Origin of the sequence: Solibacillus cecembensis (assembly GCF_050272495.1) — a bacterium.
GTDB lineage: Bacteria > Bacillota > Bacilli > Bacillales_A > Planococcaceae > Solibacillus > Solibacillus cecembensis.
The window spans coordinates 1-56,603 of the sequence record NZ_JBNNMF010000026.1 but is presented as its reverse complement, the minus strand read 5'-3'; the positions used below and the strand labels follow the sequence as shown (position 1 = coordinate 56,603).

Here is a 56,603-nt window from a genome sequence, read left to right as displayed (position 1 = left end):
ACACCCGTTCCCATACCGAACACGGAAGTTAAGCTCTTTAGCGCCGATGGTAGTTGGGGGCTTCCCCCTGTGAGAGTAGGACATCGCTTCGCACAGTAAGACCCACTGAGAAATCAGTGGGTTTTTTGTTGTTAAAATAAATATATTATACTGATTGAAGTAACAACAAGGTTTGTTGAATTTCACAGACCACCTTATAATAGGAAGAAAGATAAACTTTAATGAGGTGAAACAATGAAAAGAGAAAGACCGATCGTGGAAGCATTACAGAAGTTTATAAAGAATGAACCACTATCACTACATGTACCAGGACATAAAAACGGAATGCTTTCAAATTTACCATCAGAAATAAAAGAGGCATTAACATATGATGTAACTGAATTAACGGGATTGGATGATTTTCATAACCCAGAAGAAGCCATTTTAGAAGCCGAGCAATTATTAGCACAAACTTATGGAGCCGAGCGGAGCTTTTTTTTAGTGAATGGTTCAACAGTTGGCAACTTAGCGATGATTTATGCGATATGTCAGCAAGGGGATACGGTAATCGTTCAAAGAAATGCACATAAATCGATTTTCCACGCATTAGAATTAGTAGGAGTCAATCCTGTCTATATTGCCCCGAGATGGCACGAACAGAGTCAAACGGCAGGCAGTGTTCAACTAGATCATTTAAAACAAGCAATTAATTTATATCCAGAAGCAAAAGCGGTAGTATTAACGTATCCTACTTATTATGGTGTCGTTGCAAAAGATTTAAAAGTGCAAATTTCATATTGCCACGAAAAGGGAATCCCTGTACTTGTAGATGAAGCGCACGGAGCCCATTTGACTGTCAGCAATCAATTGCCAGCATCTGCATTAGATTTAGGTGCCGATGTAGTTGTACAGTCGGCACATAAAACATTGCCAGCTATGACGATGGCTTCCTTTTTACATATTAAGTCGACAAGAGTAGATGTGAAGAAGGTAAATCATTATTTACGAATGCTTCAATCAAGTAGCCCCTCTTATTTATTATTGGCGTCATTAGATGATGCCAGGCAATATGTAATGAATTATAGAGAGAGTGACTTTGTTTATTTAATGGAAAAGCGTAGTCAATTGATTGAATCATTACGAACTTTAACGGAGTTCCAAGTTGTTGAAGTGGATGATTTGTTAAAATTAATTGTACGAGCACCAGGGTATACAGGTTTTGAGTTGAAACAAGCATTGGAGAAAATGCAGGTATTTGTCGAATTAGCGGATGTTAATCAAGTTCTTTTAATTTTACCTTTATTAAAACATGGAGATGCATATCCATTTGCTGATTTGAGAATTCGAATGAAAGAAGCATTAATTCAATTAAAAGAATCCCCAGGCCATTTAGCACAAGTAAATCAAACGCAATTTGAAATGTCTGCTATTATAAAATCTGAATTAAGTTTTGCCCAAATTGAACATGCTGAAAAAGAATGGGTACCTTATATGAGGGCAATTGGTCGTGTTGCTGCTTCGACATTAATTCCATATCCACCAGGAATCCCATTATTTATTCCAGGTGAAAAAATTACAATTGCCAAGTTGGGCCAATTAGAAGAATTAATAGCAATAGGTGCAGCCTTTCAAGGGGAGCATCGTGTACAGGAAAAACTAATTTATGTCATAAAATAAGAAAAGAGTGAATATAAACATGCAAGGGAACTTATTTATAACTTTTGAAGGTCCAGATGGTGCAGGAAAAACGTCTGTATTAAAATTGATAGGAGAACGTTTACAACAAAAACAACTACAGGTGCTTCTAACACGTGAACCGGGTGGTATTGAAATTGCAGAAAAAATCCGTTCTATCATTTTAGACCCTGCACATACAATGATGCATGAGCGTACGGAGGCATTACTTTATGCAGCGGCCAGAGCACAACATTTCTATGAAAAGATTATGCCGGCGCTTGAACAAGGTAAGCACGTATTATGTGATCGATTTATTGATTCCTCACTTGCGTACCAAGGTCACGCAAGAGGGATTGGTGTAGATGAAGTGTTATCAATTAATCAATTTGCAATTGGTCAACGTCTTCCAGATATCACAATTTATTTTGATATTGCGCCTGAAAAGGGAATAGCACGCATTCATGCGAATCGTTCGGATGAAATGAATCGCTTAGATGTTGAAGGGTTAGCATTCCATCAAAAGGTGTATGAAGGTTATCAAGAAGCGATGAAAAGATATCCAAATCGATTCCGTGTTATTAATGCAGATCAACCGCTAGAGGATGTTATTGAAGAGGTATGGGGGATTTTAAATCCAATATTAGGGTAAAAGTAAATGAAGTGGACCTTCTATCTATGCTATAATAGAAGCACCAATTCAATGAAGGGGTGAGTACGGATGAAGTTAGTAACGGCAGTTGTACAAGATCAAGATAGTAATCGATTATCAAATGCTTTGACGAAGAACAACTTTCGTGCGACAAAATTGGCAAGTACAGGTGGTTTTTTACGTTCTGGAAACACAACATTTTTAATTGGTACAGATGATTCGTTAATTCCGAAATTATTGGATATTATTCGTGATAACTGTAGATCACGTGAACAAATGGTAGCACCAGTTTCGCCAATGGGTGGAAATGCAGACTCCTATATTCCGTACCCTGTGGAAGTTGAAGTTGGCGGAGCAATTGTCTTTGTCTTACCAATTGATCAATTCCACCATTTTTAATCTAGTGGAGGCGGCAAATAAATGAAAATCAATCAAGATATCCGACTTGGTATGAATACAAATCGCAATGATTTACGTCCAACAAACCAAGGCAATAATCGCTTTGGTGATATGGTTTTAAAACAAGGATCTAAAATGCAATCAGAACAACTGACAAGGCTTCTAGGTGATATTTCAGCAGCAGGTAATCGTGTCGCACGTTCACGTAATTTAAGAGAACTTGCACGTTTTAAAATGCTAGTGAAGCGCTTTTTACAAGAAGCGGTTGATTATGGTTTAGAGATGAAACAATCTCATACATGGAATCGTTTCGGTGAGGGTAGACGTTTAAAGATTGTTGAAACGATTGATGAACATCTTGTTGAGTTAGCTGAAGATATATTAAATGAAGAAAAAGAGTCGATTGAGTTATTAGCGAAAATTGGCGAAATCAAAGGTCTCTTAATAAATCTCTATATGTAAAGTATCCCCGTGTCTTTGTCGCGCACTAGACACGGGATTTTTTCTAATATGACTATCAATTAATGCCTCGGCATAAACTGATTAATAAGAAAGCAACGAATGAAAAGGTGAAGACAATGAAACGAACATTAGAAGAGCTAATGACATTACAGCCCGTAGTAATGAAGCAGCTTCAAGCGATTGTAGAAAAGAATCGTTTGGCACATGCCTATATTTTTGATGGTGAAAAAGGAACAGGTAAACGTGATATTATGTCGTTTTTTATAAAGCTTCTCTTATGCGAAAATATGACAAAAAATGTTCCATGTGAAACATGTCGAAATTGCAGACGTGTGGATTCGAGGAATCATCCGAATATTCAACAAATTGAGCCAGATGGTCAATTCATTAAAATTGACCAAGTACGGGATTTAATTGCTGAAATGAAGATGACAGGCGTAGAAGAAGGTAAGAAAATTTATGTCATTCATCATGCAGATCGATTAAATGTGGCATCAGCCAATATGTTGCTGAAATTTTTAGAAGAGCCAGAGGGACACGTTGTTGCGCTATTATTAACGGAGCAAATTCAAGCCATATTGCCGACAATACGTTCCCGTTGTCAGCATGTTAAGTTTGCAAAGGCACCTCGTCCAACACTTGTCCAAGCTCTTATAGATCAAGGAATAACTAATTCAATGGCAGCAACTGTTAGTATGTTAACGAATGAGTTAGATACAGCTTATACGTTAGCAAATGACGAGCAATTTGTACTTGCGCGAAAAACAGTGTTAAAATCAATAGAGACGGTTCATCAAAATGTTCATGAAGCGTTATTGTTAGTTCATGATGAGTGGCTACCATTATTTAAAGAAAAGGAAGAGATGGAGCAGGCACTCGATTTGTTATTATTTGCGTATCGTGATATGGTAGCGATTAAAGCAAATCAACAGGCTATTTGTACATATCCTGATATGTATCAACGTTTCAATGACATGGCATTGCATATGACATATGAACGATTGTCGCTTCAAATGCAATCCGTGTTACATGCGCGTGCAGCGTTAAATCGCAATATGAATCGCACGCTATTGATGGAGCAGCTAATGCTGAATCTTCAGGAGGGGTATACATTTGTATAATGTAGTCGGAGTTCGCTTTAAAAAGGCGGGTAAAATATATTATTTTGATCCAGCAGCATATATTCTAGAAGTAGGAGAATATGTCATAGTAGAAACTGCTCGCGGTATTGAGTATGGCAAAGTAGTTGTACCGATGCGTCAAGTAGGCGAAAATGACGTCGTTTTACCATTAAAACAAGTTGTGCGCCCAGCAGACGATCGTGATCGTATACAAGTTGAGGAAAATTCAATTGAATCGAAACGAGCTTTTGAATTAGCCAATATTAAAATTACGGAACATGAGCTAGAAATGAAGCTTGTCGACGTAGAATATACATTTGATCGCAATAAGATTATTTTTTACTTCACAGCAGAAGGACGCGTCGACTTCCGAGAACTTGTTAAAGACTTGGCATCGATTTTTCGTACACGCATTGAGCTTCGCCAAATTGGTGTACGTGATGAAGCAAAATTACTAGGTGGTATTGGTCCATGTGGAAGAATGCTGTGTTGTTCCACATTTTTAGGAGATTTTGACCCTGTGTCGATTAAAATGGCGAAGGATCAAAATTTATCGCTAAATCCAACAAAAATTTCAGGTTTATGCGGCCGTTTAATGTGCTGCTTGAAGTATGAAAATGAGGATTATGAGATGGCAAAAGAAGGTATGCCAGACATTGGTGAAATAACAATGACTCCTGATGGTGAAGGGAAAGTAATCGGAATAAATATATTAGAACGTTTAGTTCAAGTATATTTAGCGAAGCAAGAGCGTATGGTTGAGTATACATTGGAAGAATTGTTACAATGTGAAAAGAATCTTATATAGATAGAGATTAATGGGGTGGTTTGAGTGAAGGACCGTAATTTTTTAGATACTGTTATGGAGTTCGAACAACAGCTTGAATCAATGCAGCAACAATTTAATGCGCTTAAGCAATTTGTTGCCCATATGATGGAGGAGCATCAGACGCTTCAAACAGAAAACCTTCACCTTCGAACACGTTTAGAGGAACTGTTAGCAAATGAAGCTGGTACCGTCCAAAAAACAGAAGAGCTTAAAAAAGAAGTGATTGATATTGGGGAAGGTTATGATAATTTAGCGCGACTTTATCATGAAGGTTTCCACGTATGTCATGTACATTTTGGTAGCTCACGTAAAGGTGAAGATTGTTTGTTCTGTCTATCATTTTTAAATAAACAAAATGGTTAAACGTAAAGGCTGAATCTGCAATTGTAGATATCAGTCTTTTGTTTATCTTTTATAAGGGAACTTAAACGGAGGAATAGTTGTGGAACAATGGTTAAAGGATGACGAACGATTAGATTATTTATTGGCGGAGGAGTTACGGATTATTCAAAGTCCGTCAGTCTTTTCTTTTTCATTAGATGCTGTTTTATTATCACGCTTTGTTCAAGTCCCAAAAAGCAAAGGGAAAATAGTTGATTTATGTTCGGGAAATGGTGTAATTCCATTATTTTTAAGTGCCCGAACAAAGGCGGAAATAACAGGTGTTGAATTACAGCCAAGACTATATGATATGGCGACACGCAGCATTCAATATAATGAGTTACAGCAACAAATAAATATGCAATTAGGCGATGTAAAAGAAGCACCAGCGACGTTAGGTGTTGAACAATATGATGTGGTCACATGTAATCCACCATATTTTTTAGCACATGAGCTCAGTGAAAAAAATGTTAGCGAGCATTACGCAATCGCACGACACGAGTTATATTTAACGTTAGATGAAGCGGTTGAATCGGCAAGTCGCTTACTAAAACAAGGCGGGAAAGCGGCATTTGTCCATCGTCCAGGGCGTTTACTCGATATCGTGGCAGCAATGCGTGCAAATCGCTTAGAACCAAAGCGCATTCAGTTTGTTTACCCGAAGCGTGGGAAAGAGGCCAATACGTTATTAATTGAAGCGATTAAAGACGGCAAGCCAGATTTGAAAGTTTTAGCGCCACTTTATGTGTACGAGGATAATAATGAATACACAGCTGAAGTGAGGGCACTGCTTTATGGAGAAGGAAAATAAGCATTACTTTTATGTTTTAGAATGCCGTGATACAAGCTACTATGCAGGCTATACGAATGATTTGGAAAAGCGCATTACGGTGCATAATGCTGGCAAAGGTGCGAAATATACGAGGGCACGTGTTCCAGTAGAGTGTATTTATTTTGAAACCTTTGAAACAAAACAACAGGCAATGCGTGCAGAATATGCATTTAAGCAATTACCACGCATAAAAAAAATAGAGTATATGAGGAGAACTACAGATGAAATCACAGAAAAGTAGTCAGCACGAGCAAGGTAGCTGCTTATATTTAGTTGCAACACCGATTGGCAACTTAGAGGATATGACGGTGCGTGCGTTGCGCATTTTAAAAGAAGTGGATGTCATTGCGGCAGAGGATACGCGCAATACGAAGAAACTTTGCAATTACTTTGATATTCAAACCCCACTTATTAGTTATCATGAACATAATATAGAAGTTGGCGGCGAAAAATTATTAACTTATTTACGCGAAGGGAAATCCATCGCGCTTGTAAGTGATGCGGGTTTACCATGTATTTCAGACCCTGGGGCAGATATTGTTGTAAAGGCAATTGAAGAGGACTTTGCAGTCGTACCGATTCCGGGTGCCAATGCAGCGTTAACTGCTTTAATCGCATCCGGGCTAACACCCCAACCATTTTATTTCTTTGGCTTTTTAAAACGTAATAAAAAAGATCGTCGTGCACAATTAGAAATATTAATGAAACGCCAAGAAACATTAGTATTTTATGAAGCGCCACATCGTTTGAAAGAGACATTGAAGGATTTAGAGCTTGTACTAGGAAATCGAAAAATTACATTGGCTCGCGAATTAACGAAGAAGTTTGAAGAGTTTTTACGAGGGACTGTAACAGAAGCGATTGAGTGGTCGCAACAAAATGAAATTCGAGGGGAATTTTGTATTGTATTAGAGGGAAATCCATCAAATGAAATAATCGAAGAAGAAGACGCATATTGGACAGACTTCACTTTGGAACAGCATGTGGAGCATTTAATAGAAGAAAGTCAGTTATCGTCTAAAGATGCGATTAAGGAAGTTGCAAAGTTACGTAACTTACAGAAGCGAGAAGTTTATCAAGCATATCATCAATAATAAAAAACTGTGAAGGGAGAAGTGCTCTTCACAGTTTTTTTATGGAAAAAAAGTACATACTAATAATAAGCAGTTGCATTGACCATAATAAAAGAAAAAAGGGAATATCCCAATAGTGAGATATCCCTTTCGTTAATTGACGCTTATTATTTAATATTTGATTCGATCTCTTTTACTAACATTTCTGCACCTTCAGCACTTAAAATAAGTTTGCCGCCAACTAAGCGCATATTGTCGTCTGAAACTTCACCAGTTACAGCACAAGTCATGTTAGGCATATATTTTTTTAGAATAATTTTATCGTCATCAACGTAAATTTCTAATGCATCTTTTTCTGCAATGCCTAATGTGCGACGTAATTCAATCGGAATTACTACACGTCCTAATTCATCGACTTTACGAACGATACCTGTTGATTTCATATCAATATTTCCTCCTATTAATGATAGTTATTATATTTCGTCAAAATTCGACATTTATTCCTTGTCTATTTAGAATCATAACAATTAATACCATAACCGTCAATTAATTAGTATTCAAATTTCCTATTTTTAATAAATTTTTTTGTTATATTTCTATTTATACCTACTTTTTTTTGGATTTTTAATAAAAAGATTCCGTAATAGTTGAAAGGTTCTAACACTTTACCAGATTTTTGTCATTATTTATCAATAATAGTGATTTGTAATAAACTTTGATTGAAACAAATTTCGTACTTCGTTAGAATAAAGAGGATACAGTAAAGCAAATGGAGGCAATTGCCGTGAGTGAAAAACAAACATTCTATATAACAACCCCGATTTATTATCCGAGTGGAAAATTCCATATCGGTACAGCGTATACAACGGTCGCATCTGATGCGATTGCACGCTACAAACGATTAAAAGGATTTGATGTACGATTTTTAACAGGCATGGATGAGCATGGCCAAAAGATTCAAGAAAAAGCACAAGAAGTAGGCATGCATCCACAAGACTACGTTAATGAAATTGCTGACGTAGCTAAAAAGCTTTGGGCGACTATGGATATTACGTATGATGACTTTATTCAAACGACGCAAGACCGTCATTCTAAATCGGTCGAGAAGATTTTTAAGAATTTCTTAGACAATGGCGATATTTATAAAGGTGAATATGAAGGCCTATATTGTGTGCCATGTGAATCGTATTATACCGAAGCACAATTAGTAGATGGCAAATGTCCAGATTGTAATCGTGACGTACAAAAGGTTAAAGAAGAGTCTTACTTCTTTAATATGAAGAAATACGCAGATCGACTACTAGAATATTATGAAAAAAATGCGGAATTTATTGAACCAGAGTCTCGCAAGAATGAGATGATTAATAACTTCATTAAACCAGGTCTTGAAGATTTATCTGTTTCTCGTATGTCATTTGATTGGGGCATTAAAGTACCTGGAGATCCAAAACACGTTATTTACGTATGGGTAGACGCATTAACAAACTATATTACGGCACTTGGCTATGGTTCAGATAATGAAGAGCTATTTAATAAGTACTGGCCAGCAGACGTACATGTAGTAGGGAAAGATATTGTGCGTTTCCATACGATTTATTGGCCAATTTTCTTAATGGCATTGGATTTACCGTTACCGAAGAAGATTTTTGCACATGGCTTCATTATGATGAAAGACGGGAAAATGTCGAAATCTAAAGGTAATGTCGTGTATCCAGAAATGTTAATCGAACGTTACGGTTTAGATGCAACACGCTATTTCTTATTGCGTGAGCTGCCATTTGGACAAGATGGCGTATTTGCACCAGAGTCATTTGTTGAGCGAACAAACTTTGATTTAGCTAATGATTTAGGCAATCTTTTAAACCGTACTGTATCGATGATGAACAAGTACTTTGATGGTGTGATTCCAACAGAAAACTTAGAAGCAACAGAATTTGATGCGACATTAAAAGAACATGCAGAAAATGTTCGTATTAAATATGAAGAAAGTATGGATAAGATGCAATTTAGCGTTGTATTGAGTGAGCTTTGGTCGCTTATTTCACGTACAAATAAATACATTGATGAAACTTCGCCATGGGTATTAGCAAAAGACGAGGCAGACAAACCAAAATTAGCTGCGGTAATGTATAATTTGGCCGAAAGTTTACGCCATATTGCTGTATTCTTACAACCGTTTATGACAACAGCGCCAAAGCAAATTATCGAGCAATTAGGGTTGGATGAGAAAATGTTAGAATGGGACACGATTGTAACATTCGGTAATACTATTCCACAAAACATAAAAGTGGTAGAAAAAGGAACACCTATTTTCCCTCGTTTAGAAGTAGATGTGGAAGTATCTTATATTCGTGAACAAATGAAGGCATCTGTAAAAACTCCTCAAGAGGAAGTGGCGGCAGTAGAAGCACCACAAACAGAGGAAATTACAATTGATGATTTCATGAAAGTGGATTTACGTGTTGCAACGGTAACGGCATGTGAACCGGTAGCAAAAGCGAAGAAATTATTGAAGCTTCAAGTAGATTTAGGATATGAGCAACGTCAAGTCGTATCAGGGATTGCCGAGCATTACAAACCGGAAGAATTAATCGGCAAAAAGGTAATTGTTGTAGCTAATTTAAAACCGGTGACGCTGCGTGGTGAATTATCTCAAGGGATGATTTTGGCTGGCTCTCATGATGGGGTACTAACACTTGCTACAGTAGATCCGAAATTGACAAATGGTGCGCAAGTAAAATAAATGAAGGAAGTCTGTTGAACGAATGTTGTTCGGCAGACTTCCTTCATTATTTGATAAGGGTTAAGATATATTAATATAACATTTAATTGTAAAAATAAGGTTATTAACTAGGTTATAATACCTTTATTTGGGATGTTATATAAATATAATGACGAAGCAGAGAACTTCTGTAATCAGAATTTAATAATTATGGTAAATTAAAACGTATTTGTACACATACAATACATGATGGGAGAATTTCCAATGAGCACATATATTGACACACACGTCCACTTAAATGCAGATCAGTATGACGAAGATTTACAAGAGGTGATTGACCGTGCACTGGCAGCAAATGTAGAGAAAATGATTGTCATCGGATTTGATCGAAAGACAATCGAACGTGCGATGAAGTTAATTGAAGACTACGATTTTTTATACGCAGTCATTGGCTGGCATCCAGTAGATGCAATCGACTGTACAGAGGAGGATTTGCAATGGATTGAAGCGCTTGCAAAACATCCGAAAGTCGTTGGAATTGGTGAGACAGGACTGGATTATTACTGGGATAAATCACCGAAAGAAATTCAGGAATATTGGTTCCGAAAACAGATTCAATTAGCGCAAAAGTTGAATTTACCGATTATCATCCATAATCGAGAAGCAACAGCAGACGTGGTTCGAATTTTACAAGAAGAAAATGCAGCGTCAGTTGGCGGAATTATGCATAGTTTCAGTGGAAGTGTAGAAACAGCAAATGAATGTATCAAAATGAACTTTATGATCGGTCTTGGAGGCCCAGTAACATTTAAAAATGCCCGTCAACCAAAAGAAGTAGCAACTGAAATTCCATTACAGTACTTATTAATCGAAACAGATGCACCGTATTTGACACCGCATCCATTCCGTGGAAAACGCAATGAGCCTTCATATGTTCCATTAGTGGCGGAGGAAATTGCCCGATTAAAAGAATTGCCTGTAGAGGAAGTTGCCAGGAAAACGACGGAAAATGCAAAACGTTTTTTTAAAATTGACTAATATACTTAAGTGAATTGTTGAAGGATAAAAAAAGTACGTATTTCAACATCAGGAATCGATCGATTGAACTAAGATTTCGTGTTGAAATGAGTCATTTCGACAAAAATATATCTCAATTTAAAAATAAATGTTTAGTATTAAAATTTGCCTCCAATACTAGTTGTAGCAATAGTTTCAGTAAATGAACGATTTTATAAGGAAATCGTTTCTATTGACAGTATGGAAACTAGTCCGTATAATCCAACTTTGTATTAAGGAGGCGTTATTTTCATGTCAAATCATTCCATGAAAAGCCAGTTCTTAGGATCATTGAGGAGTAAGCAAACAGGAGTAAAAATTATTTCAATAGTCCTGTTTGTATTCGTAATAGGATTCGTTCTGTATCAAGGAACGAAAACCCCAGTTGCATTAATTGTAGATGGTGAAACCACCGGAGTATACACACATGCAGATACAGTTGCCGAGCTTTTAGAAGCAGAAAATATAGATATATCAGAGCACGATAAAGTAATACCCTCACTGAGTACCGAAATCGACAGTGGAATGTCGATTGAATGGGAACAGGCAAAAGAATTAGTCATTTCAGTTGACGGAAATCAGTCAATCGTTTGGACAACTGAAAAAGTAGTGAAGAACATTTTGGAAGAAGCAAATATTGAAGTAAAAGAGCAAGATATATTATCACAAAGCTTAGATACAGAAGTAGGAGCAGATAACAAAATCGATATTCAAAAAGCGTTTCAGTTAACGCTTGTCGATGGGTTAGAAAAGAGACAAGTATGGTCCACTTCGACTACGGTCGCTAACTTTTTAAAACAACAAGAAATTCAGTTAAATGAATTTGATCGTGTGGATAGAGGTTTGGAGAATGTTATCGCTCCAAATGAAAAAATCGCAGTTGTTCGCGTAGAAAAGGTTACCGATGTAGTGGAGGAATCAATAGATTTCGCAGTTGAAAAGAAAAATGATTCTTCATTGTTGAAGGGTAAAGAAAAAGTAGTGACAGAAGGAAAAAACGGTAAGGTTGAACGTACGTATAGTATCGTCAAAGAAAACGGGAAAACCATATCAAAACAAGTAGCATCTGAAAAAGTTGTAGAAGCAGCAAAGACAAAAGTAGTTGCTGTGGGTACAAAGGTGGTTACAGCGAGCGTGTCACGTTCGGGTGAACCAACAGGCGGTAAGGAATTCTTTGTAGAGGCGACTGCTTATACACCTTATTGTGCAGGATGTTCGGGAGTTTCAGCAGCAGGTATTAACTTGCGTGAAAATCCAGATTTAAAAATTGTCGCGGTTGATCCACGTATTGTGCCATTAGGTTCAAAAGTTTGGGTCGAAGGTTATGGTTATGCTGTAGCTGGAGATACGGGTGGCGCGATTAAAGGGAATAAAATCGATATTTTAGTACAATCCGAGTCTCAAGCAAATAGCTGGGGACGCAAAAAAGTTCGTATGAAAGTATTAAACTAATCCTTTTTCGTGTGTTGTTTCGCGAAAATTGGGTTATTCCAAAATGTAATATTGCTTTCTCGCTCCGTGACTGATGGCGAGAAGGCTTTTTTTTATGGTAGGGAGCACCTTTTAAAATCAACAGTTGTTATTTTCCCGTGATTCACAAGAAAAATCATAAGCGGAGTAAGCAGCCGCTAATTATGGTAAAATAGCGAAAGACTAAGTTAGAGATGAGGAACGTTTCTTGGATATACAAGAGATTATCGTTGTAGAAGGAAAAGACGACACAACAGCCATAAAACGAGCAACAGGTGCCGATACAATTGAAACAAATGGATCAGCAATTTCTGAAGAAGCGCTTCGCCGGATTGCCCATGCCCAAAAAAAGAGAGGGGTCATTGTTTTTACCGATCCCGATTACCCAGGCCGTAGAATTCGTGCCATTATTGAAGAACGCGTCCCGGGTGTAAAGCATGCATTTTTAGCAAAGGAAAAAACGATTGCTAAAAATGGTAAAGGGTTAGGTATAGAGCATGCGAGTGATGCAGATATACGCGAGGCACTGGCCAATGTGTATACATTAACAGATTCACAAATAATAGAGCAAATTACATTAGAAGATTTAATGATGGCTCGATTAATCGGTCATCCACAATCAAAAACGAGACGTGTTCAGTTAGGTGAGATTTTAAATATAGGCATGACTAATGGCAAACAGCTCCATAAACGATTAATGATGTTCCAAATTACGACGGAACAATTTGCACAAGCTATTCAACAATTAGATCAGGAGGAACAGCATGTATAAAGACATTGCAACGCCAATTCGCACAAAAGAAATTTTAGAAAAATACGGATTTTCATTCAAAAAAAGTTTAGGGCAAAACTTCTTAATCGACCCAAATATTTTACGAAATATTGTGAGTCATGCAAACTTAACAGAAAACAGTGGTGCAATTGAAGTAGGACCTGGAATTGGTGCCTTAACAGAACATTTAGCACGTGGAGCGAAAAAGGTTGTATCATTTGAAATTGATCAGCGTTTATTGCCGGTTTTAGAAGATACACTTAGCCCATATGATAATGTGAAAATTGTACATTCGGACATTTTAAAAGCAGATGTAGTGAATGTAATCGAACAGGAATTCCCAGGTATCGAGGACATCATGGTTGTTGCGAACTTACCTTATTATGTAACAACACCAATTTTAATGAAGTTATTAAACGACCGTTTACCAATTCGCGGATTCGTTGTGATGATGCAAAAGGAAGTAGCGGACCGCATTTCTGCAAAACCAGGCACAAAAGCGTACGGCTCATTATCGATTGCCATTCAATATTATATGACAGCGGAAGTAGCTATGATTGTCCCAAAAACAGTGTTTATGCCACAACCAAACGTAGATTCAGCTGTAATTCGACTAATCAAACATGACACACCGCCAGTTCAAGTAATTGACGAGGACTTCTTATTTGAAGTATCACGTGCATCTTTTGCTCAGCGCCGTAAAACAATTTTAAATAATTTACAAAATGGTTTAATGAACGGTAAACAAAATAAGCAAAAAATTATAGAAGCATTAGAACAAGCAGGTATTGATCCATCTCGACGCGGAGAGACATTAACAATTCAAGAGTTCGGTCAATTAGCGGATTTCCTACACCCTAACTTTTGTGTAAGACAATAAAATGAAGTTCTCCATATGTATAAGTGGGGGATGAATGCCATGTATGCCCCTTAATTAAATAAGGGGTTAAACCTTGGCGAATGTCACAAATTCAAAAAAATTTTAAATTCGCATATAAAAGAGTTGACGGTTTAGGTTTTTTGGTGATAAAATATTATATTTTATTGACAAATATTTCACTTCATGTTAAAGTATATATAGTGAGGTGTATGCGAAAATGCCAAAAACTTTAGCAGACATTAAAAAGTTGTTAGATGGTAATTTGGGTAAACGTTTGCAATTACGAGCAAATGGTGGTCGCAAGAAAACGATCGAATGTGAAGGGGTTTTAAGCGAAACTTATCATGCAATATTCGTCGTTGAACTTAATCAAGAAAACAGTGCGTTTAAGCGCGTATCTTACAGTTACACAGATATACTTACAGAAGCAGTAGAGATTACTTTTTTAGATGATGCAGTTGCAGCCGTAAAATAGTTTTTCTAGTCTTATTTTTAATATTTTAAAAAGACACTCATTTTCGAGTGTTTTTTTAGTGGGAAAAAAGATGGGATTTAAAGAAATCCTTTCAGACGACATATTATTAGTCTTTGTGATCAACTTGATTTGGCATGATGTATGGATTTTTAGTTGCTGTCCATACTAACATGGTCAACGAAACTTTTGATCAAGAAAGCCAATGTTTAAATTTAAGCAAAGGTACTTTCAACAAAGGAGGTTTTCTGCATGTCAAAACAAAAAATCATGTCGTACCGTCTTAAAGAAGAGATCGCCAAGGAACTCGGATTTTATGATGTCGTCGAACGTGAAGGTTGGGGCGGTATTAGAGCCCGTGATGCAGGTAACATGGTCAAGTACGCGGTTGAAATGGGTCAAAAACAATTGGCCAGTCAATCGATGCAAAAAACACAAAAGTAAGTTGACACATGGGGCAGTAAAATCCTTTAGAGGGGTTTTACTGCTTTTTTCCTTGGGGCTCAAAAATAAATTTGAAGGTGCTAAAATTGTTAACGTTTAAAGTTCAATGTTCCCCTCTTTCCTGTGGTAAAATAAGTACATTAATAAATTGATAACGTATAAATAACATGCGTGCCTTACACGAGGAGGAATATTCGATGCTTTATGTAAAAGCACCCGCAAAAATTAATTTAACTTTAGATGTACTATATAAGCGCCCAGATAATTACCATGAAGTAGAAATGATTATGACAACAGTGGATTTAGCCGATCGTATTGGGTTAGAAACACGTAAAGATGGGCAAATAAAAATTGTATCAGCGGATCGCTTTGTACCAGATGATAATCGCAACTTTGCTTATCAAGCGGCTGAATTGTTGAAAAATACATATGGCCTAAGTGAAGGGGTTACGATTACAATCGAAAAGCAAATCCCAATCGCAGCTGGTTTAGCTGGTGGGAGTAGTGATGCTGCAGCTACATTACGCGGTTTAAATGAACTTTGGAATTTAAACTTATCATTAGATGAACTTGCAGAACACGGTGCCAAAATAGGTTCAGATGTCTCGTTTTGTGTATACGGAGGCACTGCTTTAGCAACAGGGCGCGGTGAAAAGATTAAGGAATTATCTGTGCCACCAACGTGCTGGGTTATTTTAGCGAAGCCGAAAATTGGCGTTTCAACAGCCGAAATTTATGGTGGATTGAAAGTAGATAACATTGAACATCCTAATACTACAAAAATGATTGAGGCAATCGAAAACAATGATTACCCATTACTTTGTGAATCTGTAGGAAATGTTTTAGAATCTGTAACATTTGAATTATATCCAGAAGTGGTGACAATAAAAGAGCAAATGCAGCGATTTGGCGCAGATGCAGTACTAATGAGTGGGAGCGGTCCAACTGTATTTGGACTCGTAGATCATGAAGCGCGTGTTAGCCGAATTTATAACGGATTACGTGGATTTTGTGAGGAAGTATACGTAGTTCGAATGTTAGGGGATCGAAATCCACTTGCTTAAAATCGTATAATTATGTTAATTTGACTAGTAATGTTCGTCTTTTTAAAAAAATTAATGTTTAGGAGAGGGTCGCATGAAATGGAAACGTAGTGAACGCCTTGTAGATATGACATATTATTTGCTTGAGCATCCACATCAGCTGATCCCGCTAACTTATTTTTCGGATCTCTACAATTCAGCGAAATCTTCCATTAGTGAGGATTTAACAATTGTAAAAGAAACATTTGAAGAAAAAGGAATCGGGCTGCTAATCACCGTACCGGGGGCAGCGGGTGGCGTAAAATATATACCAAAAATGGCGGAACAAGAAGTTCATGAAATCGCCGGTGAGTTAATTATTGAATTAGGTCAATCAGATCGTCTACTTCCGGGTGGCTATTTGTTTATGACGGATTTATTAGGAAATCCAAGTTTAATGAATCGAATAGGTAAAGTTTTTGCAAGCGTATTTGCTGAGCAAAAAATTGATGTCATAATGACGGTAGCAACGAAAGGGATTTCTATTGCCCATGCTATCGCGAAACATTTAAATGTCCCAGTAGTCGTTGTTCGCCGTGATAGTAAAGTGACGGAAGGTTCAACGGTCAGTATCAATTATGTATCAGGGTCTTCCCGTCGTATTCAAACGATGGTTTTATCTAAACGCAGCATGAAGAGTGGACAACGTGTTCTCATTACCGATGACTTTATGAAAGTTGGCGGTACGATGAACGGTATGAAAAATTTACTAGAGGAATTTGATTGTGAGCTAGCAGGCATTGCTGTTTTAGTAGAGGCAGAGCATGCGGATGAAACATTAGTTGATGATTATTATTCACTAGTAAAATTACATGAAGTAAACGAGAAAGACCGAACAATTGCATTAAGTGAAGGAAACTATTTTTCAAAGGGGAGAAAGTAATTATGAAAGCAGTTTCAACAACAAACGCACCAGCAGCTATCGGACCATATGCACAAGGGATGATCGTTAACAACTTGTTTTACTCGTCAGGACAAATTCCATTAACAGCTTCTGGAGAACTAGTAGATGGAGACATCGAAGTGCAAACAAATCAAGTATTCGAAAACTTGAAAGCAGTACTTGCAGCAGCAGGTTCATCGTTAGATCAAGTTGTGAAAACGACAGTCTTTATGAAAGACATGAATGATTTTGCGGTAATGAATGAAGTGTACGCATTACATTTTGGCGCACATAAACCAGCACGCTCAGCAGTAGAGGTAGCACGCTTACCAAAAGACGTTAAAGTAGAAATTGAAGTCATTGCGTTAATTAAATAATCTATCGAAGCTATGCCATTTTAAAAGTGGTGTAGCTTTTTTTGTGGGAAATTGAAGCCATAATAGGCCGTAAAATAAGCAAAAAGATGGCGAAGAAATAGAAGAATATATTAAATTCATTTATTTTTTGAAATAAGTAATAGAAAAAAATTACAAATTATTGTATTCTATTGATAAAGGATTCTAATTTTTTGGAAATTTCTTAAAATTAGAAGGTGTTTTTTAATTTTTATAGAATACTACTATTTATCGAAGAAGAGCATCCAAGAAGGGGAGGAATTAGAGAATGGAAGTAACTGCTGTAAGATTACGCCGTGTTCAAACAGAGGGGCGCATGCGAGCAATCGCCTCAATTACACTAGATGAGGAGTTCGTCGTTCATGATATTCGTGTGATCGATGGAAATACAGGTTTATTTGTGGCTATGCCAAGTAAGAGAACACCAGATGGAGAATTCCGTGATATTGCACATCCGATTAACTCGAATACGCGGAATAAAATTCAAGAGGTCGTTCTTGAAGCATATCATGCAACTTCTGATGAAGAAACAGAAGAAGAGGCCGTATTAGAATTGGAAGAAGTAAACGCTTAATAAAGTAATTAACGAAGGACCACTCAATTTTGAGCAGGTCCTTTTTTGCACGATTAATTACCGATAAATGGAATTGATTTCATTACTTTTAGACAAGCCCTTTTTTACTGAATGAAGATAAATTTAGTTTAAAATAGTGGAATTCCGTGAAAGGGTAGAGTAGACGAACAATCGTCGTTTACATGTCTACTATTCCTTTGCTCAAAAGGAAAAATAAATAAGGCGAAACAAAGAAGAGAATTTTTTAATTCAAGGCTTTGTCAAGTCTGAAAACCTTGAAAATGAAGTGAATTTACTATATAGTCATAAGAGAAAATGAGCTAAATTGGAGGACTTGTAAATGACAAATATTTACGCAGTTATTTTGGCTGCCGGTCAAGGTACACGAATGAAGTCCAAATTATATAAAGTGTTACATCCGGTATGTGGAAAACCTATGGTAGAGCATGTGATTGATCATATCGGAATGCTTGATGTACAAAAAATTGTAACGGTTGTCGGACATGGTGCAGAGCTTGTAAAGGAAACACTCGGTGAAAAAAGTGAGTATGTTTTACAGGCAGAGCAACTTGGTACGGCCCATGCAGTTTTACAAGCAAAGCCCATTTTAAGCGAATTAGAAGGTACGACTCTTGTTGTTTGTGGAGATACGCCACTAATTCGACCAGAAACGATGCAAGCTTTATTTGCACATCACGAGAAGCAACAAGCAAAAGCAACAATTTTGACAGCCGTTGCAGAAAATCCGACTGGATATGGTCGTATTTTACGTGATGCTCAAGGTCAAGTTTCGCAAATCGTTGAGCAGAAAGATGCAACTTCTGAGCAACAACTTGTGCAAGAGATTAATACAGGTACGTATTGTTTTGACAATCAGGCATTATTCGCTGCATTAAAGCAAGTGAATAATGACAATGCGCAAGGTGAATATTATTTACCAGATGTCATTGAAATCTTACAAAAGCAAGGTGAAATTGTATCGGCTTATGTGACGGATAATTTTGATGAAACATTAGGGGTAAATGATCGTTTTGCATTGTCACAAGCAGAGGAATTTATGCGCGCTCGTATCAACGAACGTCATATGCGCAATGGGGTAACGATTATTAATCCAGCTACGACACATATTAGTGCGGATGCAATTATCGGCAGTGACTCTGTCATTTTACCTGGTGTCATCATTGAAGGAAAAACTGTGATTGGTGAGGATTGTCATATTGGTCCGAACAGTCATATTGCGGAAAGTACAATTGGAAATGGTACATCGATTCATAGCTCGGTTGTATTTAATAGCCGTGTTGGTAATGAAACATCAGTTGGGCCGTTTGCACATCTTCGTCCAGAATCTTCACTAGGAAACCATGTGAAAATTGGAAACTTTGTTGAAGTGAAGAAAAGTACTTTAGGGGATGACACAAAAGTTTCCCACCTAAGCTATATTGGCGATGCCGAAATTGGCAAAAATGTAAATGTCGGTTGTGGTTCGATTACTGTGAACTATGACGGAAAGAATAAGTTTAAAACGATTATTGAAGACAATGTATTTGTAGGGTGCAATTCCAACTTAGTAGCACCAGTGAAGCTTGAAAAAGGTTCGTTTATTGCTGCCGGTTCTACAATTACAAAAGAAGTTCCAGAAGATGCATTTGCAATTGCACGTGCACGTCAGGAAAATAAGCTAAACTATGTTAGTAAATTAAATTCAAAATAAAATTATTCAAAATACAGGAGGCCATCATGCCGTATCAATACGCTGACTCAAAATTAAAAATCTTCTCATTAAATTCAAACAATCCTTTAGCTAAAGAGATTGCTGAAGAAATGGGTGTAGAACTAGGAAAATCATCTGTAAAACACTTCAGTGATGGAGAAGTCCAAATTAGCATTGAAGAAAGTATTCGTGGATGTGACGTATTCATCGTTCAATCTACTTCTGCTCCTGTAAATGAGCATTTAATGGAACTTTTAATTATGGTGGATGCTGTTAAACGTGCATCTGCTCGTACGGTGAACGTTGTAATGCCTTACTATGGCTATGCACGTCAAGACCGTAAAGCGAAAGCACGTGAACCAATTACTGCTAAGTTAGTAGCAAACTTATTAGAAACGGCTGGTGCAACTCGTGTAATCGTATTAGATTTACACGCACCTCAAATTCAAGGTTTCTTTGATATTTTAATTGACCATTTAGTAGCAGTGCCTTTATTAGCAGACTACTTCGGCTCAAAAGGCTTCAACTCAGAAGATCTTGTAATCGTATCTCCTGACCATGGTGGAGTGACACGTGCGCGTAAAATGGCAGAACGTTTAAAAGCACCAATTGCTATTATCGACAAACGTCGTCCAAAACCGAACGTAGCAGAAGTAATGAACATCGTTGGTAATGTGGATGGCAAAATTTGTATTTTAATCGATGATATTATCGATACTGCAGGTACAATCACAATTGGTGCGGAAGCATTAATTAAGAGCGGTGCAAAAGAAGTGTACGCTTGTTGTTCACACCCAGTACTTTCGGGTCCTGCAATTGATCGCATCGAGAACTCTTCTATTAAGGAATTAATCGTAACGAATACAATTCAATTAGGTGAAGAAAAATTATCACCAAAAATTAAACAAATTTCTGTAGCAAAATTAATGGCAGATGCAATTTCACGTGTTTATGAAAACAAATCTGTAAGTACATTATTCGACTAATCGAAATTGCTTCAGTAGATAAAAACCAGCTTAGGGACTTTACGTCTCTAAGCTGGTTTTTTCATTTTTATTTATCAATTCATTATTCAAAAATAGTTTCGACTTGCGAAGGAAAATGAGTATAATAATCTTTAATTAGTAAATATTATGAACATTTGAGGTATTTATGAGAACACATAATGAAAAAATGAGTATTTATCATGGAATGGCGTCTGCTGTTGCTACGAATATGTCGAATAGCTATATCCCAATTTTTGCAATGACGATTTTAGGGGTGACGAATTATCAAGTGGGGTTAATTAGTTCGATACCTCCATTAGTTACGCTAATCATGACGTTACCAGCGGCCATTTTGTTGAATAAAGCGATTGAACAGAAAAAGCTTGTAGCATATTCAATTTTAGCGGCCCGATTTATTTTTTTACTCATTGCTTTTGTTAGTTATGTCCCTGGAAGTAGTGCATCATGGCTATTGCTGTTTCTAATTGCTGTGATGAGTATTCCGAATACGCTTGCTAACATGGGGTGGCAATCATTTATAGGCAATATTATTGAAGATCATCGACGAGCCTATTTTTTTAGTGACCGCAATCGATTGTTAACGATTGTTGGGCTAGTTGTTACAATGACGATTGGTATTGTGATGAAAGATGCCACGACGAGTAAAATAGCCTATCAAATTTTATTTATGCTCACATTTTCCATAGGGATTTTAGAACTTTATTTTTTATTGAGGCATGAGGAGCCAATTCGTGAAGTGGCTATTGAAAAGAAACGTGCAATGGATTGGTCAATTTTTAAAAACAACCGTTATGTACTTTTTTTAGTCGTAGCGCTCGGTTTTAATTTTGGGTGGCAAATGGCGTGGGGGCTTTTTAATATTTACAATGTTCGTTATGCAGAGGCAACGATTTTCTGGGTGAGTATGTTCAACGTGGGCAGTATGATTGCCCAAATATTTTCGTTTTCATTATGGCGGAAATGGTCGCAAAAATATGGCAATATGCGCGTGTTTGTGTGGGTAGCGTTTGGAATGTCCACTTCGCCATTGTTAATGGTTCTATCAACAAATCTATATTATTTAGTGGTTATGAATATATTAGCGGGATTTTTTGTAGCTGGTACGACATTAATTTTATTTAATTTATTATTAGAAAATTCACCGACAGAAATCCGAACATATTGTATTACTTCATATAATGTTTTGCTCGCGATTATTGCATTTGCGTCACCACAAATCGGTATATGGTTACTTGAAAACTTTTCGATGGAAACGGCAATGTATATGTCCACGGCAATCCGTTTTCTAGCAGCTGTTGGATTTTTCCTCTTATATGCCGTTAAGCGAAACAAAGATATTCAAGTGAGGTAACATTATCGGCGGTGCATAAGTTAGAAACTATGATAAAATAGGCTACGATTAGATAAAAAGGATGCGATTACGAATGAAACTAATTATTGGCTTAGGAAATCCAGGGAAACCGTATGAAAATACGCGTCATAATATCGGATTTGACGTAATTGATACGTTAGCCAAAGAATGGAATGCCCCATTAAATCAATCAAAGTTTAATGGCATGTATGCAACTGTGCATCGTCCTGAAGGGAAAGTCATTTTATTGAAGCCGTTAACATATATGAATTTATCGGGTGAATGTGTTCGTCCGTTAATGGATTATTTTGATATTGATGTAGAAGATATTGTTGTCATTTATGATGATTTAGATTTAGAAACGGGTAAATTACGTTTACGTGGTAAAGGGAGCGCAGGTGGGCATAATGGGATTAAGTCATTAATTCAACATTTAGGCACACAGGAATTTAACCGAATTCGTGTCGGTGTGGATCGTCCACCAGCCGGTATGAAAGTAGCTGATTATGTACTATCGAAATTTTCTAAAGAAGATCAGCCCGTCGTACAAGATGCGATTAGCAAGTGCTGCGATGCAGTAGAAGTCTCCTTAACAAAACCATTTTTAGAAGTGATGAATCAATTTAACGGTGCATAATTTTGGAATTGGAAGGCTATACTTTAAATAGATTAAGTATTTAAAGGGGGCTTTAAAATGGCTGTACGTTACCGTTGCAGGCATTGTGAAGTAGAGATGGGCACGCTACCTTTTGATGCAGATGAAACCATTCGCAAGCTTCATCAGTTTGAAATTGGAGAAATCGATGATTACATTGAAAAGAATGAGCGTGGAGAAACAACTGTACACAGTATTTGTGAACATTGTGAGGAGTCTTTACGACAATTTCCGGATTATTACGCATTAAAAAAATGGTTACAGTAAAGGAGTTGCTTTGGTCGCATATTTTGCGCCAAGGCTTTTTCCGTTTTGAATATAGTCAGATGGTAGATAGGGAAGGAGACTTTGTGTGGATACTTTTCATCAATTATTTTTACAAGATAAACAGATTCATAATTTACTCCAGCAAATAAAAGATGGTTCAGCAAATGAGCAATTAATTACTGGATTAACAGGTAGCGCAAGACCAGCGCTTATTCAATCAATTTTTAAAGAAACGAAGAAATCCATTTATATCATTTCACCGAATTTATTGCAGGCACAAAAGCTCGTCGATGATCTAGGCTCTTTAATCGGTGAAGAATGGATTCATTATTATCCAGCTGAGGAATTTATCGCAGCAAATATGACGACATCATCGCCAGAGTTGCGAGCGCAGCGTATCGCGACGATTGGCCGACTTGTGAAGGGTGAACTTGGAATTTACGTCATTCCAGTAGCAGGGATGCGCAAATTATTAAATATGCCAATGGATTGGGTTAATCACGATCTAAAGACAGCTATTGGGGAAGAATTAGATATTGAACATTGGCTTCATAAGCTAGTTGAAATAGGTTATATACGTAGCCAAATGGTGACGACACCCGGGGAATTCGCGATGCGTGGGGGCATATTAGACATTTATCCTCCTTATTTAGAATCTCCAATCCGAATAGAGCTGTTCGATACAGAAGTTGATTCGATACGTACCTTTTCAGCAGATGATCAGCGTTCGATTGAAAAGTGCACGCACATTGAAATTTTACCAGCAACTGAAATTTTACTGGCAACAAGTGAACGACTCACGATTGCAGAGCGCTTAGAATCAGCACTTGCAGATAGTTTAAAAAAGGTGAAAAAGAAGGAAATCCAAGAGCTACTCTTACAAAACATTGGGCAGGATATAGAATTATTACGCCAAGGTCATTTACCCGATCATATTGCTAAATATGGCTCGATACTATTCGATCGTCCGGCCTTTTTAGGGGATTATTTTGCAAAAGATGGGCTCGTTTTATTTGATGAACTCGGCCGTATTCAAGAAGTAATGGATGCATGGGAACGCGAGGAAAATGAATGGTTTTTATCTTTAATTGAAGAAGGAAAAATGCTTCATGAGGTAAAGCCTTCATATGCATTAAAAGAAGTATTGGCGATGATTGAACAGCCAACGCTTTATTTTGCTTTGTTTACACGTACTTTTTCAGGCATTAAATTTAAGAAGACAACAAATTTTTCTTGTAAGCCGATGCAACAATTCCACGGACAAATTGCTTTATTACAAAATGAAATTGCACGCTGGCAGCAGGAGAATTATACGGTTCTTATTACAGTTACAAATGATGAACGCTTAACAACTATGCAAACGATGTTGAATGATTATCAAGTTGCTACAACAATAGGTTACCATAGTGAACCGGGCATTTATATTGTACATGCAACGCTAGTAGCTGGTTTTGAGCTACCATTACAAAAAATCGCGGTCATTACAGAGGATGAATTATTCAAGCAACAGCAAAAGAAAAAAGCACGTCCACAAAAAATGACGAATGCTGAACGTATTAAATCCTATACCGAAATTAAACCCGGTGATTATGTTGTACATGTGCATCACGGTATCGGGAAGTATATTGGGATTGAAACACTTGTTGTGGATGGCATACACCAAGATTATTTGCATGTGCGCTATCGTGCAGATGATAAATTATTTGTGCCCGTTGATCAAATTGATTTAATTCAGCGTTATGTTGGGGCTGAAGATAAAGAAACGAAACTTCATAAGCTAGGCGGACCAGAATGGAAAAAAACAAAGGCCAAAGTTACGTCTGCGGTACAAGATATTGCCGATGATTTAATTAAGCTTTATGCTCAGCGTGAGGCAGAAGTAGGTTTTGCATTTTCACCGGATACAGATGAGCAACGTAATTTTGAGGATGCTTTCCAGTATGAGGAGACAGAAGATCAGCTACGTACAATTATTGAAGTAAAGCATGATATGGAACGGGAGCGACCAATGGACCGCCTTGTTTGTGGGGACGTTGGTTATGGGAAAACGGAAGTAGCTATTCGTGCAGCATTTAAAGCGATACTAGATGGCAAGCAAGTGGCTTTCCTAGTACCGACGACTATTTTAGCGCAACAGCATTACGAAACAATTCATAAGCGTTTTGAGGAATTTGCGATGAATGTAGGCTTGTTAAGTCGCTTCCGTACGAAAAAGCAGCAAACGGAAACGTTAAAAGGGTTACGTGAAGGAACAGTCGATATCGTAATCGGTACGCATCGTGTTTTGTCTAAGGATGTAGTGTATAAAAATTTAGGTTTGCTCATTGTGGATGAAGAGCAACGTTTTGGTGTAACCCATAAAGAAAAAATTAAGCAGCTGAAAACGAATATTGATGTACTGACACTGACAGCAACGCCAATCCCACGTACGCTTCATATGTCGATGGTTGGTGTGCGTGATTTATCGGTCATTGAAACACCACCACAAAACCGTTTCCCTGTACAAACATATGTGATGGAGCATAGTGGGGCACTTGTCCGTGAAGCGATTGAACGTGAAATGGCACGCGGCGGACAAACGTTTTATTTATACAATCGGGTAGAAGATATGGCAAGACGGGTAGAGGAAATCCAAATGCTTGTACCAGATGCGCGTGTTGCTTTTGCACATGGTCGTATGACAGAGGCGCAGCTAGAGTCTGTTATTTTATCCTTTATTGACGGGGAGTATGACGTACTTGTGACGACGACAATTATTGAAACGGGTGTCGATATTCCGAATGTAAATACATTAATTGTGCATGATGCCGATCGTATGGGATTATCACAGCTCTACCAATTGCGCGGACGTGTTGGTCGTTCAAGTCGTATTGCGTATGCTTATTTTATGTATGAGCGTGATAAAGTATTGTCAGATGTTGCAGAGCAGCGTTTGCAAGCAGTGAAAGAATTTACGGAGCTTGGTTCGGGCTTTAAAATTGCGATGCGCGACTTATCAATACGCGGCGCAGGGAATTTACTCGGTGCCCAGCAGCACGGCTTTATCGATTCGGTCGGCTTTGATTTATATTCACAAATGCTTGAAGAAGCGGTGGAAGAACGTCGCAGTGGCGTGAAGCGTGAAGAAAAAGCGGAGATTGAAATCATTTTACAAGTAGATGCGTATATTCCAGATGCCTATATTCCGGACGGCTATCAAAAAATTCAAATGTATAAGAGAATTAAAGCAATGGAACGTGTGGAAGATTACTTGGAGATTATGGATGAAATGCAAGATCGTTTTGGTGATATACCAGCTGAAACAGAGCGTTTAATGCGTATTGCTCGCATGAAAGTATGGGCAATGCAAGCTGATGTCTTGTCCATTAAAGAAAAACAACAAGTCGCATCGATTACATTGTCTGAGCAAGGAACGCTACTCGCTGATGGGGCAAAAATCGTTGAGCAATCAATGGAGTTTGGTCAAGCGGTAGGATTTGGGATGGAAGGCACACAATTGATTCTGACAGTGAATTATAAAAAGTGCGGAAAGTATTTACCATTCGAAGTTATTGAAAAGATGATGGAAATTATTGCAAACGCAAAAAAGGCATAAAAATAAGCTGATGACATCATTAAAATGTTCATCAGCTTTTATTTTTAAAGTAAGAAATGAAATGTATTGGACACACTATAATGTACACCGTTTTTATAGTTTAATCGCTGGAATAACTCTTCGCGATGGTGATTTTCTTGTCGGAGCGCTAAAAACTGCTTTTCACGTGTAGTGGACGTCGAAATTAAATCACGCTGTCCGTTTGCCTTTTCTAAATAGCGTTTAAAAATGCCGTTTTCAACTTCATGAACAACAGTTGCACGCTCTTTTAATACGTTAGGGTAATAGGCTAAATGGGTTCCTGCATAATATTGTTGTTGCCTGTTTGCATCGAAACGAGCGTAAGTACTGTCTACTTTCATAAGAAAAGCCTCCCACCTCTATTTGAGTTAACAATCTTAAAAAATGCCTTGATTTTTTCTATTCTATTCGTAGAGAAATAAAATATAAGAATTTTTTCATAAAATAGTGTAAGTGCGCTAGTCTATATGTGGAAATTATCGCGAAGTTCATGAAAAAATTGCATATAATATTCGAATTCAATCCATACTAGTAGCATCATGCTATTGAATGATGTGAAAGTGAGGTAGTGAAGACGATGAAAGCAACAGGTATAGTACGTCGTATTGATGATTTAGGTCGTATTGTCATACCAAAAGAAATACGAAGAACACTTCGGATTCGTGAAGGTGATCCACTTGAGATTTATACTGACCGCGAAGGAGAGGTTATCCTAAAAAAATATTCTCCAATTAACGACCTCGGTGAATTTGCACAAGAATACGTGCAGTCACTTTTTGAAATATTAGGGACACCAAGTTTTATAAGTGACCGAGATGAAATGATTGCGGTAGCGGGTGCATCTAAAAAAGAATATTTATCGAGACGATTAACCCCATTTGCTGAAGATATTATTAAAGCAAGAACGAGTGTTGTTGAAAAACTCGAAATGACGGTTGAGTTAGTCGCTGGACAATATGAGCAAATCAAGTCCTATTGTGCGGTGCCAATCATTTCAAATGGCGATCCAATTGGTGCGGTTTACTTATTATCCAAAGCGCACTTTATTGGTGAAGTAGAACAAAAAGCTGCTGAGACAGCTGCCAACTTTTTAGCTAAGCAAATGGAAAGTTAAATATTCAAAAGAACGTCCAATTTATTGGGCGTTTTTTTGTGGATATGCATGTATGTGTAAAAAAGGCTAGTACCACTTTCATGTTATACTTAACTTATTGTATGTAGTAGAGGAAGGAAATAGAATGTCTTCTCAAAGTTTTGGAATGAAAAGTTATATGAAAGGCGCGCTATTACTTACGGTAGCTGCACTCATCGTAAAAATGCTGAGCGCCATTTATCGTGTACCGTATCAAAATTTAGTTGGTGACCAAGGCTTTTATGTGTACCAACAAGTGTATCCGTTTATTGCCTTTTTCGTCGTATGGACGTCGAGTGGGTTCGCGGTGGCTATCTCGAAAATACTAGCAGACATGGAGGCGCAAGGAAGTTCCCCGGTTGAAAAACGTGCTGTAACGCGTGTTATTTTCAACTATTTACTTGTGTTATCTATTGTATTTTTTTGTTTGTTATTTTTTGGAGCAAACAGTTTATCTGCATTAATGCAAGACACACAATTGGCTCCTCTCCTTCAAGTCGGTTCCTTTGTGACACTGTGCATGCCGATATTGGCTGTTTTAAAGGGTAATTTTCAAGCGAATAGCATGATGAAACCAGTTGCTTATGCACAGGTTTTTGAGCAAATGGTTCGGGTAGCAGTTATTTTAATTGGTACGGTAATTTTACTGTCCTTTACGCAATCCGTTTATGAAGCTGGGAAAATGGCGATTTTCGGTACAGTGATTGGAGAAGTTGCAGGAATCATTTTATTGTTGCTCTATGTGAAGAGGAATTCGACTCCTAAAGAACACGTAAAAGTAAATGTGAAGGCATGGCCGATTATTAAAGAAGTCACGATTTATAGCATTAGCATTAGTATGAGCGGTCTTTTATTATTATGTTTTCAATTAGTTGATTCATTTACGATTTACCCGTCATTAATTGAATCGGGGATGGAGAAAGAGCAGGCAATGGCGTTAAAGGGTATTTATGATAGAGGGCAACCATTAGTGCAACTTGGACTTGTTATTGCCTCATCGCTTTCGCTCGCAATTGTGCCACTTGTCGCGTTTAAAGCAAAGAAGACGAGTGGACGCGGAGCATTACCATTTATACAGCTAACGTATCGCAGTTCATTATTATTTGGTATAGCTGCTTCACTAGGATTAGTTGTTGTCATGCCTTATGTGAATGAGATGCTGTTTACAACGGATGCACTATCGAATGTGTTAATCATTTATGTGATGCAAATTATCCCTTTGTCGATAATTTTAACGTTTACAGCAATTCTACAAGGCTATAGTAAACTAAAGTTACCAGCTATTTTCCTTGTGACGAGTATTGCGATAAAATATGTTGGGAATGCTTTTTTAATTGCGCAATTCGGTATTGTTGGTGCAGCGCTTGCAAGTAATATTGGGCTGTATTTGACAGCGGTTGCGCTTATTATTTATTTGAGAAAATGGACAAAAGCAGCGTTCGCAACAGGTCAATTTTATTGGCGATTATTGTTGGCAAGTATCGCGATGATTGTTGCGGTTGAAGGGGCAATTTTGCTATTAAATCAGCTGGTAGAGGGCGCATCATTTAGTCGTATAACCGCTGTATTATATAGTTTATTGCTTGTAGGTGTGGGCGCGTTTACATTTATGACTGTTGTGGCGAAATTACGTGTGCTCGCAGAAAAAGAGTGGTTTTTAATCCCGCTTGGTAGACGCATGGCCGCATATCAATTATGGTTAAATCGAAAGAAGTAGGTGGCAGTTTTGAATCAATTAACAGTGATAGGCCTTGGTGCAGCAGATTTTGATCAAATGCAAATGGGCGTTTATAAAAAAATTAAAGCAGCAAAGAAATTATTTGTTCGTACAGACGATCATCCAGTGTTACAAGATTTACGTGAAGAGGGGATTGAATTTACGAGCTTCGATGAAATTTATGTGAAACATGGTTCATTTGGTCCCGTTTATGAGGAAATTGCGCAGCGTTTAATGGAAGCGGTGGTGCATGAGGATATTATGTATGCTGTACCAGGGCATCCGCTTGTAGCAGAGCAAACCGTGCAACATTTAATTGAAGCACATAAAAAAGGGCAAATTCAGCTCGTAATAGAAGGCGGACAAAGCTTTTTAGACCCGATTTTCGGAGCGCTAAAAATTGACCCAATCGAAGGTTTTCAATTATTAGATGGGACAAGCATGTCTATGCATGATGTGAATATGCGCCAGCACATTTTAATTGCGCAAGTATACGATGCATTTAGCGCTTCAGAAGTGAAGTTGACGTTAATGGAAAAATACCGAGATGATTATCCAGTAACGATTGTGACAGCAGCAGGCTCTTCACAAGAGCAGTTAAGAACGGTGCCATTATATGAGCTTGATCAGGCAGCAGAAATCAATAATTTAACGACGGTTTATGTACCGCCTGTTCAAAATGATGAAGATGCGTTACGTGATTGGGTGACATTCCGTCAAATTATTACAACGTTGCGCGGTCCGAATGGCTGTCCGTGGGATCAAAAGCAAACGCATGAATCGTTAAAAAAGCACTTATTAGAAGAAGCACATGAATTTTTAGCTGCTGTGGATGCTGAAGATGATTTTGCTATGGTAGAAGAGCTTGGTGATGTGCTACTGCAAGTATTCTTACATGCTCAAATCGGGGAAGATAACGGTTATTTCACATTAGAAGAAGTACTTGCTTCTATTAATGAAAAAATGATTCGTCGCCATCCACATGTATTTGGCGATGTTTCTGTAGAAGGTGCAGAAGATGTTGTGACGAATTGGGAAGCGATCAAAAAAGCGGAAAAAGGTCATGAAGCGGATGTCCCGTTGTTAAAGAGTGAATATCGTCCGACTTCCGCGTTACAAACGTCTTATAACTATCAAAAAAAGGCAGCAACAGTTGGCTTTGATTGGCCGAATGTGGAAGATGCTTGGGAGAAATTCGCTGAGGAATGGCAAGAGTTCAAGGAAGAGATTACTAACGGTTCACCGACAACCCGTTTAGATGAATTTGGCGATGTATTATTTACACTTGTGAATCTCGCACGTTTCTATAAAATCTCACCAGAAGAGGCGATGATTCATGCAAATGAAAAGTTTGCGCATCGTTTTAACTTTGTAGAGCAACGTGTCAAAGAAAGTGGAAAAACTTTCGAAAGCTTTACATTAGATCAATTAGATGCCTTTTGGGATGAGGCAAAACGAATAGAAAGAGGGGAATAGTTTTATGCGTTTAGATAAATTTTTAAAAGTATCTCGATTAATTAAGCGTCGTACATTGGCAAAGGAAGTAGCAGTACAAGGTCGTATTGCGATAAATGGAAAAGTTGCAAAGGCAAGTACGGCTGTAAAAGTTGGCGATGAGCTAGCTATTCGATTCGGTCAAAAAATTGTAACTGCTCGCGTAGAAGAGTTACGTGAGATGGTAAAAAAAGAAGATGCCTTAAAAATGTTTACCATTTTAAAAGAAGAGCGATTGGAAAAAGTAGAACTTGAATTTATTGATGATGAAGAATAGTAGTAGATGACTTGAATTGATGGTATGTATCGTACATATAATCATAGTAGAGGATATCAATTTACCAGTATGTAAGCATGACAGCGAATAGGTTGTCATGTTTTTTTTATCGTTTAAAGAGTAATTTCTTTAAAGGGAAACTTCTAGTAGCGGACAAGCAATCAAATATTTTACATGAGGCATGTCTTAATAAGTACGAGCATATAGTGTAAAACAACGAGCTTAAAGGAGGACTAAAATGACAATCCATCAAGAAAACAGTCGTTACACAATTTCTTCTGGCGATCACTTAGTTACTGTTCGCAACCGCAAACGCATGGATATGACATCTGTAAAGTCAATTGAACGATTTGATCAAGAAGAATTTTTCGTTAATACTTCACAAGGGCATCTATTAATTCGTGGCGAGGAGCTGCGCATTGTCCATTTAGATGTAGATAAAGGCTTACTAACATTAGAGGGTGAAGTAAAGCAATTATCATATGAGGATTCCGAAAATGGACTGTCAAAAAGCTTCCTCCATAAATTGTTTGGATGATGATGAGTGCACAGCTTGTAAGCATCCTTGTGATGTTTATAAGTGGAATCGCTGTAGGGGCAGTGATTGATTGTACACGTACAGTTTTAAATGAAATACCGAGTAAATTAATTGGACGTTTCACGTATTTAGTAGAATGGATTATATGGATTCTCCTCGGTATATGTACATTTTATTATTTATTTTTAGTAAAGGGTGGGCAATGGCGTGTCGTGGATCCACTTGCCCAAATAGCTGGTATTTTTGCTTATGAATTTATCTTTCAAAAAATAGCCCGTTTTTTTGGACGGGTTATTGTAACTATACTCATTAAACCAATTTTCTTTATTGGGCGTCTAGTTGTTCAAATTATTCGTACGATTATCCATGTTTTATTGAAAGGAATTTCTCTATTAGTTAGACCTATCTATAAACTTTATAAGAAATATTTAGCGAAATCCTTTCAAAAGAAGAAGTGAACTCGTATAATGAGTATAATTAATTTTATAACTAGGGAGGCGACGGAATGTTAGGGAGGAAAACACGAGAACAATTACATAAGCAGAATGTTCAATCGTTGAACAATGACTATGTCCGATCAAATCCACAAGCTAAAGTGCAGGCAAAAGGAAAGCAAGCGGTTTTACGTCGCAGAAGAATGACTGTATTTTTTATTTTAGCGGTTGCAGTTATCGGGTTTTTAGTGAATGTGAATGTGTCTCAGAACGAAAAGCTAGTAGTAAAGAGTGAGCAAAAAGCGGTTGTAACAGAAGAGCTTAATGAAGTGACCGCTCAGCAGGAAATGCTGAATTTGCAAATCATGAAGCTAGAAGATGATGAATATATTGCAAAGCTAGCTAGAAAAGAGTTTTTCCTTTCTGAAGAAGGCGAATATATTTTTACAATTCCAAAAGCAGTAGAAAAGAATAGCGAAGAAAAAGTAGACAAACAAGAATAACCTTGACTGAAATTCACATAATTTATTTGAGTGAAGTGATGTCAGGCTAACGTAATACCATAAAAAAACATGGTATTATTTGCCTTTGGGGAGAGTGTCTTGTTGACACTCTTTTTATGTTAGCTATAATTAGAGAAGAGACTGTTCAATATAAGTTTCAGAACAATTGATAACTGACTTTTCATGTAAAGGTCGCTTAAATTTTAAGGAGGAGCATTTTTTTTATGTCAATTGAAGTAGGCAGCAAAGTACAAGGTAAGGTAACAGGGATCACAAATTTCGGCGCGTTCGTTGAGCTACCAGATGGTAAGACAGGGTTAGTTCATATTAGTGAAGTGGCGGACAACTATGTAAAAGATATTAATGAACATCTTAAAGTTGGCGATGAAGTTGAAGTGAAAGTGATGAATGTTGAAGCGGATGGGAAGATTGGTCTTTCAATTCGTAAAGCAAAACCGCAAGTAGAGCGTCCAGAACGCCCAGAACGTCCCGATAGACCAGAGCGTTCACAACGCCCACGCCGCGATAATAATCGTTCAAACGATCGTAATGATCGTCACCAACCAAAAGAAAATTTTGAGCAAAAAATGGCGCGTTTCTTAAAAGATAGCGATGAACGATTATCTACATTAAAACGTGCAACGGAATCAAAGCGCGGTGGCCGAGGAGCTCGTAGAGGGTAATTTGCTGACTGTTTGAAACGTAGAAAAAGTGTAAAATAGACGTAGGCAGGCTACTTAGTAGTCTGTCTTTTTGCATAGATAGAGCAATAAAAAGGCTAAAAGAGACACTACCTTGCGTAATATGACGCAAGGTGGTGTCCCCTTTATTTTTCATTGGAGCTTTGATTATGCTTAACAAGTAGGCGGATGAGCGTAATAAAACAAAAAATTCCTCCAATAAGGCCAAAAATAATCATTATAATTTGAAACGAAAGCGGCAAATTAGTTAGCAACACACCGCCGACAATCAACAACATACTAATACCACAAAGGAATGCAAGATATGTAAAATTTTGAACCATATAAAATACCTCCTTTTCACAATTTCTATTATAGAGTGTAATGGGCTTTAATTACCATTAAACAGTAAAAAAAGAGCTACCTTTTAGAAAAAAGGTAGCTCTTTTACAGTATGACCCGTACGGGATTCGAACCCGTGTTACCGCCGTGAAAGGGCGGTGTCTTAACCGCTTGACCAACGGGCCGTTAAATGGTAGCGGCAGAGGGAGTCGAACCCACGACCTTTCGGGTATGAACCGAGTGCTCTAGCCAGCTGAGCTACACCGCCAAAATTAACAACAAAACTAATAATACAAGTATTTGTGTAAAGTGTCAACAGGTTTTAATAAAAATAATTATTTTTTTGTTTCTGACGAATGAAGGCTTTTAAAAGCGGAAAATCACTATAAAAGCCGTCGAACGATTTATTGATGTATGTTCTATAAACAGACAAAATTTCCATTCAATCCTTTGTATAATGATTTGAAAAAAGAAAAGGTGATCGATATGGCAGTTATCAATGAATATTCGGAATTTCTACCCCCTCATACATTTTCTACACCACCGTATACAAAAAAGACTAGAAAAATAGTAGATGTCACTTTTGCATTCATTGCTTTTTGTTTAGCACAAGCCACGTTTTTTGAAGCGGTAGTTCCATTTTTTATACCCTTTTGGATTATTGTTCGATCACAATACAAATCATTTCAAATTTCAACATTTATAGGTGGGCTTGCGGGAACATTATTTTTAGGTTTTGGACAAGTCGTCATATTATTACTTGAAGTTTTGCTCATAGAGGGCATTATGCGTTTTAAATATACTCGTATTTCGCCCTATATAGCAGTGACACTATCAATTGGTGTGATTCAAACGGTTTGGCAAGTCGTTACGTATGCAGGGGTCCCGCCTTTATTAACACAAGTATATGTTTTGTATGAATGGCTATTCGCACTTGTTATGCTGCTATTGATGACACAATTATTTGTGCCGCTAAGTGAGATGAAAGATTACCAGTGGGCGAAAGAAAAGGTTGTCGCGGTGCTTGTTGTATTTGCAGCCGTACTAGTAGGTATGCAAAACATTACGGTCTATTATTTTTCACTTCCGATTATAGCTTTTCATTTGATTCTTTGTGTTGTCGCTGCTGTTTCGACAGTTGGGACGACCGTTATTTTTGCATTGTCTATGGGTTTGTTACTGGGTGTATCCAATTTGTCGTTTACAGGCATGATTGTTCTGTATGCATGCACAGGATTATTCACTGCATTAATGAAAGATACAGGACGCTTTGGAATTGCCATGTTTAGTTTGATGCCTAGTGTGTTTTTCTTTTTTTACGATGCGACATTACCTGTTGATAGCGTTTATTTTCTTTCTATCTTAGTTGGAGGGATTCTATTTATCTTGCTTCCTCAATCAGCTATAGGAAATCTGCAACAATATTATACAAAGCAAACACTTGGCGCGGGGCCAATCCAGGTGAAAAATGCAAATTTGGCAACCGAGCATTTAAAGCAGTTTCAACAATTTGTCTCTTTTATGAAAAGTCTTGTGTTTGAGCGTTTTACAAAAGAGCACCCAACCATGATGCCACAAGAATCCTATATTATTTGTTCGAGTTGTTTTAAATATGAGCAATGTTGGGGCACACAGCGAGAAATGGAGAACACTCTTGAAAATTGGCGAATGGCAAGAAGAAGCTCTAAGCCATTAGAATTAATTCGTGCAGAGGAACAGCTGAAGTTGAAGTGTATAAAATCGACAAAATTATTAGAGGAATTAGAAACTGCTACACATAAAGAGCATATGGAAAGTCAGTTTTATCATGGTAAGAAAATGATTGCCTTACAGTTACGTGATTTAAGTCATCACTTAGAAGAATTACTAGATGATCGCCATAGTGAAGTAGGGGCGGATGAAATGGATGATTACGTACAACAATTTTTAAAGCAACATCACATGCAATGCATTCATATTGAGTGGATAAAAACTGATGTGGGAGCAAGAGAATTTATTTGTTCGATTGCGGACGAACGTGATGAACATACGGTCATTCGGCAGGCGGAGCAATTATTATATGAGTTATTACATGAACCTTTACAGGGACAACAAATTTATGTTGAGGAGAAACCACTATTTTATCGTCAGTTAAGGTTTCGTTCAGCAATTCGCTATCAATTGGAGTATGATATATATAAACGTTCTAAAGGGCATCAACAAGTTTCGGGAGACTCTTATAGCGTGTTCCCGATTCATACAGGTTTGATGGCAATCATGCTGTCAGATGGCATGGGGACGAGCAATGCTGCACAGCAGGAAAGTAGTCGTTTAATTCAAATGATGCAAGAATGCTTGTCCTATAATATGGACCCTGAAACAGCCATGCATACGATGCACTATGTGTTATCGCTCAAAAATGATTCAGATATGTATGCAACAATTGACTTTGCGTTAGTTGATTTACAGTTAGGTTCCCTATGGTGTTGGAAAGCGGGCGGGATGACAACGTATATCCTCCGTGGGGCAGATTTATTTAAAATTGAAAGTAAGGCGGCACCTATTGGCTTCTTACCAGATTTTTCTGTGGATACCGAAATGATTTCTGTCCTGTCAGAAGATATTATTATTATGGTTTCGGATGGCTTATTTGCTAGTCAGGAAAATTGGATTATGCAAGAAGAATTATTTTTACAATTAATCCGTCAAGGTATCAAAAAGGGAGCATCCATTCAAGTCGTTCTTTATGATGTGATGGCGCAGTTTAAACAGCGTTACCCAACGAATGATGATTGTACGGTTATGTTATTCCAATTACACCATATCGCAGCGCCTTGGTCTGTTTTCCGTCCAGCGTATAGCTAAAAAACTCTCGTAAATAAAGGCGGCATCTCGGTTTCACTCGAACGGGATGCGTCTTTTCAATGTTATTATAAATAAAATGAGGTGATAGGATGCACCTATTAGAGCATCAAGTTTTAGCATATATTAAACAACATCAATTAATTGCAAGTGGTGATAAATTACTTATCGCTTGTTCTGGAGGCGTTGATTCAATGGCGCTTCTTTCTTTTTTTTGTAAATTCCAAAACTATTTGCAAATAGAGTTAGTTGTTGCGCATGTGGATCATATGTTACGCGGAGAAGCGTCGGCAGAAGACAGAAATTTTGTTGAACAAACGTGTGCTAAGTGGAATATTCCTGTATTTAGCAGCGCTATTCCGATTGCTGAGTACCTTGAACGAGAAGGTGGAAATTCACAAGCGATTTGTCGGCGTGAGCGATATCACTTTTTTGAAAAAGTAATGTTGGAGCAGAAAATCGACAAATTAGTAACGGCTCATCATGCAGATGATCAGCTAGAGTCGATGTTAATGGCGATGACAAAGGCGAGTTCATTAAATGGATTGAAAGGAATTATGCCAAAACGACCATTTTTAAATTATTTTGTCATTCGGCCATTTTTGGCTGTTACAAAAAGTGAGATTGGGGAATATTTACATACAGAAGGGCAAACTTACCGTGAGGATGCCAGTAACGAGAAAGACACGTATACACGAAATCGCTTTCGTCACCATGTCGTACCTCTTTTAAAGAAAGAAAACCCTTCGATTTCACAACATGTCGTGCAATTAGCTGATCAATTAGCAGAAGATGATCGTTATTTAATGCAACTAGCTGAAACCCGCTTTTCAACACTTTTTGAAGAAATGAGGGGAAATTGTTATAAAGTCGTAATATCTGACTTCCAAAGCGAACCACTTGCTTTACAAAGAAGGTTGATTTTAATACTATTAAATTATCTGTATAATGATTCAAAAATGATTCAAAGCTATGCGCTATGTACAATGATTTTAAAGTTATTTGACACGGCGGTTGGTAGTAGCTCTGCGGATTTACCTAAGGGCTATATTGCACGACAACAGTATGGCGAAATTATTTTTGAAAAAGATCACCAAATGCATCAAATGATGAAACAAACACTCATGCTAAATGAGTGGAATTGGTTCGGGGAGTTGCGCGTTTATGTTGGAGAGCTTGCACAGTGTGAGGATTCCTTACTAGCGGAGCATGAGCCGTATTATTTTACGGCGTCTACTGTTCAATTTCCGCTGTCTGTGAGAGTTCGTGAAGATGGAGATCGCATTGCACTTAGTGGCATGCAACAGAAGAAAAAAGTAGCACGTATTTTTATTGATGAGAAGATTCCTTTAGTAAAGAGAGCTCATTGGCCTTTGTTAGTCGATGCGAATAATGAACTCTTAGCAGTAATGGCAATACGCGTAAACAATCAATTTTCAGATGCGAGATTAGCAGCACATGATTCTGTGCTACTTATCGCTCACATCTAAAAGGTTTAAACAATTAAAGGAGGAATCAACTTATGATTCAAAATGATATTGAAAAAGTTGTAATTACAGAAGAACAAATTCAGGAACGTATTAAAGAACTTGGTGCACAACTAACGGAAGAATATTCAAACAGATTCCCGCTTGCCATTGGTGTTTTAAAAGGAGCAATGCCTTTTATGACCGATCTAATGAAACGCTTTGATTCTTATGTAGAATTAGATTTCATGGATGTAACGAGCTATGGAAATGCAACAGTTTCTTCTGGTGAAGTGAAAATTGTGAAGGATTTAAATACGAGCGTAGAAGGTCGAGATGTCCTAATTATTGAAGATATTATCGACAGCGGTTTAACATTAAGTTATTTAGTGGATTTATTTAAATATCGTAAAGCAAAATCAATTAAAATTATTACATTACTGGATAAGCCTTCAGGTCGTAAAGTACCTTTAAATGCTGATATTGTTGGCTTTGAAGTACCAGATGGTTTTGTAGTGGGCTATGGTTTAGACTACGCGGAGAAATACCGTAACTTACCGTATATTGGCCTGTTAAAACGTGAAGTTTACTCGTTTTAATTTTGAATTTGAGCAGAATTCGCCATAATTCGCTCAACTGTTAAAAATACTTGATGCTTTTCATTGTATGAAATTTTCAACGTATGTTAAGATTTTACTTATAGTTTTTCTGTAATGTTGTGAGGAGGCTGGGGATGAATCGAATATTTCGATACACCATATTTTATTTACTAATATTTCTCGTGATTATCGGGATTTTTGGCACATTTAATGGTGGAAAAAAGACAACTGAAGAAATGAATTTTTACGAATTCTTTGAGGCATTAGATAGTAAAAAGGTTGATTCTATAACAGTTCAACCGGACAATAAAGTATATAAAATAGTCGGACAATTAAAAAATGCTAAAGAGGGTGAAACATTTACTGTAAACATCCTTGAAAATGACACAGAGTCAATTAAAAGCATTATGCAAATTGAGAAAGACTACCCAGAAGTAAAAGTTAAAGAAGCGCCACAAACGAGCGGCTTCGTAACATTTATTACGAGCATGATTCCGTTTGTCATCATTATTATTTTATTCTTCTTCCTATTGAGCCAATCTCAAGGTGGCGGTAATAAAGTAATGAACTTTGGTAAATCAAAAGCTAAGCTTTATGATGACCAGAAGAAAAAAGTGCGTTTTACTGATGTAGCAGGTGCTGATGAAGAAAAGGCAGAGCTAGTTGAGGTAGTTGACTTCTTAAAAGATCACCGTAAGTTTACGGAAATCGGTGCACGAATTCCTAAAGGTATCCTACTTGTAGGTCCTCCAGGTACGGGTAAAACATTACTTGCACGTGCAGTAGCCGGTGAAGCAGGCGTTCCATTCTTCTCGATTTCAGGTTCTGACTTCGTTGAAATGTTCGTCGGTGTCGGTGCATCTCGTGTACGTGACTTATTCGAAAATGCGAAGAAAAATGCGCCATGTATCATTTTCATTGATGAGATTGATGCAGTAGGTCGTCAACGTGGTGCAGGTCTTGGTGGTGGTCACGATGAGCGTGAACAAACATTAAACCAATTACTAGTTGAGATGGATGGCTTCGGTGCCAACGAAGGGATTATTATTATTGCTGCGACTAACCGTCCAGACATCCTAGACAAAGCATTATTACGTCCAGGTCGTTTTGACCGTCAAATTACGGTTGGACACCCAGATGTAAAAGGTCGTGAAGCAATCCTTAAAGTTCACGCACGTAACAAACCACTTGCGGATACGGTTGACCTTGCTGCAGTAGCGCAACGTACACCAGGATTCTCAGGTGCCGATTTAGAAAACTTATTAAACGAAGGTGCACTTGTTGCAGCTCGTAAAAACAAGAAAACAATTAATATGGTCGATATTGATGAAGCGTCTGACCGCGTAATTGCGGGTCCTGCGAAAGCAAGTCGAGTTTACTCTCCAAAAGAGAAAAAACTGGTGGCGTACCACGAAGCGGGTCACGTTGTTGTTGGTTTAGAATTAGACGAAGCAGATACAGTTCATAAAGTAACAATCGTACCACGCGGTCAAGCGGGTGGTTATGCGATTATGTTGCCAAAAGAAGAGCGTTTCTTCACGACGAAGCAAGAATTACTTGATCGTATCGCGGGTCTACTTGGCGGACGTATTGCAGAAGAGGTTGTGCTTGGTGAAGTTTCAACAGGTGCGCATAATGACTTCCAAAAAGTAACGAGTATTGCACGTGCAATGGTTACGGAATATGGTATGAGTGATAATCTTGGTGCTGTTCAATACGGCTCAAGCCAAGGAGCGAATCCGTTCTTAGGGCGCGATTTTAACTCAGATCAAAACTATTCAGATTCAATTGCATATGAAATTGATAAAGAAGTACAAAACATTGTTGAAAGACAATATAAACGTACAAAACAAATCCTTACAGATAAACGTGAATTGCTGGATTTAATTGCGAATACGTTAATGAAGAAAGAAACATTAAACGCGCAAGAAATTGAGCATTTACGTGATCACGGTACACTTCCACCAGAAGAGGTTATCGCAGAGGAAGAATCGACAACTAAAGAAGTTATAAAAGTAGAACCAATGCCAACGTTAGAAAAGGCGGGTTCAGCTACGATTAATGAAGAGGTTGTCGGTCAAGAAACAAATCCAACGGTCGCAAATTTAGCAAAAGATGTCCCGGCAGAGCGCCCTCAAGGCATCGATGAAGATCGTAAATAATATTTTACAAAACTGCTTACCTCTTTCAAAAAAAGAGGTAAGCAGTTTTTTTACCTTCGATTCAAAATACTTGTGTAAGGAAAGAGGCAATTATATAATTGACCAGTCAACAGTTGACTAGTCATATAAAGGGGGATTTTATGACGAGCATGGAACAAATGAAGCAAATCATCTTGTTAATGAAAACGATTGATCGTCAAGTGACAATGCAGTTTGAAAAGCAGACGGACATTAGTATGACGCGCTATGAACTGCTGTGCACTCTACTTGATGGTGGAACAGTTCCACAACAAGTGTTAAAACAGGCTATCCAAATTGATCAAGCCGCCATTACGAGACATTTAAAATTATTAGAAGAAGAAGACTTCGTTATGAGGAGTCGAAATACGGATAATAATCGAGAGGTGCTTGTAAGTTTAACAGAGGAAGGGCGCGCGCGATTGGTTCACTGTCAGGATGATAAAAATGAATATTTCAAGCAATTAACAACTCAATTTTCTGAGCAAGATATACAAACCTTGTATACATTGTTGGAAAGATTAAAGCACAATAGCGATAAAAGCAAGTAGGTAAAAATAATACAAATAGTAACGATTCAAGTAAGGGAAGATCATAAATCAGTTCGTAAGTATATAAAAATGTACGGTTCATCACGTATTGCAGTTGAAATAATTACAAGCGCCCTTTACCAAAAAGATTAGACGAAATTCACAGGAGCTTTTGGATATCTACTTTGCTGTGTAGAAATCAACGAAACACTATAAAGATGTTGTTTAAATGTGGTATGATTTTTTTCAAGACATGTAAAAAGTAGGTGACGTGCGTGAATTTAGTAATGGATGCGGGCAATTCCAATATCATTCTAGGGATATATAAAGATGATAAACTGATGTATCACTGGCGAATGGAAACAGATACAAGGAAAACAGAAGACGAATACGCAATGCAAATTAAAGCGTTTTTCACGCATGAAGGCATTATATTTGAACAAATTAATGGAATTATTATATCCTCAGTTGTACCACCTATCATGTTTGCGCTAGAGGCAATGTGTAAAAAGTATTTCTCAATTCAGCCATTAGTTGTAGGCCCAGGTGTAAAAACAGGGCTCAACATTAAATATGAAAATCCGCGTGAAGTAGGTGCAGATCGTATCGTGAATGCGGTCGCAGCATTAGCTGAATACGGCGGGAAACCGTTAATCATTGTCGACTTTGGAACGGCTATTACGTATTGCTACTTAAATAAATACGGTGATTATATGGGGGGCGCGATTGCACCCGGTATAGCGATTTCAACTGACGCTTTATATACACGGGCATCTAAGCTTCCACGGATAGAAATTGCACGAACACCGCATGTAGTTGGCAAAAATACGATTGCCGCAATGCAAGCGGGTGTGTTTTATGGTTTTATTGGTCAGGTTGAGGGAATTGTTAATCGGATGAAAATGCAAAGCAAGGAAGAACCGTTAGTCATTGCAACAGGTGGATTAGCGAATCTAATTGCAAGCGAAACCCAAATGATTGATGTAGTCGACGCTTTTTTAACGTTAAAAGGTTTGCATATAATTTATAAAAGAAATCAATAGAGAAGAGGAATTTTCAACATGAAAGATTATTTAGTAAGAGCCATCGCATTTGATGGACAAGTACGTGCATTTGCAACAAAGACAACAGAAACGGTGAACGAGGCACAAAAGCGTCATAATACATGGCCGATTGTATCCGCAGCACTAGGTCGATCAATGACAGCTTCTGTTATGATGGGGGCTATGTTAAAAGGTGAAGAGAAAATTACCGTAAAAATCGAGGGGAACGGTCCAATTGGTCCAATCATTATCGATGCTGATGCAAAAGGTGATGTGCGTGGTTTCGTAACAAATCCCCATGTGCATTTTGATTTAAATGAGCAAGGAAAATTAGATGTGCGTGCTGGCGTTGGGACAGAGGGAACATTAACAATCGTGAAAGATTTAGGCTTACGCGATATGTTTTCAGGTCAAACACCGATCGTATCAGGAGAAATTGGTGAGGACTTTACGTACTATTTCGCAAAATCAGAGCAATCCCCTTCATCGGTTGGTTTAGGCGTATTAGTGAACCCAGACAACACGATTTTAGCAGCAGGCGGTTTTATCATTCAATTAATGCCAGGCTGCGAAGACGAAACAATTGATGAGATTGAAAAGCGTTTATCAGCGATTGAGCCTGTGTCAAAAATGATAGAAAAAGGCTTTACGCCAGAGCAAATTTTAGAAGCAGTATTAGGGAAAGAAAATGTCCGAATTTTATCGTCAATGCCTGTTCAGTTCCAGTGTCAGTGTTCAAAAGAGCGTTTTGGTGCGGCTATTATTGGTTTAGGTGTGAAGGAAATCGAAGAAATGATTGTTGAAGATGGTCAAGCTGAGGCGCAATGTCATTTCTGTTTAGAAAAATATCACTTCAGCCGAGAAGAACTTGAAGGATTAGTGAATGAAATCCAATCGTAATTTACACCAAACTACACCACAAACACCGCAAAATATACCGTTCTTACAACGACGCTTAAAAACAAAACCAACGTTGGTATTATTGTTACTTTTGTTAATCGGAAATTTATTTTGGTTTGTGTTATGGTTACTCCCATCTGAAGGTTCAACATCAAAAGACGGCAGCGAGCAAGTGGCTGCCGTTGATGGAGAGATCATTACGCGCCAACAATGGCTGGCAGAAATGGAAAGCCGTTATGGAAAAGAGACATTGCAAGACTTAGTAAATGAGGCTGTTATGGAGAAGGCTGCGAAAAAGTATAAAATTGATGTAACAGATCAAGAAATTGATTTAGAAATCGCTTTGCTACGATCTGCACAGGATGCAAATGATTCATCAATACATAGCTTATCGACAGAGCAACTACGTCAAAAAATACGAGCGCAGCTTTTATTAGAAAAAGTATTAACATATGATATCGTTGTAGAAAACGAAGCGGGCGAAAAATATTATGAGGACAATAAGTCTCTCTATAATATTTCGACGACGTATCGGACGAGTATCGTTATTGTCAATACAAAGGAAGATGCTGAGCGAGTAGAAAAAGAGCTGAAAAATGGTTCGGATTTTGCCGTGATAGCACGCGAACATTCAGTGGACACAGCATCTGCAAGTCTTGGTGGGGATATAGGCTTTGTTGCAGAAGGTCAATCCACAATAGAAAAGGCCATTTCGAAAGCCGTTCAAAAACTAAAAGCAAAAGAAACATCAAAGCCTTTTGTATTAAGTGATGGTCGTTATGCCATTGCGTATGTTGCAGAAGTGCTAGAAGGGAAATCATTCTCTTATGAAGATGTAAAACAGCATGTCAATCGACAAATTGCCTTGGAACAATTATCACCGTCGATTACACCTGAAGCTTTTTGGACTACATTTGAGGCGACTTGGTTTTACGGGGAAACAAAAAAATAAACAAAAGTGCGATTTACGATATGTTTCATATGGTAAATCGCCTTTTTTATGCGAATTTCTAACTATGATTAAATGTAAAGTGAAATAATAGTTAGAAAATTCGAGAAATAAATCGAGGAAACAATTGACAATGACTAGTAAAGGTTGATAAAATACGAATTAAGGAAAACCTATCGAGATGGTAGGAATTAAGAGGGGAATGGATACTATGAGTAAATTAGCGAATTCAGTGGCGGATTTAGTAGGTCGTACACCAATCGTCAAGTTAAATAATGCAACAAACGAAAATGAAGGTACGGTTTATGTAAAATTGGAATATTTCAACCCAGGTTCTTCAGTTAAGGATCGTCTTGCGCTAGCGATGATTGAAGCGGCTGAAAAGGATGGTACATTAAAACCAGGTGGCACAATTATTGAGCCAACATCAGGTAACACAGGAATTGGTCTAGCGATGATTGCAGCAGCAAAAGGCTATAAAGCAATTTTAGTAATGCCAGAAACAATGTCATTAGAACGCCGTAATTTATTGCGTGCATATGGTGCGGATTTAGTATTAACACCTGGTCCAGAAGGAATGAAAGGCGCGATTGCAAAAGCGGAAGAATTATCAGCATCAGAAGGCTATTTCCTACCACAGCAATTTAAAAATGCAGCCAATGCTGAAATCCATCGTTTAACAACAGGTCCTGAAATAGTAGAAGCATTTGAAGCAGACGGTTTACAATTAGATGCATTTATCGCAGGTATCGGTACGGGTGGAACGATTACGGGTGCAGGTGAAGTATTAAAATCGAAATTCCCACAAATCGAAGTGATCGCAGTGGAGCCAAAAGATTCGCCAATTTTATCAGGTGGTAATCCAGGTCCACATAAAATTCAAGGGATTGGTGCAGGGTTTATTCCAGAAGTACTGGATACAAACGTGTATACGTCGGTATTCCTAGTGGAAAATGAAACAGCATTTGAATACGCACGTAAAGTAGCACGTGAAGAAGGTATTTTAGCAGGGATTTCTTCAGGTGCAGCCATTTATGCGGCGATTGAAACGGCGAAACGTTTAGGTAAAGGGAAAAATGTATTAGCAATCATTCCATCAAACGGTGAGCGCTACTTATCAACGCCTTTATATCAATTTGAAGACTAATTGAATCCAATATAAAAGCATGGCGGAAATTTCGCTGTGCTTTTTTATTGTTTAAGGGGATTTTCGCGAATATGGCATCATTTAAAAAAATGTCAAATAAAAATTTTCGCGTATCATTGGATTTTCATAGTATTATCAAGTTTAATAAAGAAAACAACAAGAGAAGAGGCGAACGGGTAGATGCAACAGCTAGAATATCAAGTATTTTCCATGACAAAGGATGAATTTTTCTATAGCTTTCAACAGCAAACAAAGACCCTCAAAGAAAAGGCTTTTTTAGAAAGTGGACGCGGTGGAAACTATTCTATAGCAGCTTGGAATCCAATCGCAACAGCAAAATCAGTGGAAGACGGATTACAAATTGCATGGCTTGATGGGACGGTCGAAGTGAAACAAGGCGAGCCGTTAGCGCAGCTTGAGCAATTGATGCATAACTACAAATTAGAACGTATTCCACATTTGCCGGATTTCCAAGGTGGTGCGATCGGTTTTATTTCATATGATTATGCGCGCACAATCGAGGTATTACCTGATCTTGCAGAGGATGATTTACAAATTCCAGATGTTTATTTTTACTTATTTGATCATTGGGCCGTACATAATGTGAAAACAGATGAAGTGACACTTATGAAGCGATTAGATAGCACAGTCGATTTACAGCAGTGGCAACAACAGTGGCAAGCAGGGGCACAACAAGGAATGGCTACGCGCATATTTGGACAAGAAAATGCAACTGAAATTAATGAGGATGCAAGCGAGCTCGAAGTATCATTTCATGCACAGGATTTTGAACGAGCAGTTGAAAAAATTCAGGAGTATATCGGACAAGGTGATGTGTTCCAAGTGAATTTATCTGTGCGTCAAGGCAAGCGATTAAATGCACCACCGATTGTCATGTATGAAGCGGTGCGTTCATTTAACCCATCTCCTTATATGGCGTATATCGAGAGTGCAGATTTTGCGGTTGTCAGTGGTTCACCAGAATTACTCATTAAACGTGACGGTACAGAATTGTCGACAAGACCAATTGCAGGTACACGCCCGCGCGGCAATTCAGAGGAACAAGATATAGCACTTGCAAATGAACTAATCGACAACGAAAAAGAACGAGCAGAACATGTCATGCTCGTCGATTTAGAACGCAATGATTTAGGACGCGTCTGCCATTACGGCACGGTGGAAGTAAATGAATTTATGGTCATTGAACGCTATTCACATGTCATGCATATCGTTTCCAATGTACGCGGACAGATGGCACGAGGAATATCCAATGCAGATGTCATTCGTGCCATGTTCCCAGGAGGCACGATTACAGGTGCACCAAAAATTCGCACAATGGAGATTATTGAAGAGTTGGAGCCTGTTCGTCGTGGACTTTATACAGGTTCGATTGGCTGGCTTGGTTATAACGGCGATTTAGAGCTTAATATTGTTATTCGTACAGCGTTTATTCAAGATGGCATGGCTTATATTCAAGCGGGTGCAGGAATTGTCATTGATTCCATTCCGGAAAATGAATATTTAGAGTCGATGAATAAAGCAAAAGCAATGTGGCAAGCAAAAGCGATGGCGGAAGGGGCAGTACAATGATTTTAATGATCGATAATTATGATTCGTTTACGTATAATATCGTGCAATATTTAGGGGAGTTTGGTTATGACATCATTGTTAAGCGTAATGATGAAATTACAGTGGAGGAAATTAACGCGCTTTCACCAAAAATGATTGTCATTTCACCAGGACCTTGTACACCAAATGAAGCAGGTGAAAGCTTAAATATTATTGAACAGTTTGCTGGTAAACTCCCGATATTAGGCGTTTGTTTAGGGCATCAAGCAATTGCGCAAGTATTTGGGGGCAATGTGATCCGAGCAGAACGCTTAATGCACGGCAAAACGTCACCAGTCATGCATAGCGGTATTGGTTTACATAAAAATAATGCCAACCCGTTTCAAGCAACGCGTTATCATTCATTAATCGTAGAGCGTGAATCTTTACCGGATTGTTTAGAAGTAACGGCATGGACAGCAGAAGGTGAGATTATGGGGCTCCGTCATAAAGAATGGGCGATTGAAGGGGTACAATATCATCCAGAATCAATCATGACGGAAGATGGCAAACAATTGCTGCGCACGTTTATCGAGCTGTACTGCTAAGGGGGAATGACTGTGCTTTGTTGGATGAATGGACACTATATTGAAGAACAAGAAATGAAAATTTCACCATTTGATCATGGTTTTTTATATGGACTTGGTTTTTTCGAAACGTTTCGCACGTACGAGGGACAGGCTGTTTTTTTACAAGCGCATTTGAATCGATTATTAGAGGCATTAAAAGAATACCGAATTGCGTTTCCGTATACGCTGACGGAGCTAGAGGAAATTATTCATCAATTAAATGCGCAAGATGGGCAAGACGGCTATTTTAGGCTGAATGTTTCGGCAGGTCCGCATAGTATCGGGTTAGCACCGACGGAATATGTGGACCCGACAGTCATCATTTTCCGTAAGCCATTGCAAATAGCAAAGCGCGGTACGGAAAAACAAGCGGTATGGTTAAAAACACCGCGCAATAGTCCAGAGCAAGAAATTCGCTATAAAAGCCATCACTACGGAAATAATGTGAGAGCCCGACTAGAGTTGCCAAGCTTAGCCGAATTCGAAGGTTTTTTTACAACGAAGCAAGGCATTGTAGCTGAAGGAATCACATCAAATGTTTTTTGGGTGAAAGGTGGTATACTGTATACGCCATCTATTGAAACGGGTATTTTACCAGGGATTACGAGAAAAATTGTACTCGAATTAGCGCAGCAGATAAAAATCCCTGTACGTGAAGGGGCTTTTATTAGGCAGGAGCTTGAACAGGCTGATGAATGCTTTGTTACGACGGCGGTACAGGAGCTTGTGCCAATTTCGAATATTGGAGAAGTCCGTTTTGCGGGCAATGAAGGTCGAATTTATGGGAAATTACACAATGCTTACTTACAAAATATTGTCGATCGATTAGGGAGAAATTAAATGTTAGAAAAATATAAAACACTGTTACTTGTCAATAACATTGCACTGGATTTTACGAAGGAAACATTTGTGATGGGCATTTTAAATGTGACACCGGATTCCTTTTCAGACGGGGGACAGTATGATTCCGTTGAGACGGCTTTAAAGCAAGCGAAAAAGATGGTAGCGGATGGTGCGAAAATCATCGATGTTGGTGGTGAATCAACACGCCCTGGCTATACACGTATTTCAGACGAAGAAGAAATTGCGCGTATTGTCCCGGTAATTCGAGCGCTTGTGAGGGAAGTCCCAGCCATTATTTCGGTGGATACGTATAAATCCGTAGTGGCGCGTGCAGCGATTGAGGCAGGGGCACATATGATTAATGATATTTGGGGAGCAAAGGCAGATCCAGAAATGGCAACTGTAGCTGCTGAGCTAAATGTACCGATTATTTTAATGCACAATCGCCAAACAGCGACTTATACAAACTATTGGTCAGAATTTATGGCGGATATAGAAGAAAGCGTTGCAATTGTTAAAAATGCGGGTGTTCCAGATGAACATATTTTACTCGATCCGGGTATTGGTTTTGTGAAGAACTTAAACCAAAGTATTGAAACGATGCAACGTCTCGATGATTTAGTAGCACTTGGTTATCCGGTGCTTCTTGCAACATCACGTAAGCGCATGATTGGAACGGTGTTAGATTTACCTGTGGAAGAACGCGTAGAAGGGACAGCTGCAACTTGTGCATTTGGTGTACAAAAGGGTTGTCATATAATGCGTGTCCATGATGTAAAGGAAGTCGCACGAACTGTAAAAATGATAGATGCGTTAGTTGGAAAATATATGGTCCAAGGTGAATTGGCACCAAGGCATTAAGGAGATAGAACATGGATTATATTCATTTAAGAGAAATGCAATTTTTCGGCTATCACGGAGTACTACCGGAAGAGAATGTACTAGGCCAACGATTCCGCGCCAATGTGTCATTAGCGGTAAACATGAAGCAAGCTGGTGAAACGGACGACTTAACAAATACAGTGAGCTATGTAGGCGTTTATGATATTTGTAAAGAAATCATGGAAGGTAAGCCATTCAAGCTAATCGAGGCGGTAGCAGAAACGATTGCTACGCGCATTTTGACGCAATATGAAGGTCAAATTTACGGTTGCCGTGTGGAGGTAATTAAGCCAGATCCGCCGATTCCAGGACATTATAAGGAAGTTGCGGTGGAAATTGTGCGAGGTACATTTTCATGAATGAAGTGTATTTATCAATTGGAACAAATATTGGTGAACGTGAAAAGAACTTGCAGCGAGCTATTCAAGTTTTAATGGAACAATCTGCTGTTCAAGTGACACATGTTTCGTCTATTTATGAAACGGCAGCAGTTGGCTATACAGAGCAAGCGGACTTTCTAAATATTGCCGTAGCAGTTGAAACAACGTTAATTGCCCAGGAAATACTTGAAGTTTGTCAGTCAATTGAAAATGAATTAGGGCGAGTTCGCGAAATGCGTTGGGGACCTCGAATCATTGACCTTGATATCTTGCTCTATAATCAAGAAAATATTGAAACAGAAAACTTAATTATTCCACACCCGAGAATGTTTGAACGGGCATTTGTTTTAGTGCCTTTGCAGGAAATTGCACCGAGTAATGGGAAGGTCCATGAAAAGGCTACACACATTTTGCAAGCATTCGATATCGAACAAGAAGGCGTAACGCTTTGGAAAAAGGTAGATTCGATTGAGGAATTCATGAGGAATTGATAGAAACGTTTATAGCCGTACAGGAGGAAATAATAATGACAAGCGTACCAAGCGTACAAGAAAAGCCATTCCAAATTGGTAAACATGTCATGGATAACCGTGTTGTACTTGCCCCAATGGCTGGTATTTGCAACTCGGCATTCCGCTTAACAGTAAAAGAATTTGGCGCAGGTTTAGTATATGCGGAAATGATTAGTGATAAATCGATTAACTTCCGCAACGAAAAAACGATGAACATGCTTTATATTGATGAGCGCGAAAACCCACTCTCTCTACAAATTTTCGGTGGTGACAAAGAGAACTTAGTCCAAGCAGCCAAGTATGTAGATAAAAATACACCAGCAGACATTATTGATATTAATATGGGTTGCCCTGTAAATAAAATTATCAAATGCGAAGCGGGTGCGAAACTTTTATTAGATCCGAATAAAATCTATGAAATGATAGCGGCGGTAGTTGACGCTGTCGATAAACCGGTTTCAGTGAAGATGCGCATCGGCTGGGATGAAGAGCGTGTATTTGCAGTAGAAAATGCGCAAGCGGCCGAACGTGCTGGTGCTTCTGCTATTGCGATGCATGGTCGTACACGTGTGCAAATGTATGAAGGAAAAGCAAACTGGGATATTTTAAAGGAAGTAAAAGAAAACATCAACATTCCGTTTATGGCAAATGGCGATGTTGAAACACCGCAAGATGCGAAACGTATTTTAGAACATACAGGGGCAGATGGTGTGATGATTGGTCGCGCGGCACTTGGAAACCCATGGATGATTTATCAAACGGTACACTATCTTGAAACAGGTGAGTTAAAGCCGGAACCAAGTGTACGTGAAAAAATGGACGTATGCTTACTTCACTTCGAACGCTTAATGCAATTAAAAGGTGAAAAAGTGGCTGTACGAGAAATGCGTAAACATGCGGCATGGTATTTAAAAGGTATTCGTGGAAATGGGCTAATCCGTAACGCCATTAACCAAGCGGAAACGAAGCTAGAATTAGTAACGTTAATTAATGGGGTTGTATCAGAAATGGAAGAACACGCAGCTATGGAAGAAGAAATTGCGAAAATAAAAATTGTTTAATGTCTAGTAAACATCACAAATGTGGTGTTTTTCTTTATTTAGAAAAAAATAGTTCGAAAATGATGTGAATTAATTCGAAATGGGTGAACGCACAACAGAAATACTGTACAATAGAAATATTGTAGAAGTGTTACGCGGACTGCGGACAACTAATTAAGGAGTGACAAACGTGTCAAATATTGAAGAATTAAACGACCAACTTTTGGTTCGTCGCCAAAAGATGACAGATATTCGCGAAAACGGCTTAGATCCATTCGGTGGACGTTTCGAGCGCACGCATTTATCAACAGAGGTAACAGCGGAGTTCGATCAGTTCGATAAAGAGCAATTAGAAGCAGAACCAAAAGAAGTAGTAATTGCAGGACGTATTATGACAAAGCGCGGTAAAGGGAAAGCTGGATTTGCACATCTTCAAGATTTAGCAGGTCAAATTCAAATTTACGTGCGTAAAGATGCAGTGGGCGATGACGCATATGAGCTTTTCAATAAAGCAGATCTTGGTGATATCGTTGGTGTGAAAGGGAATGTATTCCGTACACAAGTAGGCGAATTATCAGTAAAAGCAACAGAATTCATTTTCTTAACAAAAGCATTACGTCCAATGCCAGAGAAGTTCCACGGCTTACAAGACATTGAACAACGCTATCGTCAACGTTATTTAGATTTAATGACAAACGCAGACAGCAAGCAAACATTCATTGCACGTTCAAAAATTATTCGTGCGATTCGTAACTACTTAGATAACCAAGGTTTCTTAGAAGTAGAAACACCTATGCTTCACACAATTGCTGGTGGTGCAGCGGCACGTCCGTTTATTACACACCACAATGCATTAGATATGGAACTATACATGCGTATCGCAATCGAGTTACACTTAAAACGTTTAATCGTTGGTGGCTTAGAAAAAGTATACGAAATTGGTCGTGTATTCCGTAACGAGGGGACTTCAACTCGTCACAATCCAGAATTCACGATGATTGAATTATATGAAGCTTACGCGGATTATAATGACATTATGGATTTAACTGAAAACTTAGTTGCTCATGTTGCTCAACAAGTATTAGGTACAACTTCTGTTCAGTACGGCGAAGATACTATCGATTTAGCGGTAGGTTGGAAACGTCAACATATGGTCGATGCAGTTAAAGAAGCAACAGGTGTAGATTTCTGGACGCCAATGACAGTAGAAGAAGCACGTGCACATGCAAAAGAGCAAGGTGTTGAAATTAAAGACGCGCATGAAGTAGGTCACATTATTAATGAATTCTTCGAGCAAAAAGTAGAAGAAACATTAGTACAACCAACATTCATTACAGGTCATCCAGTTGAAATTTCACCACTTGCGAAGAAAAACCCAGAGGACGAGCGCTTCACGGACCGTTTTGAGTTATTTATCGTTCGTCGTGAGCATGCCAATGCTTTCACAGAACTAAATGACCCGATCGATCAGCGCGAGCGTTTTGAAGCACAAATGGCTGAAAAAGAAGCAGGTAACGATGAAGCACATGAAATGGATAATGATTTCATTGAAGCATTAGAATACGGTATGCCGCCAACAGGTGGATTAGGTATCGGTATTGACCGTCTGATCATGCTATTAACAAACTCACCATCAATCCGTGACGTACTATTATTCCCGACAATGCGTCATACATCGAAATAATTATAGAAAACTAAACCAGGAAAATCCATGCGAAAGACGCGCGGATTTTCCTGGTTTTTTGTGTTTGTATATTTAAATGATGATTGTTTAAAATTTTTTACTTTATTGAAATTATCCTCTAAAGATATTCGAAACCATGTCCCCTTGAATCGGCTCAACCCCGTCCTTAAATTGAATGCGCAATGATTTCGCATTGTTTAGATCAGGTGAATCCATCACTTGGAAATGCAAATGTGGTTCAGAAGTGTTTCCTGAATTCCCACATTTCCCGATGCATTGCCCTTCTTTTACAAGTTCCCCTATTTTAACTTGGATAGAGTCCTTCTTTAAATGAGCTAACAAACTATATTCTTTATTTGCATGTTCAATGACGACATAGTTTCCGGCAGCATTTACAGCATCCATTTCACCAGGAGTATAATCCACTAAGCCATCGATCAATTGAATTACTTTCCCATCCGCTGGGGCTAGAATTTCTTCATTAAATGCGTAGAAATTTTCACATAGAGTAGGTGTGTTTTGAAAAGACATCCCATCTCGAACTTTTACAAGATCGTATGCATAGCGCATATGTTCATACGCATAATGGTAATTGATGAATTCATTGGCGCCACCCCAAAAAACAAACCATTCCCCCGATATTGGCATGCTATATGCATTTTTAGTTAGTTGGTTATCCGTGTCGGGGTAAGTTATGTACGGTTTTATTAATAAACTTTGAATTTGATTGGATTTGTCAAATGAAACAGCAATCCCTCGTTCTCTTTGATCATCTACCCAAATATAATGATGTAAATTTTGCGAGGATGATTTAAATTCAATTTGATAAGATTGAACTCCTTCATTAAAAGATGAAGCGACTGTAATAAACTGTTCTAATGGTAGTGATTGTTGAAAACCAGCTGACATGCAACGGTAAATCTCCTCGAAATTTTCACTTTGGAATAACTGACCAAACTGTTCTGGTTTAATAAATGAAATTGACAACGAAAAAACCTCCTAATTGTACTACAAAATGGTATTTTCCTATTTTATACGAAATGACAGATAAAAAAGTTTCGATATTTTAATTGAGTTATTCTGAAGGGAGTTCATATTCAGTTCAGATAGTCATTATAAGATAAGGATAGAAAATAGATGGAGGGCAAATAAATGAAATTAGCATTAAAAGAAATTAAAAAAAGTAAAGCTAAGTTTATAATTTTAGGATCAATCGTATTTTTAGTTAGTTTATTAACGTTTATGATATCAGGATTAGCAAATGGTCTATCACAAGATAATTCAGCTTTAATTAAGGACTTACCAAAAGGGCAATTTTATATGAATGAAGACGCGGACCAAACATTGAACATGTCCCGAATTACTGAAGAATCGCAGCAACAAGTACTTGATGAACAGGAAGATGCAGCAGCGTTTTCAATTCAAATGGGTTTTGTTAATGATGCAGCAGACAAACAGCACGGTGTAGCGTTCGTCACTTCGACAGAATCTCCTCATTTTGAAAATGTAAAAGCAGGGGAAGTTGTATTAGACAAATCGTTACAAGATAAAGGGATTCAACTAGGCGATGTTTTAACGAATAATCAATTTTCTAGTGAGTTTAAAGTAATAGGCTTTGTTGATTTGAAAAAATTCAGCCATTCTCCAGTAGCTTATATTAACATGGAGAACTTCAAAGAAATTTACCGAGTGAATGAAATGCAATTACTATATGTTCCAAATGGTGACGATTCTGTACAATATGCAGGCTTAGAAGGATTTTCAAATAAGGAATTTTTAAATACGATTTCAAGTTATAAAGCAGAACAACTTTCATTAAATATGATCGTATGGTTTTTAGTTGTCATTAGTGGCATGTTGTTTGCGATTTTCTTCTATATGATGAACGTACAAAAAATCGGCCTTTACGGTATTTTAAAAGCTATCGGATTAAAAACGAGCAATCTGTTCGTGCTAATTTGGACGCAAATGTTTGTTATTACAGCTATTGCATTGCTTATGTCGGTTGCACTTAGCCAGGTATTCAATACCTTTGCGCCAAGCGGTATGCCATTTACGTTAACATTCGCGACAACGCTTCAACTTTCAGGTGTGTTTTTAGTTATCGGCTTTATCGGCTCGACATTATCAGGTGTACAAATCAAAAATATTGAACCACTACAAGCAATTCAACAAGGAGAGGCTTAATATGACGATATTTCAATTAGAAGGAATTCGTAAATCATTTAAAACGGGTGAAGTACAGGAAGAAATATTAAAAGGTGTTAACTTAACGTTACGAGAAGGCGAAATTACGGCACTTGTCGGAGCATCGGGCTCAGGGAAAAGTACGTTATTAACCATTGCAGCGGGATTACAGCCTACAACAGAAGGGAGAATTACCTTTAACGGGCAAGTTGTAACCGATATGAATGCAGAACAAGTACGTGGTATGCGTGCTAAGCAATTCGGATTCGTCTTTCAGTTCGCACATTTAGTTCCATTTCTAACGGTAGAAGAGCAACTTGAATTAATGTTAGATGTAGCAGAAACAAAACTGAACAAACGTGACCAACAGCAGGAGGTTGCAGGTGTATTAGAGCTTGTTGGAATGAATCACCGAAAATCAGCCTACCCAGCATCATTATCTGGTGGGGAAAAACAACGCGTAGCAATTGCGCGTGCGATTATTCACCAGCCAAAAATCCTATTTGCTGATGAACCGACAGCAAGCCTTGATTCAAAACGTTCTGTGGAAGTGATGCGTTTAATTCAAGAGCTGACAAAAAAGCTAAACATCACGACATTAATGGTGACACATGATGAAGAGATGCTAACGTATACAGACAATATCGTCAAAATGAGCGATGGTGTCATTATCGAAGAAGCGCGTTGATTGTATAAAACTCTAGAGAAAACACACAGACATGTTTTGTGTGTTTTTTTATTTATTTATATAGAAGGTTTAACTATGGGGAAGTGATTTACACACGCTACAAATGAACTTTTTGTACCAAAGCAAATTTAGGTGCAAAAATTGTTTATTGCCGTTTTAATAAGTTATTCAAGCATATCGGTAAAATTTATAACAATGAAATATGACGGTTTAATCGGAAAGTTATATATATCGTCTTTTATGTAGGTAATTTTATAAAAAATAAAATAAATAACAATAAAGTATTGCGTTATGATTGATATCGTGTTAAATTATTAGACGTCGCCAAAACATGGTGTACAAATATCCTGGAAAAAGCTAATAACACTTTTTAAAAAGAGTGTTGACTTTTAAATAACAGGATGGTAAGATAATAAAGTTGCTGTTGAGAGACAGTGAAAAACAACTTTAAAAAGTTGTTGACATGACGATTCAAGTTATGTTAAGATATAAAAGTTGTCTCTTCAAAAGAGGTAACGACATGAACCTTGAAAACTGAACAAGCAAACGTTAATGATTTAAACGTTTAAGTGATGAACTTAAATAAATTATAGATATCAACTTTATGTTGATACGCTAGCAAAGCAAATGAGCTTTCAAACTAACTATTATGGAGAGTTTGATCCTGGCTCAGGACGAA

General features: G+C 38.0%; 58 protein-coding genes, 2 tRNA genes and 1 rRNA gene. 55 read left to right on the top strand and 6 right to left on the bottom strand.

Features of this window, described 5'->3' with window-relative positions:
• The 11 genes from rrf to rsmI form a co-directional block, all read left to right on the top strand.
• A 5S ribosomal RNA gene (rrf, locus tag ACQKIH_RS18995) occupies nt 1-92 on the top strand; the annotation flags it as partial.
• A gap of 142 nt (nt 93-234) precedes the next feature.
• Nucleotides 235-1,656: an aminotransferase class I/II-fold pyridoxal phosphate-dependent enzyme gene (locus ACQKIH_RS18990; RefSeq protein WP_427768254.1), complete on the top strand. Its 1,422-nt coding sequence runs from the start codon at nt 235-237 to the stop codon at nt 1,654-1,656.
• Nucleotides 1,657-1,675: 19 nt separating this feature from the next.
• Entirely contained in the window at nt 1,676-2,305 is a 630-nt protein-coding gene (gene tmk, locus ACQKIH_RS18985; protein WP_427768253.1) for a dTMP kinase, read from the top strand.
• Between the two features lie 69 nt (nt 2,306-2,374).
• Complete coding sequence (locus ACQKIH_RS18980) at nt 2,375-2,704, top strand: cyclic-di-AMP receptor (protein WP_057989552.1); 330 nt, start codon at nt 2,375-2,377, stop codon at nt 2,702-2,704.
• A 21-nt stretch (nt 2,705-2,725) separates the two neighbouring features.
• Entirely contained in the window at nt 2,726-3,166 is a 441-nt protein-coding gene (locus ACQKIH_RS18975) for a YaaR family protein (RefSeq protein WP_057989551.1), read from the top strand.
• A gap of 116 nt (nt 3,167-3,282) precedes the next feature.
• On the top strand, nt 3,283-4,287 hold the full coding sequence (gene holB / locus ACQKIH_RS18970; protein ID WP_427768255.1) for a DNA polymerase III subunit delta': 1,005 nt from the start codon (nt 3,283-3,285) through the stop codon (nt 4,285-4,287).
• The gene (locus ACQKIH_RS18965; protein WP_057989546.1) at nt 4,280-5,095 is read left to right on the top strand and encodes a PSP1 domain-containing protein; all 816 of its coding nucleotides are present in this window, start codon (nt 4,280-4,282) and stop codon (nt 5,093-5,095) included. The genes holB and ACQKIH_RS18965 overlap by 8 nt, the downstream gene beginning before the upstream one ends.
• Before the next feature lie 24 nt (nt 5,096-5,119).
• Nucleotides 5,120-5,479, top strand: coding sequence for a DNA replication initiation control protein YabA (yabA, locus tag ACQKIH_RS18960; RefSeq protein ID WP_057989545.1), 360 nt, complete (start codon nt 5,120-5,122; stop codon nt 5,477-5,479).
• A gap of 79 nt (nt 5,480-5,558) precedes the next feature.
• Nucleotides 5,559-6,308 (top strand): tRNA1(Val) (adenine(37)-N6)-methyltransferase, encoded by a 750-nt coding sequence (locus ACQKIH_RS18955; RefSeq protein ID WP_057989542.1) that lies wholly within the window; start codon nt 5,559-5,561, stop codon nt 6,306-6,308.
• Nucleotides 6,292-6,570, top strand: a complete 279-nt coding sequence (locus ACQKIH_RS18950) for a GIY-YIG nuclease family protein (protein ID WP_057989541.1) — start codon at nt 6,292-6,294, stop codon at nt 6,568-6,570. The genes ACQKIH_RS18955 and ACQKIH_RS18950 overlap by 17 nt, the downstream gene beginning before the upstream one ends.
• The gene (rsmI, locus tag ACQKIH_RS18945) at nt 6,551-7,423 is read left to right on the top strand and encodes a 16S rRNA (cytidine(1402)-2'-O)-methyltransferase (RefSeq protein ID WP_427768252.1); all 873 of its coding nucleotides are present in this window, start codon (nt 6,551-6,553) and stop codon (nt 7,421-7,423) included. Before ACQKIH_RS18950 ends, rsmI begins: the two co-directional genes overlap by 20 nt.
• Before the next feature lie 146 nt (nt 7,424-7,569).
• Here the strand turns inward: rsmI and abrB are convergent, their stop codons facing one another.
• The gene (gene abrB / locus ACQKIH_RS18940) at nt 7,570-7,845 is read right to left on the bottom strand and encodes a transition state genes transcriptional regulator AbrB (protein WP_057989537.1); all 276 of its coding nucleotides are present in this window, start codon (nt 7,843-7,845) and stop codon (nt 7,570-7,572) included.
• Between the two features lie 341 nt (nt 7,846-8,186).
• Here abrB and metG point away from each other — a divergent pair, with 341 nt between their 5' ends.
• The 17 genes from metG to mfd all read left to right on the top strand — a co-directional run bounded on the left by metG (nt 8,187) and on the right by mfd (nt 26,738).
• Nucleotides 8,187-10,145, top strand: coding sequence for a methionine--tRNA ligase (gene metG, locus ACQKIH_RS18935; protein ID WP_427768251.1), 1,959 nt, complete (start codon nt 8,187-8,189; stop codon nt 10,143-10,145).
• Nucleotides 10,146-10,388: 243 nt separating this feature from the next.
• The gene (locus ACQKIH_RS18930; protein ID WP_057989535.1) at nt 10,389-11,162 is read left to right on the top strand and encodes a TatD family hydrolase; all 774 of its coding nucleotides are present in this window, start codon (nt 10,389-10,391) and stop codon (nt 11,160-11,162) included.
• Between the two features lie 270 nt (nt 11,163-11,432).
• Entirely contained in the window at nt 11,433-12,632 is a 1,200-nt protein-coding gene (locus ACQKIH_RS18925) for a resuscitation-promoting factor (protein WP_427768250.1), read from the top strand.
• 226 nt (nt 12,633-12,858) lie between these two features.
• The gene (gene rnmV / locus ACQKIH_RS18920) at nt 12,859-13,422 is read left to right on the top strand and encodes a ribonuclease M5 (protein WP_057989533.1); all 564 of its coding nucleotides are present in this window, start codon (nt 12,859-12,861) and stop codon (nt 13,420-13,422) included.
• Entirely contained in the window at nt 13,415-14,302 is an 888-nt protein-coding gene (rsmA, locus tag ACQKIH_RS18915) for a 16S rRNA (adenine(1518)-N(6)/adenine(1519)-N(6))-dimethyltransferase RsmA (protein WP_427768249.1), read from the top strand. The genes rnmV and rsmA overlap by 8 nt, the downstream gene beginning before the upstream one ends.
• A gap of 217 nt (nt 14,303-14,519) precedes the next feature.
• Nucleotides 14,520-14,777, top strand: coding sequence for a biofilm formation stimulator Veg (gene veg / locus ACQKIH_RS18910; protein ID WP_057989527.1), 258 nt, complete (start codon nt 14,520-14,522; stop codon nt 14,775-14,777).
• A 249-nt stretch (nt 14,778-15,026) separates the two neighbouring features.
• Nucleotides 15,027-15,218, top strand: coding sequence for a small, acid-soluble spore protein, alpha/beta type (locus tag ACQKIH_RS18905; protein WP_057989525.1), 192 nt, complete (start codon nt 15,027-15,029; stop codon nt 15,216-15,218).
• Nucleotides 15,219-15,415: 197 nt separating this feature from the next.
• Nucleotides 15,416-16,282 (top strand): 4-(cytidine 5'-diphospho)-2-C-methyl-D-erythritol kinase, encoded by an 867-nt coding sequence (gene ispE, locus ACQKIH_RS18900; protein ID WP_057989523.1) that lies wholly within the window; start codon nt 15,416-15,418, stop codon nt 16,280-16,282.
• Nucleotides 16,283-16,355: 73 nt separating this feature from the next.
• Nucleotides 16,356-17,183, top strand: a complete 828-nt coding sequence (gene purR, locus ACQKIH_RS18895) for a pur operon repressor (protein WP_057989521.1) — start codon at nt 16,356-16,358, stop codon at nt 17,181-17,183.
• A gap of 2 nt (nt 17,184-17,185) precedes the next feature.
• Complete coding sequence (locus ACQKIH_RS18890; protein ID WP_057989519.1) at nt 17,186-17,560, top strand: RidA family protein; 375 nt, start codon at nt 17,186-17,188, stop codon at nt 17,558-17,560.
• Between the two features lie 286 nt (nt 17,561-17,846).
• Nucleotides 17,847-18,152: a septation regulator SpoVG gene (gene spoVG / locus ACQKIH_RS18885; protein WP_057989517.1), complete on the top strand. Its 306-nt coding sequence runs from the start codon at nt 17,847-17,849 to the stop codon at nt 18,150-18,152.
• A gap of 340 nt (nt 18,153-18,492) precedes the next feature.
• Nucleotides 18,493-19,863, top strand: coding sequence for a bifunctional UDP-N-acetylglucosamine diphosphorylase/glucosamine-1-phosphate N-acetyltransferase GlmU (gene glmU / locus ACQKIH_RS18880; RefSeq protein WP_057989515.1), 1,371 nt, complete (start codon nt 18,493-18,495; stop codon nt 19,861-19,863).
• A 26-nt stretch (nt 19,864-19,889) separates the two neighbouring features.
• Nucleotides 19,890-20,849, top strand: a complete 960-nt coding sequence (locus tag ACQKIH_RS18875; RefSeq protein WP_057989513.1) for a ribose-phosphate diphosphokinase — start codon at nt 19,890-19,892, stop codon at nt 20,847-20,849.
• 166 nt (nt 20,850-21,015) lie between these two features.
• Nucleotides 21,016-22,221 carry an MFS transporter gene (locus ACQKIH_RS18870; RefSeq protein WP_427768248.1) on the top strand — a complete coding sequence of 402 codons (1,206 nt, stop codon included), beginning with the start codon at nt 21,016-21,018 and terminating at the stop codon, nt 22,219-22,221.
• 73 nt (nt 22,222-22,294) lie between these two features.
• Entirely contained in the window at nt 22,295-22,858 is a 564-nt protein-coding gene (gene pth / locus ACQKIH_RS18865; RefSeq protein ID WP_057989510.1) for an aminoacyl-tRNA hydrolase, read from the top strand.
• 57 nt (nt 22,859-22,915) lie between these two features.
• A complete protein-coding gene (locus tag ACQKIH_RS18860) occupies nt 22,916-23,143 on the top strand; it encodes an anti-sigma-F factor Fin (protein ID WP_057989508.1) in 228 nt (75 codons plus the stop codon).
• Between the two features lie 85 nt (nt 23,144-23,228).
• The gene (mfd, locus tag ACQKIH_RS18855) at nt 23,229-26,738 is read left to right on the top strand and encodes a transcription-repair coupling factor (protein WP_427768247.1); all 3,510 of its coding nucleotides are present in this window, start codon (nt 23,229-23,231) and stop codon (nt 26,736-26,738) included.
• A 44-nt stretch (nt 26,739-26,782) separates the two neighbouring features.
• Here the strand turns inward: mfd and ACQKIH_RS18850 are convergent, their stop codons facing one another.
• Complete coding sequence (locus ACQKIH_RS18850) at nt 26,783-27,100, bottom strand: hypothetical protein (protein ID WP_427768246.1); 318 nt, start codon at nt 27,098-27,100, stop codon at nt 26,783-26,785.
• 236 nt (nt 27,101-27,336) lie between these two features.
• On the opposite strand from ACQKIH_RS18850, the gene spoVT reads away from it, so the two are divergent.
• From spoVT to ACQKIH_RS18810, 8 genes are all read left to right on the top strand, one after another.
• The gene (gene spoVT, locus ACQKIH_RS18845; RefSeq protein WP_057989505.1) at nt 27,337-27,873 is read left to right on the top strand and encodes a stage V sporulation protein T; all 537 of its coding nucleotides are present in this window, start codon (nt 27,337-27,339) and stop codon (nt 27,871-27,873) included.
• A gap of 124 nt (nt 27,874-27,997) precedes the next feature.
• Nucleotides 27,998-29,608 (top strand): putative polysaccharide biosynthesis protein, encoded by a 1,611-nt coding sequence (locus tag ACQKIH_RS18840; RefSeq protein WP_427768245.1) that lies wholly within the window; start codon nt 27,998-28,000, stop codon nt 29,606-29,608.
• 9 nt (nt 29,609-29,617) lie between these two features.
• Nucleotides 29,618-31,084 (top strand): bifunctional methyltransferase/pyrophosphohydrolase YabN, encoded by a 1,467-nt coding sequence (gene yabN / locus ACQKIH_RS18835; protein WP_427768244.1) that lies wholly within the window; start codon nt 29,618-29,620, stop codon nt 31,082-31,084.
• 4 nt (nt 31,085-31,088) lie between these two features.
• Nucleotides 31,089-31,379 (top strand): RNA-binding S4 domain-containing protein, encoded by a 291-nt coding sequence (locus tag ACQKIH_RS18830; RefSeq protein ID WP_057989502.1) that lies wholly within the window; start codon nt 31,089-31,091, stop codon nt 31,377-31,379.
• A gap of 238 nt (nt 31,380-31,617) precedes the next feature.
• A complete protein-coding gene (gene yabP, locus ACQKIH_RS18825) occupies nt 31,618-31,917 on the top strand; it encodes a sporulation protein YabP (protein ID WP_057989501.1) in 300 nt (99 codons plus the stop codon).
• Between the two features lie 2 nt (nt 31,918-31,919).
• The gene (gene yabQ / locus ACQKIH_RS18820; RefSeq protein ID WP_427768243.1) at nt 31,920-32,375 is read left to right on the top strand and encodes a spore cortex biosynthesis protein YabQ; all 456 of its coding nucleotides are present in this window, start codon (nt 31,920-31,922) and stop codon (nt 32,373-32,375) included.
• 47 nt (nt 32,376-32,422) lie between these two features.
• Nucleotides 32,423-32,854 (top strand): FtsB family cell division protein, encoded by a 432-nt coding sequence (locus ACQKIH_RS18815; protein ID WP_427768242.1) that lies wholly within the window; start codon nt 32,423-32,425, stop codon nt 32,852-32,854.
• Nucleotides 32,855-33,078: 224 nt separating this feature from the next.
• The gene (locus tag ACQKIH_RS18810; RefSeq protein WP_057989495.1) at nt 33,079-33,537 is read left to right on the top strand and encodes a S1 domain-containing RNA-binding protein; all 459 of its coding nucleotides are present in this window, start codon (nt 33,079-33,081) and stop codon (nt 33,535-33,537) included.
• A 143-nt stretch (nt 33,538-33,680) separates the two neighbouring features.
• On the opposite strand, the gene ACQKIH_RS18805 is transcribed toward ACQKIH_RS18810, so the two are convergent.
• The 3 genes from ACQKIH_RS18805 to ACQKIH_RS18795 form a co-directional block, all read right to left on the bottom strand.
• A complete protein-coding gene (locus tag ACQKIH_RS18805) occupies nt 33,681-33,878 on the bottom strand; it encodes a hypothetical protein (protein WP_057989493.1) in 198 nt (65 codons plus the stop codon).
• Between the two features lie 111 nt (nt 33,879-33,989).
• A tRNA-Glu gene (locus ACQKIH_RS18800) sits at nt 33,990-34,061 on the bottom strand.
• Nucleotides 34,062-34,067: 6 nt separating this feature from the next.
• Nucleotides 34,068-34,144: transfer RNA gene (locus ACQKIH_RS18795), tRNA-Met, on the bottom strand.
• Nucleotides 34,145-34,338: 194 nt separating this feature from the next.
• Between ACQKIH_RS18795 and ACQKIH_RS18790 the strand changes: the two genes are divergently transcribed.
• The 17 genes from ACQKIH_RS18790 to lysS all read left to right on the top strand — a co-directional run bounded on the left by ACQKIH_RS18790 (nt 34,339) and on the right by lysS (nt 53,049).
• Nucleotides 34,339-36,720 carry a SpoIIE family protein phosphatase gene (locus ACQKIH_RS18790; RefSeq protein WP_427768241.1) on the top strand — a complete coding sequence of 794 codons (2,382 nt, stop codon included), beginning with the start codon at nt 34,339-34,341 and terminating at the stop codon, nt 36,718-36,720.
• An 89-nt stretch (nt 36,721-36,809) separates the two neighbouring features.
• Nucleotides 36,810-38,207 (top strand): tRNA lysidine(34) synthetase TilS, encoded by a 1,398-nt coding sequence (tilS, locus tag ACQKIH_RS18785; protein WP_427768239.1) that lies wholly within the window; start codon nt 36,810-36,812, stop codon nt 38,205-38,207.
• Nucleotides 38,208-38,239: 32 nt separating this feature from the next.
• The gene (hpt, locus tag ACQKIH_RS18780; RefSeq protein ID WP_057989488.1) at nt 38,240-38,782 is read left to right on the top strand and encodes a hypoxanthine phosphoribosyltransferase; all 543 of its coding nucleotides are present in this window, start codon (nt 38,240-38,242) and stop codon (nt 38,780-38,782) included.
• 134 nt (nt 38,783-38,916) lie between these two features.
• On the top strand, nt 38,917-40,944 hold the full coding sequence (ftsH, locus tag ACQKIH_RS18775; RefSeq protein ID WP_427768237.1) for an ATP-dependent zinc metalloprotease FtsH: 2,028 nt from the start codon (nt 38,917-38,919) through the stop codon (nt 40,942-40,944).
• 140 nt (nt 40,945-41,084) lie between these two features.
• Nucleotides 41,085-41,513 (top strand): MarR family winged helix-turn-helix transcriptional regulator, encoded by a 429-nt coding sequence (locus ACQKIH_RS18770; RefSeq protein ID WP_427768236.1) that lies wholly within the window; start codon nt 41,085-41,087, stop codon nt 41,511-41,513.
• A gap of 254 nt (nt 41,514-41,767) precedes the next feature.
• Complete coding sequence (locus ACQKIH_RS18765) at nt 41,768-42,535, top strand: type III pantothenate kinase (protein ID WP_057989482.1); 768 nt, start codon at nt 41,768-41,770, stop codon at nt 42,533-42,535.
• 18 nt (nt 42,536-42,553) lie between these two features.
• Complete coding sequence (gene hslO, locus ACQKIH_RS18760) at nt 42,554-43,435, top strand: Hsp33 family molecular chaperone HslO (protein WP_057989478.1); 882 nt, start codon at nt 42,554-42,556, stop codon at nt 43,433-43,435.
• Nucleotides 43,419-44,387, top strand: coding sequence for a peptidyl-prolyl cis-trans isomerase (locus ACQKIH_RS18755; RefSeq protein WP_427768235.1), 969 nt, complete (start codon nt 43,419-43,421; stop codon nt 44,385-44,387). Before hslO ends, ACQKIH_RS18755 begins: the two co-directional genes overlap by 17 nt.
• A gap of 208 nt (nt 44,388-44,595) precedes the next feature.
• On the top strand, nt 44,596-45,531 hold the full coding sequence (gene cysK / locus ACQKIH_RS18750; RefSeq protein WP_427768234.1) for a cysteine synthase A: 936 nt from the start codon (nt 44,596-44,598) through the stop codon (nt 45,529-45,531).
• A 180-nt stretch (nt 45,532-45,711) separates the two neighbouring features.
• Entirely contained in the window at nt 45,712-47,121 is a 1,410-nt protein-coding gene (locus ACQKIH_RS18745) for an anthranilate synthase component I family protein (RefSeq protein WP_427768233.1), read from the top strand.
• Nucleotides 47,118-47,687 carry an aminodeoxychorismate/anthranilate synthase component II gene (gene pabA, locus ACQKIH_RS18740; RefSeq protein ID WP_057989470.1) on the top strand — a complete coding sequence of 190 codons (570 nt, stop codon included), beginning with the start codon at nt 47,118-47,120 and terminating at the stop codon, nt 47,685-47,687. Before ACQKIH_RS18745 ends, pabA begins: the two co-directional genes overlap by 4 nt.
• Before the next feature lie 12 nt (nt 47,688-47,699).
• Nucleotides 47,700-48,548 (top strand): aminodeoxychorismate lyase, encoded by an 849-nt coding sequence (gene pabC / locus ACQKIH_RS18735; RefSeq protein ID WP_427768232.1) that lies wholly within the window; start codon nt 47,700-47,702, stop codon nt 48,546-48,548.
• Nucleotides 48,549-49,412, top strand: coding sequence for a dihydropteroate synthase (gene folP, locus ACQKIH_RS18730; RefSeq protein WP_427768230.1), 864 nt, complete (start codon nt 48,549-48,551; stop codon nt 49,410-49,412).
• 11 nt (nt 49,413-49,423) lie between these two features.
• Entirely contained in the window at nt 49,424-49,792 is a 369-nt protein-coding gene (gene folB, locus ACQKIH_RS18725; protein ID WP_427768229.1) for a dihydroneopterin aldolase, read from the top strand.
• Nucleotides 49,789-50,304 (top strand): 2-amino-4-hydroxy-6-hydroxymethyldihydropteridine diphosphokinase, encoded by a 516-nt coding sequence (gene folK / locus ACQKIH_RS18720; protein ID WP_427768227.1) that lies wholly within the window; start codon nt 49,789-49,791, stop codon nt 50,302-50,304. Before folB ends, folK begins: the two co-directional genes overlap by 4 nt.
• 35 nt (nt 50,305-50,339) lie before the next feature.
• Nucleotides 50,340-51,386, top strand: a complete 1,047-nt coding sequence (gene dusB / locus ACQKIH_RS18715) for a tRNA dihydrouridine synthase DusB (RefSeq protein ID WP_057989461.1) — start codon at nt 50,340-50,342, stop codon at nt 51,384-51,386.
• A 160-nt stretch (nt 51,387-51,546) separates the two neighbouring features.
• Complete coding sequence (gene lysS, locus ACQKIH_RS18710; RefSeq protein ID WP_427768226.1) at nt 51,547-53,049, top strand: lysine--tRNA ligase; 1,503 nt, start codon at nt 51,547-51,549, stop codon at nt 53,047-53,049.
• Nucleotides 53,050-53,160: 111 nt separating this feature from the next.
• Here the strand turns inward: lysS and ACQKIH_RS18705 are convergent, their stop codons facing one another.
• Nucleotides 53,161-54,036: a M23 family metallopeptidase gene (locus ACQKIH_RS18705; protein ID WP_427768224.1), complete on the bottom strand. Its 876-nt coding sequence runs from the start codon at nt 54,034-54,036 to the stop codon at nt 53,161-53,163.
• A 165-nt stretch (nt 54,037-54,201) separates the two neighbouring features.
• On the opposite strand from ACQKIH_RS18705, the gene ACQKIH_RS18700 reads away from it, so the two are divergent.
• A complete protein-coding gene (locus ACQKIH_RS18700) occupies nt 54,202-55,236 on the top strand; it encodes an ABC transporter permease (protein ID WP_057989456.1) in 1,035 nt (344 codons plus the stop codon).
• A 1-nt stretch (nt 55,237) separates the two neighbouring features.
• The gene (locus ACQKIH_RS18695; RefSeq protein WP_057989454.1) at nt 55,238-55,924 is read left to right on the top strand and encodes an ABC transporter ATP-binding protein; all 687 of its coding nucleotides are present in this window, start codon (nt 55,238-55,240) and stop codon (nt 55,922-55,924) included.
• Nucleotides 55,925-56,603 lie beyond the last annotated feature (679 nt).

Coding starts and splice junctions, on each gene's coding strand:
- yabP (WP_057989501.1), top strand. CDS start 31,618: ATGACAATCCATCAAGAAAACAGTCGTTACACAATTTCTTCTGGCGAT.
- ftsH (WP_427768237.1), top strand. CDS start 38,917: ATGAATCGAATATTTCGATACACCATATTTTATTTACTAATATTTCTC.
- glmU (WP_057989515.1), top strand. CDS start 18,493: ATGACAAATATTTACGCAGTTATTTTGGCTGCCGGTCAAGGTACACGA.
- spoVT (WP_057989505.1), top strand. CDS start 27,337: ATGAAAGCAACAGGTATAGTACGTCGTATTGATGATTTAGGTCGTATT.
- ACQKIH_RS18975 (WP_057989551.1), top strand. CDS start 2,726: ATGAAAATCAATCAAGATATCCGACTTGGTATGAATACAAATCGCAAT.
- ACQKIH_RS18990 (WP_427768254.1), top strand. CDS start 235: ATGAAAAGAGAAAGACCGATCGTGGAAGCATTACAGAAGTTTATAAAG.
- ACQKIH_RS18770 (WP_427768236.1), top strand. CDS start 41,085: ATGACGAGCATGGAACAAATGAAGCAAATCATCTTGTTAATGAAAACG.
- ACQKIH_RS18805 (WP_057989493.1), bottom strand. CDS start 33,878: ATGGTTCAAAATTTTACATATCTTGCATTCCTTTGTGGTATTAGTATG.
- ACQKIH_RS18860 (WP_057989508.1), top strand. CDS start 22,916: ATGGCTGTACGTTACCGTTGCAGGCATTGTGAAGTAGAGATGGGCACG.
- ACQKIH_RS18830 (WP_057989502.1), top strand. CDS start 31,089: ATGCGTTTAGATAAATTTTTAAAAGTATCTCGATTAATTAAGCGTCGT.
- ACQKIH_RS18875 (WP_057989513.1), top strand. CDS start 19,890: ATGCCGTATCAATACGCTGACTCAAAATTAAAAATCTTCTCATTAAAT.
- hslO (WP_057989478.1), top strand. CDS start 42,554: ATGAAAGATTATTTAGTAAGAGCCATCGCATTTGATGGACAAGTACGT.
- ACQKIH_RS18890 (WP_057989519.1), top strand. CDS start 17,186: ATGAAAGCAGTTTCAACAACAAACGCACCAGCAGCTATCGGACCATAT.
- ACQKIH_RS18850 (WP_427768246.1), bottom strand. CDS start 27,100: ATGAAAGTAGACAGTACTTACGCTCGTTTCGATGCAAACAGGCAACAA.
- folP (WP_427768230.1), top strand. CDS start 48,549: ATGTTAGAAAAATATAAAACACTGTTACTTGTCAATAACATTGCACTG.
- rsmA (WP_427768249.1), top strand. CDS start 13,415: ATGTATAAAGACATTGCAACGCCAATTCGCACAAAAGAAATTTTAGAA.
- ispE (WP_057989523.1), top strand. CDS start 15,416: ATGCTTTATGTAAAAGCACCCGCAAAAATTAATTTAACTTTAGATGTA.
- abrB (WP_057989537.1), bottom strand. CDS start 7,845: ATGAAATCAACAGGTATCGTTCGTAAAGTCGATGAATTAGGACGTGTA.
- cysK (WP_427768234.1), top strand. CDS start 44,596: ATGAGTAAATTAGCGAATTCAGTGGCGGATTTAGTAGGTCGTACACCA.
- ACQKIH_RS18950 (WP_057989541.1), top strand. CDS start 6,292: ATGGAGAAGGAAAATAAGCATTACTTTTATGTTTTAGAATGCCGTGAT.
- holB (WP_427768255.1), top strand. CDS start 3,283: ATGAAACGAACATTAGAAGAGCTAATGACATTACAGCCCGTAGTAATG.
- ACQKIH_RS18755 (WP_427768235.1), top strand. CDS start 43,419: ATGAAATCCAATCGTAATTTACACCAAACTACACCACAAACACCGCAA.
- veg (WP_057989527.1), top strand. CDS start 14,520: ATGCCAAAAACTTTAGCAGACATTAAAAAGTTGTTAGATGGTAATTTG.
- ACQKIH_RS18930 (WP_057989535.1), top strand. CDS start 10,389: ATGAGCACATATATTGACACACACGTCCACTTAAATGCAGATCAGTAT.
- dusB (WP_057989461.1), top strand. CDS start 50,340: ATGACAAGCGTACCAAGCGTACAAGAAAAGCCATTCCAAATTGGTAAA.
- yabQ (WP_427768243.1), top strand. CDS start 31,920: ATGAGTGCACAGCTTGTAAGCATCCTTGTGATGTTTATAAGTGGAATC.
- tilS (WP_427768239.1), top strand. CDS start 36,810: ATGCACCTATTAGAGCATCAAGTTTTAGCATATATTAAACAACATCAA.
- hpt (WP_057989488.1), top strand. CDS start 38,240: ATGATTCAAAATGATATTGAAAAAGTTGTAATTACAGAAGAACAAATT.
- pabA (WP_057989470.1), top strand. CDS start 47,118: ATGATTTTAATGATCGATAATTATGATTCGTTTACGTATAATATCGTG.
- spoVG (WP_057989517.1), top strand. CDS start 17,847: ATGGAAGTAACTGCTGTAAGATTACGCCGTGTTCAAACAGAGGGGCGC.
- ACQKIH_RS18905 (WP_057989525.1), top strand. CDS start 15,027: ATGTCAAAACAAAAAATCATGTCGTACCGTCTTAAAGAAGAGATCGCC.
- ACQKIH_RS18700 (WP_057989456.1), top strand. CDS start 54,202: ATGAAATTAGCATTAAAAGAAATTAAAAAAAGTAAAGCTAAGTTTATA.
- folK (WP_427768227.1), top strand. CDS start 49,789: ATGAATGAAGTGTATTTATCAATTGGAACAAATATTGGTGAACGTGAA.
- ACQKIH_RS18810 (WP_057989495.1), top strand. CDS start 33,079: ATGTCAATTGAAGTAGGCAGCAAAGTACAAGGTAAGGTAACAGGGATC.
- ACQKIH_RS18815 (WP_427768242.1), top strand. CDS start 32,423: ATGTTAGGGAGGAAAACACGAGAACAATTACATAAGCAGAATGTTCAA.
- ACQKIH_RS18695 (WP_057989454.1), top strand. CDS start 55,238: ATGACGATATTTCAATTAGAAGGAATTCGTAAATCATTTAAAACGGGT.
- ACQKIH_RS18925 (WP_427768250.1), top strand. CDS start 11,433: ATGTCAAATCATTCCATGAAAAGCCAGTTCTTAGGATCATTGAGGAGT.
- ACQKIH_RS18840 (WP_427768245.1), top strand. CDS start 27,998: ATGTCTTCTCAAAGTTTTGGAATGAAAAGTTATATGAAAGGCGCGCTA.
- ACQKIH_RS18870 (WP_427768248.1), top strand. CDS start 21,016: ATGAGAACACATAATGAAAAAATGAGTATTTATCATGGAATGGCGTCT.
- rsmI (WP_427768252.1), top strand. CDS start 6,551: ATGAAATCACAGAAAAGTAGTCAGCACGAGCAAGGTAGCTGCTTATAT.
- purR (WP_057989521.1), top strand. CDS start 16,356: ATGAAATGGAAACGTAGTGAACGCCTTGTAGATATGACATATTATTTG.
- ACQKIH_RS18745 (WP_427768233.1), top strand. CDS start 45,712: ATGCAACAGCTAGAATATCAAGTATTTTCCATGACAAAGGATGAATTT.
- tmk (WP_427768253.1), top strand. CDS start 1,676: ATGCAAGGGAACTTATTTATAACTTTTGAAGGTCCAGATGGTGCAGGA.
- folB (WP_427768229.1), top strand. CDS start 49,424: ATGGATTATATTCATTTAAGAGAAATGCAATTTTTCGGCTATCACGGA.
- ACQKIH_RS18980 (WP_057989552.1), top strand. CDS start 2,375: ATGAAGTTAGTAACGGCAGTTGTACAAGATCAAGATAGTAATCGATTA.
- pth (WP_057989510.1), top strand. CDS start 22,295: ATGAAACTAATTATTGGCTTAGGAAATCCAGGGAAACCGTATGAAAAT.